General features: G+C 58.8%; 35 protein-coding genes (2 of these 35 only partly in view). 8 read left to right on the forward strand and 27 right to left on the reverse strand.

Going from position 1 to position 57,671, the window contains the following annotated elements:
* The 4 genes in view from glpK to KB449_RS25995 are tightly spaced (at most 20 nt apart) and all read right to left on the reverse strand, a layout consistent with a single transcriptional unit that may run on beyond the window.
* Positions 1-127, reverse strand: the beginning of a protein-coding gene (glpK, locus tag KB449_RS25980) for a glycerol kinase GlpK (RefSeq protein ID WP_282911146.1). It extends 1,400 nt beyond the left edge of the window; the window shows 127 of its 1,527 coding nt (coding positions 1-127); it begins with the start codon at positions 125-127; its stop codon lies off the left edge, out of view.
* A gap of 12 nt (positions 128-139) precedes the next feature.
* The gene (locus KB449_RS25985; RefSeq protein WP_282911147.1) at positions 140-1,078 is read right to left on the reverse strand and encodes a transketolase family protein; all 939 of its coding nucleotides are present in this window, start codon (positions 1,076-1,078) and stop codon (positions 140-142) included.
* 1 nt (position 1,079) lies between these two features.
* Entirely contained in the window at positions 1,080-1,925 is an 846-nt protein-coding gene (locus KB449_RS25990) for a transketolase (protein WP_282911148.1), read from the reverse strand.
* 20 nt (positions 1,926-1,945) lie between these two features.
* Positions 1,946-3,379, reverse strand: a complete 1,434-nt coding sequence (locus KB449_RS25995) for an L-fucose/L-arabinose isomerase family protein (protein ID WP_282911149.1) — start codon at positions 3,377-3,379, stop codon at positions 1,946-1,948.
* A gap of 230 nt (positions 3,380-3,609) precedes the next feature.
* On the opposite strand from KB449_RS25995, the gene KB449_RS26000 reads away from it, so the two are divergent.
* Positions 3,610-4,683, forward strand: coding sequence for a LacI family DNA-binding transcriptional regulator (locus KB449_RS26000; protein WP_282911150.1), 1,074 nt, complete (start codon positions 3,610-3,612; stop codon positions 4,681-4,683).
* A 154-nt stretch (positions 4,684-4,837) separates the two neighbouring features.
* Here KB449_RS26000 and KB449_RS26005 read toward each other — a convergent pair whose 3' ends face one another.
* The 10 genes from KB449_RS26005 to KB449_RS26050 all read right to left on the reverse strand — a co-directional run bounded on the left by KB449_RS26005 (position 4,838) and on the right by KB449_RS26050 (position 23,741).
* Positions 4,838-7,114 carry a beta-glucosidase gene (locus KB449_RS26005; protein ID WP_282911151.1) on the reverse strand — a complete coding sequence of 759 codons (2,277 nt, stop codon included), beginning with the start codon at positions 7,112-7,114 and terminating at the stop codon, positions 4,838-4,840.
* Between the two features lie 110 nt (positions 7,115-7,224).
* Positions 7,225-8,772: an ABC transporter substrate-binding protein gene (locus tag KB449_RS26010; protein ID WP_282911152.1), complete on the reverse strand. Its 1,548-nt coding sequence runs from the start codon at positions 8,770-8,772 to the stop codon at positions 7,225-7,227.
* Positions 8,773-8,862: 90 nt separating this feature from the next.
* On the reverse strand, positions 8,863-9,738 hold the full coding sequence (locus KB449_RS26015; protein WP_217597452.1) for a carbohydrate ABC transporter permease: 876 nt from the start codon (positions 9,736-9,738) through the stop codon (positions 8,863-8,865).
* A 21-nt stretch (positions 9,739-9,759) separates the two neighbouring features.
* The gene (locus KB449_RS26020) at positions 9,760-10,629 is read right to left on the reverse strand and encodes an ABC transporter permease (RefSeq protein WP_282912906.1); all 870 of its coding nucleotides are present in this window, start codon (positions 10,627-10,629) and stop codon (positions 9,760-9,762) included.
* Positions 10,630-10,863: 234 nt separating this feature from the next.
* Positions 10,864-12,471: a helix-turn-helix domain-containing protein gene (locus tag KB449_RS26025; protein WP_282911153.1), complete on the reverse strand. Its 1,608-nt coding sequence runs from the start codon at positions 12,469-12,471 to the stop codon at positions 10,864-10,866.
* 6 nt (positions 12,472-12,477) lie between these two features.
* Positions 12,478-14,223 carry a sensor histidine kinase gene (locus tag KB449_RS26030; protein ID WP_282911154.1) on the reverse strand — a complete coding sequence of 582 codons (1,746 nt, stop codon included), beginning with the start codon at positions 14,221-14,223 and terminating at the stop codon, positions 12,478-12,480.
* Between the two features lie 121 nt (positions 14,224-14,344).
* Positions 14,345-16,615, reverse strand: a complete 2,271-nt coding sequence (locus KB449_RS26035) for a glycoside hydrolase family 3 protein (RefSeq protein ID WP_282911155.1) — start codon at positions 16,613-16,615, stop codon at positions 14,345-14,347.
* Positions 16,616-16,664: 49 nt separating this feature from the next.
* Positions 16,665-19,580 carry an alpha-L-rhamnosidase gene (locus tag KB449_RS26040; RefSeq protein WP_282911156.1) on the reverse strand — a complete coding sequence of 972 codons (2,916 nt, stop codon included), beginning with the start codon at positions 19,578-19,580 and terminating at the stop codon, positions 16,665-16,667.
* 601 nt (positions 19,581-20,181) lie between these two features.
* Entirely contained in the window at positions 20,182-22,092 is a 1,911-nt protein-coding gene (locus KB449_RS26045) for a sensor histidine kinase (RefSeq protein WP_282911157.1), read from the reverse strand.
* Between the two features lie 17 nt (positions 22,093-22,109).
* Positions 22,110-23,741 (reverse strand): response regulator transcription factor, encoded by a 1,632-nt coding sequence (locus KB449_RS26050; RefSeq protein ID WP_282911158.1) that lies wholly within the window; start codon positions 23,739-23,741, stop codon positions 22,110-22,112.
* Between the two features lie 254 nt (positions 23,742-23,995).
* On the opposite strand from KB449_RS26050, the gene KB449_RS26055 reads away from it, so the two are divergent.
* From KB449_RS26055 to KB449_RS26070, 4 genes are all read left to right on the forward strand, one after another.
* Positions 23,996-25,384, forward strand: a complete 1,389-nt coding sequence (locus KB449_RS26055) for an ABC transporter substrate-binding protein (protein ID WP_282911159.1) — start codon at positions 23,996-23,998, stop codon at positions 25,382-25,384.
* A 78-nt stretch (positions 25,385-25,462) separates the two neighbouring features.
* On the forward strand, positions 25,463-26,350 hold the full coding sequence (locus KB449_RS26060; protein WP_282911160.1) for a carbohydrate ABC transporter permease: 888 nt from the start codon (positions 25,463-25,465) through the stop codon (positions 26,348-26,350).
* A gap of 9 nt (positions 26,351-26,359) precedes the next feature.
* Positions 26,360-27,172 (forward strand): carbohydrate ABC transporter permease, encoded by an 813-nt coding sequence (locus KB449_RS26065; protein WP_282911161.1) that lies wholly within the window; start codon positions 26,360-26,362, stop codon positions 27,170-27,172.
* A gap of 42 nt (positions 27,173-27,214) precedes the next feature.
* A complete protein-coding gene (locus KB449_RS26070) occupies positions 27,215-29,002 on the forward strand; it encodes a glycoside hydrolase family 66 protein (RefSeq protein WP_282911162.1) in 1,788 nt (595 codons plus the stop codon).
* A 394-nt stretch (positions 29,003-29,396) separates the two neighbouring features.
* Here KB449_RS26070 and KB449_RS26075 read toward each other — a convergent pair whose 3' ends face one another.
* The 4 genes from KB449_RS26075 to KB449_RS26090 all read right to left on the reverse strand — a co-directional run bounded on the left by KB449_RS26075 (position 29,397) and on the right by KB449_RS26090 (position 36,791).
* Positions 29,397-33,047 carry a fibronectin type III domain-containing protein gene (locus KB449_RS26075; RefSeq protein WP_282911163.1) on the reverse strand — a complete coding sequence of 1,217 codons (3,651 nt, stop codon included), beginning with the start codon at positions 33,045-33,047 and terminating at the stop codon, positions 29,397-29,399.
* A 107-nt stretch (positions 33,048-33,154) separates the two neighbouring features.
* The gene (locus tag KB449_RS26080; protein ID WP_282911164.1) at positions 33,155-34,813 is read right to left on the reverse strand and encodes a type 2 periplasmic-binding domain-containing protein; all 1,659 of its coding nucleotides are present in this window, start codon (positions 34,811-34,813) and stop codon (positions 33,155-33,157) included.
* A gap of 101 nt (positions 34,814-34,914) precedes the next feature.
* Positions 34,915-35,805: a carbohydrate ABC transporter permease gene (locus KB449_RS26085; protein ID WP_282911165.1), complete on the reverse strand. Its 891-nt coding sequence runs from the start codon at positions 35,803-35,805 to the stop codon at positions 34,915-34,917.
* 23 nt (positions 35,806-35,828) lie between these two features.
* Positions 35,829-36,791, reverse strand: coding sequence for an ABC transporter permease (locus tag KB449_RS26090; RefSeq protein ID WP_282911166.1), 963 nt, complete (start codon positions 36,789-36,791; stop codon positions 35,829-35,831).
* Positions 36,792-37,053: 262 nt separating this feature from the next.
* Here KB449_RS26090 and KB449_RS26095 point away from each other — a divergent pair, with 262 nt between their 5' ends.
* Both KB449_RS26095 and KB449_RS26100 read left to right on the forward strand, forming a co-directional pair.
* Positions 37,054-38,796 carry a cache domain-containing sensor histidine kinase gene (locus tag KB449_RS26095; RefSeq protein ID WP_282911167.1) on the forward strand — a complete coding sequence of 581 codons (1,743 nt, stop codon included), beginning with the start codon at positions 37,054-37,056 and terminating at the stop codon, positions 38,794-38,796.
* On the forward strand, positions 38,789-40,366 hold the full coding sequence (locus KB449_RS26100; protein WP_282911168.1) for a helix-turn-helix domain-containing protein: 1,578 nt from the start codon (positions 38,789-38,791) through the stop codon (positions 40,364-40,366). The genes KB449_RS26095 and KB449_RS26100 overlap by 8 nt, the downstream gene beginning before the upstream one ends.
* Positions 40,367-41,066: 700 nt before the next feature.
* Here KB449_RS26100 and KB449_RS26105 read toward each other — a convergent pair.
* Positions 41,067-43,454 carry an FAD-dependent oxidoreductase gene (locus KB449_RS26105; protein ID WP_282911169.1) on the reverse strand — a complete coding sequence of 796 codons (2,388 nt, stop codon included), beginning with the start codon at positions 43,452-43,454 and terminating at the stop codon, positions 41,067-41,069.
* A gap of 197 nt (positions 43,455-43,651) precedes the next feature.
* Entirely contained in the window at positions 43,652-44,263 is a 612-nt protein-coding gene (locus KB449_RS26110; RefSeq protein ID WP_282911170.1) for an SGNH/GDSL hydrolase family protein, read from the reverse strand.
* A 199-nt stretch (positions 44,264-44,462) separates the two neighbouring features.
* On the opposite strand from KB449_RS26110, the gene KB449_RS26115 reads away from it, so the two are divergent.
* A complete protein-coding gene (locus tag KB449_RS26115) occupies positions 44,463-44,903 on the forward strand; it encodes a MarR family winged helix-turn-helix transcriptional regulator (RefSeq protein ID WP_282911171.1) in 441 nt (146 codons plus the stop codon).
* A gap of 452 nt (positions 44,904-45,355) precedes the next feature.
* Here the strand turns inward: KB449_RS26115 and KB449_RS26120 are convergent, their stop codons facing one another.
* From KB449_RS26120 to pgmB, 7 genes are all read right to left on the reverse strand, one after another.
* Positions 45,356-47,041, reverse strand: a complete 1,686-nt coding sequence (locus KB449_RS26120) for a beta-L-arabinofuranosidase domain-containing protein (protein ID WP_282911172.1) — start codon at positions 47,039-47,041, stop codon at positions 45,356-45,358.
* A gap of 20 nt (positions 47,042-47,061) precedes the next feature.
* The gene (locus KB449_RS26125) at positions 47,062-50,958 is read right to left on the reverse strand and encodes a discoidin domain-containing protein (protein WP_282911173.1); all 3,897 of its coding nucleotides are present in this window, start codon (positions 50,956-50,958) and stop codon (positions 47,062-47,064) included.
* 48 nt (positions 50,959-51,006) lie between these two features.
* The gene (locus tag KB449_RS26130; RefSeq protein ID WP_282911174.1) at positions 51,007-52,809 is read right to left on the reverse strand and encodes a type 2 periplasmic-binding domain-containing protein; all 1,803 of its coding nucleotides are present in this window, start codon (positions 52,807-52,809) and stop codon (positions 51,007-51,009) included.
* 67 nt (positions 52,810-52,876) lie between these two features.
* A complete protein-coding gene (locus KB449_RS26135) occupies positions 52,877-53,761 on the reverse strand; it encodes a carbohydrate ABC transporter permease (protein WP_282911175.1) in 885 nt (294 codons plus the stop codon).
* A gap of 27 nt (positions 53,762-53,788) precedes the next feature.
* Positions 53,789-54,733, reverse strand: coding sequence for an ABC transporter permease (locus tag KB449_RS26140; protein WP_282911176.1), 945 nt, complete (start codon positions 54,731-54,733; stop codon positions 53,789-53,791).
* A gap of 15 nt (positions 54,734-54,748) precedes the next feature.
* Positions 54,749-57,157: an alpha-L-rhamnosidase-related protein gene (locus KB449_RS26145; RefSeq protein ID WP_282911177.1), complete on the reverse strand. Its 2,409-nt coding sequence runs from the start codon at positions 57,155-57,157 to the stop codon at positions 54,749-54,751.
* On the reverse strand, positions 57,157-57,671 hold the 3' portion of the coding sequence (gene pgmB, locus KB449_RS26150) for a beta-phosphoglucomutase (RefSeq protein ID WP_282911178.1). The gene runs 139 nt beyond the window's last position; 515 of the gene's 654 nt are visible here — the last part of the coding sequence; the start codon falls outside the window, past its right edge — the gene reads right to left on this strand; it ends in the stop codon at positions 57,157-57,159. The genes KB449_RS26145 and pgmB overlap by 1 nt, the downstream gene beginning before the upstream one ends.

Here is a 57,671-nt window from a genome sequence, read left to right on the forward strand (position 1 = left end):
AACCGGGCTTCGGATACACTTGCCGGTGCTCCGCGCTGCTTTTCGCGACGACCCGGCCGGAACGGTCGACGAGCAAAGCCTTCGTACCCGCCGTGCTCTGGTCAACCGCCAGGATATACTTTTCCATGAACGGCCGTCCTTATCTGCCCAGCAGATCCAGGGCGATCTTTTTAATGTTGCCGGCGCTGATGCCGTAGTGGTCGAATACCTCGGCGCTCTTGCCCGCGATCGCCGGCTCGTCCGGGATGCCGAGGATGCGCATGGGCACGGGCTTATGCTGCACGACGACTTCGGCCACCGCGGCGCCGAGACCGCCGTGAATGCTGTGCTCCTCGACGGTGATGATATGTCCCGTCTCCGCGGCGGCCCTGATGACCGCTTCCTCGTCCAGCGGCTTGATCGTATGCATGTTAATCACGCGGCAGGACACCCCTGCTTCCTTAAGCGCATCATGGGCGTCGAGCGCGACGCGAACGGTCTCGCCTGCCGCGATGATCGTCAGATCGCCGCCTTCGCGCAGGGTGACGGCCTTGCCGATCACGAATTCGTAGTCGTCGTTCTCGTAGACATCTTCGACCGGATTGCGCCCGATGCGAATGTACGCGCCGCCCTCGTGCTTCACGAGCGCTTCGGTCATGCGCTTCGTCTCGTGCCGGTCGGCGGGCAGGATGACGGCAAGCCCGGGGATCGCCCGCGACACGGCCAGATCCTGCACCGAATGGTGGGACATGCCGAGCGCGCCGTAGCTGACGCCGCCACTGATGCCGACCAGCTTCACGTTCGTGGCCGAATAAGCGACGTCCACCTTGATCTGCTCGATGCTGCGCATGCTTAGGAAGCAGGCCGGCGAGGTGACAAACGGCTTTTTGCCGCTATGCGCGAGGCCGGCGGAGATGCCGACGATGTTCTGCTCGGCGATGCCGACTTCGACGAATTGCTCCGGATACGCCTTGGCAAAGGGAGCCATGGCTGCCGAGCCCCGCGAGTCGCTGGCGAGCACCATAATGTCGCGATCCTCCTTGGCCAGCTCCAGCAGCGTATCGCAAATGACCTGACGGTTCGGAATCGTATTCGCCATGTTATCGCACCAGCCCTTCCTGCTCGTAGCTCTCGATTGCGGCGGACAGCTCGGCAAGCGCCAACGCCAGCTGCTCTTCGTTTGGCACGTGATGATGCCAGTGCGCCACGTTTTCGGCGAAGGACACGCCTTTGCCTTTGACCGTATTCGCCATGACCAGCGTCGGCTTGCCGGGGATCGAAGGCGCCGCCTCGAAAGTGCGAACCAGTTGCTCCATGTCGTTGCCGTCGATGGACACGACGTGCCAGCCGAACGCCGCCCATTTTTCCTCGAGCGGTTCGAGACCCATCACTTCCTCGGTCGATCCGCTGATCTGAAGCCGGTTGCGGTCGATGATGGCGACCAGGTTATCCAGCTTGTAGTGCGGACCCGCCATCGCGGCTTCCCACACGGAGCCTTCCGCCTGTTCGCCGTCGCCCATCAGGCAGAACACCCGGTAGTCCCTGCCGTCCCGCTTCGCCGCAAGCGCCATGCCGACGCCGATGGCCAGCCCGTGGCCCAGCGCGCCCGTATTCATTTCGATGCCAGGCACCTTGTTGTTCGGATGCCCGATCAGACGCGTGCCGAACTGGCTGAACGTCTTCAGCTCTTCCTTGGGGAAAAAGCCGAGGTCGCCGAGGATGCACCAGAGCGACTCCACCGAATGCCCCTTGCTCGCGATGAACCGGTCGCGACCGTCCCACTTCGGATTCGCGGGATCGATCTTCATGACGCGGTAGTAGAGCGCCGTCAAAATATCGGTATTGCTGAGCGAGCCGCCCGTATGCCCCGTCTTGGCCCCGTGAATCATCTTCAGCAGATCCATGCGGATCTGCGCGGCTTTCGCTTTAAGTGCCGTCGTTTCCATGGATGAGTACCTCCTTTGAATCACAGTCCCGCACCGCGAAGCCAGGCCTGAATCTCGCGTTCGGTCGGATCTACCGCATCGGGGGTCAGTCCCGGGATATAATTGCATGCCTCGTACAAGGCCGGAATCGCGTTCGCATGAATGCCTACGGAATGATGGACATAAGGGCCTTTGACCAGCTTTTCTTCCCACAGCGGCCAGTCGTTCACTTCCACCCAGACATACGAGCCCCGCGTATACGGGCCTTGAATGCCGCGGGCTTTGCCGAGGAACAGCTGATACTCGCCATGGTCGCCGTCGAAGCGCGCCAGCGTCATGTCGCCGCCCTTGATCTCGCCTTCGTGCGTGCCCGGCGAATGGTCGTCGAACAAGAAGTGCTTGCGCAGCTTCGGTTTGTCTTCGACGGTCAGGGAGACGGGGAAGTTGCCGCAGTGGAACAGCAGCTCGCCGTTCGGATTTTCGGGATGGCGGACGGTCAGGTCGGCGAAAAACGTCGGGTGCTGGTTCAACGTCGCCGCTTGAACCATGACGGAGGTGATCGCGCCGTGAATGTCGGTCTCGCAGGTGACCGGGATCTGTTCGTCGGTCAGTATCGCGTTGGCCAGGCAAGGCATGATCCCCATCGCGTCCTGCAGGGACGACCAGCATTGGATCGCGATCGCCGTGCTGCCGGTGTTCAGGGCATACTGCTTCATCGCAACCTTCAGGGCGGCGATCCGGCGGACGTCCGCTTCGGTCACTTCTGACCAGTCCAGTTTGGCTTTAATATAGTCGATGGCTTCCGCCAGTTCGGAGCTGCTGCCCTTCTCGATCTTCTGCGAAGCGCGCTGGATGTCGACCAGCGTGATCGGATGGATCTCGATGCCGAACCGCTCCAGCAGCTCCCCTTCGTTGCACATCATCGTCCAGAACGAAGCCGGGCGCGGGCCGATCTGCAGAATGCGCAGGCTGCGGAATTTTCTGACCACGTTCGCGGCGGCGACGAAGTTCGTGAAGCCCCGCTCGAAAACGGGATCGTTCACCCGGCTGTTCGTGACATAGGTGAAAGGAACGTTGAAGCGGCGCAGGATCTTGCCGGTGGCGAACAAGCCGCATTGCGTGTCGCGCAGGCGCATGCCGTCCTCGAGCGGCGCCTCGTCGCGGGGACCCCACAGCAGTACGGGCTTGCCCAGCGCCTTGCCGACGCGCGCCACCGTATCCTCCGTACCGAAGTTGCAATGCGGGAAAAACACGGCGTCCACTTTTTCCTGCTTGAACCGGTCGGCGATCAGGTCGGCGTTAATATGGTCGTCGTAGAGCAGTCCCTCTTGGTTGAGCCCTTCTAGATCGACGATGTCGATGTCGAGGCCGAAGCTTTCGATCTTTTCCTTGATCATCACTTTGTAGCGGAAAGCGTCTTCAGCGCTAAATACGAAACGTCGGGTCGGCGCGTAGCCCAGCTTCAATCTGCTCATGTGTGGGGTCTCCCTTTCAGTAAACTAACTAAACATAAACGAAGTCGTTTAACTGCATGAGTTCAATTTATCACTGGTTATAGCGCTGGTCAATGTGTTTTAAGTAAATAAAGTAAGATTTTTAGTCGATTTTTGAACTAAATTAACTAAACAAAATCAATAGATCTTGCTTATTAATGGAGCTGACATTAAACTAAACTTACTAAACAGAACGAATGGAGATTTTCTTCATGAAGATGGAAGACATCGCCAAGCTCGCGGGCGTATCCAAGGCAGCCGTGTCGCTGGCGCTCAACGGGAAAGGGGGCATCGGTCCGGAAACGCGGGACCGGATCCTTCAAATCGCCAGCGAGAACGGCTACCGGCCCAAGTCGCGAACCTCGGCCCGCGAAGCGCAGACCGCCTCGATCACGTTCCTTGTTTTCGCCAACTCCGGTATCGTGTTGGAGCAATATTACCAGCAGCCCTTCTTCCGGGAGCTGATCCACTATATCGAGGAACGGTGCCGTGCGAGCGGCTATTCCCTGCTGTTCTCCTCCGTGGACATGTCGACGTTCGACGAAGGCATCCGGGCGATCGCCGAGGACAAGCGCGCCGACGGCGTCATTCTGCTCGGCACGAACTTGAACAAGCCGATGCTCGAACAGATCGCCGGGCGATTGAACGGCCCGCTTGTCGTGCTGGACACCTGCTTCGAAACGCTCCCGATTTCCTTTATCCAGATCAACAACGCGATGGGCGCCTATCAGGCCGGGCAGCATCTATGCGGGCTCGGTCACCGCGACATCGGCTACATCGCTTCCGATATCCGCATCCGCAACTTCGACGACCGCCGCACCGGATTCATGCAGGCGCTGCAGGAGAACGGGCGCGAGCTGTCGCCGGCGCATGTGTTCTCGGTGGCCCCCACGATTCTCTCCTCCCAGGACGCGCTGAAAAAGCGCTTGTCCGCTTATCGGGAATCGCAGATGCCGATGCCGACGGCCTTTTTCTGCGAATGCGACTACATCGCGATCAGCGCGATCAAGTCACTCGTCGAGCTGGGCTATCGCGTGCCGGAGGACGTCTCCGTGGTCGGCTTCGACAACATCTCCGAAGCGCTCATCGTCTCTCCCGAGCTGACGACCGTGCACGTGGAAAAGGAACGGATGGCCCGCCTCGCAGTGGACATGATCGTCGAAGCGATCGAATCCGGCTCTCTCGTCGGCTCCAAGGTGCTCGTGGACACGCAGTTTATCGCGAGAGGATCCTCCCGCTCTCCGGATCCGGCAGCGCTCGAGGCCGCTGCGAACGCCGTTCGCTAGCGCGCCGGTATTCCGCGCGGGCCGGATGCGAGGCCGCAAGAGCACCTCCACCCCGCACTCCCGCCGCTCTAGGCTCTTCTGAGTTCATTTTTTCGCTTACGCTGCGGACGCGCGCGCCGGCATGCCGCTTCGTTTTCGTCCAACTATGAAGCTATCAGGATTCCCTCGCGTTCAACTGCTTGAGCAAGCCGTCCAGATCGTCCTCGCCGAGCGCGCCGCCGCTGAAGCCGACCAGGCCGCGAAGCGGCAGGTACTTCATCATCGCCTGCATCATCTCCGCGCCTTCGCCGTCGGGATCGGCGGCCATGGCGCCGAACGGCGTCTTGCCGATCCAGTCCATGACGAGCGCCTGCGCCGCCGGATCGCTCATCAGATCGCCGACCGTGCTGTTCCGGTGGAAGACGTGCGTAAGCACGACGGTCGACTCGACCGCGATCGTGCCCGATACCGCGATATCCCGCGACGAGCGGCCGACGAGAATCTCGAATTCACCCGATTCCACATGCCAGTCCTTCAAGTCGACGTTGTAGTAGGCGAAGGCGCTCCGATCCAGCGTAAAGGAGACAGCCTTCGTCTCTCCCGGCTGCAGCTGAACCTTGGCGAACCCTTTCAGCTCCTTAAAAGGCCTAATCACGGTACTTTGCACGTCGCGCACGTACAGCTGCACGATTTCCTTGCCCGCGCGCGAGCCCGTATTCGTGACGTCCACGGTCACCGTCACCGTCTCTTCGTCGCGGATCGCCGGCTTCGCTACGACGAGGTTCGCGTATTCAAACGTCGTGTAGCTGAGCCCGTATCCGAACGGGAACAGCGGCTCGATCTCCTTGGCGTCATAGTAGCGGTAGCCGACGAACAAGCCTTCCTTGTATTCGACGCGGTCGCCTTCGCCCGGGAAGTTAAGCTGCGACGGGTTGTGCGCGAGGCGCAGCGGGAACGTCTCCGCCAGCTTGCCGCTCGGATTGGCGTCGCCGAACAGCAGGTCCGCGATCGCGCCGCCGAGCGCCTGGCCGCCAAGATAGGCTTCCAGCAGCCCCTTCGCGCTGCCGAGCCAGGGCATCTCGACCGGCGCGCCGTTGCTCAGGACGACGACGACGTTCGGCTGCGCCTCGGCAACCGCGCGGATGAGCGCGACCTGGTTGTCCGGCAGCCGCAGATGCGTCCGGTCGAATCCTTCGGACTCGTAGCGGTCCGGCAGACCCGCGAAGACGACCGCGACCTCGGCATCCGCGGCCGCCCGCTTCGCTTCCTCCACGAGCGCCTCGTCCAGAGCGTCCGACTGCAGGTCGTAGCCCTGCGCATACGCGATCCGCGCGCCGCCGCCCGCGGACCTCGCGAGCTCCTCGCGAATGTCCTCGAGCTTGGTTGGCTTGATATGGGAGCTCCCCCCGCCTTGATAACGCGGCTTCGCGGCCAGTTCGCCGATAACGGCCAGCTTCGCGTCCTTGCGAAGCGGCAGGATACCGCCTTCGTTTTTGAGCAGCACCATGCTCTCGCGCGCAACTTCGCGGGCCAGCGCGTGATGCGCCTCGGCATCGCACGTCGCGCCCTCTTTTTTGTGGTCGACGGCCATGAACACGATCCGGAGCAGCCGTTCGACCGCGCGGTCCAGCTTCTCCTCCGACAGCCTGCCGCTGCGCACGGCTTCGACGATCCTGCGGTCGCCCGCGCCGCCGCTCGCCGGCATCTCCAGCTCCAGGCCCGCGGCCAGACCGGCCTCGCGCTCGTTGACGGCGCCCCAGTCCGAGACGACGAAGCCTTCGTGGCCCCATTCGTCCTTCAGAATGTTGGTCAGCAAATATTCGTTCTCGGAGGCGTACGTGCCGTTTACCTTGTTGTAGGAACACATGACGGTCCACGGCTGGGCCTCTTTGACCGCGAACTCAAAGCTCGCCAGGTAAATCTCGCGCAGCGTGCGCTCGTCGACGACGGAATCGCCGGTCATGCGGCGATGCTCCTGGTTGTTCGCCGCGAAATGCTTGAGCGAGGTGCCGACGCCCTGGCTCTGCACGCCTTCGATATGGCTGGCGGCCATACGGGAGCTCAAAAAAGGATCCTCGGAGAAGTATTCGAAGTTGCGCCCGCATAGCGGCGAACGCTTGATGTTGGCGCCGGGCCCGAGCAGCACCGCGACGTCCTCCGCCTGGCATTCTTCGCCGAGCGCGACGCCGACCTTGCGGATCAGCTCGCGGTCCCAGGAGCTCGCGAGTCCCGCGGCCGAAGGGAAGCAGGTCGCCGGGACGCTGTCGAACAGCCCCAGGTGGTCGGCGGACGCCTTTTGCTTGCGAAGCCCGTGCGGTCCGTCGGTCAGCATGATCGCCGGAATGCCGAGACGCTCGACTCCTTTCATATGCCAAAAATCCAGGCCCGAGCACATGCCGGCCTTCTCCTCCAACGTCATTTGCGCGATCAAGCCTCGAATATCCCTTTCCATTCCCGCACCTCCATATGAGATCAAGCTTTCCACGAACAGAGAAAAGAGAAAGCCCTTCCCCGAAACAGGGTTTCGAAGAAGGGCTCATAAACGCTCGCTGCTAAAGCCGGTTACTGCACGTTATTCGCTTTTGCCCACGCGTCCAGCTGCTTTTGCTTTTCCGCGATGATCTTGTCCATGCCAGCAGCCTTCAGCTTCTTCACGAACTCGTCCAGCTTGGACGGATCGATCGTGCCCGATTCCAGGCCTGCCTTGTACTGGTTGTTGACGTTGGTGACGGCCGCGACTTCGGTCTTGACCGGCGACGAATCGAACGAGAAGCCGAGCGCTTTGGAGAAGGTCGAGTTTTTGTTGAATTCCTTCGTTTGCGCCCAAATATCCGTATCCATGCCCTGCCACACCTTGGTCAGGGCGTTGTTGCCCACTTCCCATTGGTTGAAGACGTAGTTGCTGCCGCCTTCGGGCGCTTTGATCTGGCCGTTGCCGGCATCGACGTAGTGCTTGCCTTCGACGCCGTTAGCGAGCAGGTTGGCGACGTCCTTGTCGGTGTAGAGCAGGTTGAGCAGTTGCGCGGCGCGGTCCGCGTCCTGCGTATTCTTCGGAATCGAGATCATGAAGCCCGTGCCGGAATCGGACGTGGAGATCGGCGGCACGAAGCTCGCGGTCACCATCTCGCGGCCGTTCACCGTCGACTCCTGGGTCGCGAAGCCCGGCTTCATGTTGGACAGGTAGCTGAAGCCCTTGCCCGCCTTGATCAGGCTGTTGTTGCCTTCCTGCGTCGTTGCCGCGTCAGGCATGATGTAGCCGGCCTGATACCATTTGCGCGCTTGCTGGAGCGCGTCCTTGTACATTTGCGTCTCGTACAGGTCTACCACTTTCAGATCCTGGTTGGCGATGACGAGTACGCCCGGCGTGTCGCCCAGATAGTCGGTATAGCCGCGGACGAGCTCGTTGGCGATGCCGTTCGTTTGGCTGCGCTGAACGAGCGGGTAGACGCCCGGCTCGTTGTCCTTGATCGTTTTGAAGATCGGATCGAGATCCGCGTACGTCTTCACGTTATCGAACGACAGATTGTATTTGTCCATCAAGTCTTTTCTGGCCGAGATGCCGTGGTCGGCCGCCGTATCCCGGATGCTCGGCACGCCGTACATCTTGCCGTTTATCTTGGTGGAGTTAAAGATCGCCGGCTCCATCGTGTCCTTGACGGTCGGCGCGTATTTGGCGAGCAAGTCGTCGAGCGGGAGCAATTGTCCCTTGGCGACCTGGGAGCTGTAGTTGAAGAAAGAGGACGTGACGAGCAGGTCGAGAGGCTCGTTGCCGGCGAGCAGCAGATTGACTTGCTGTGTCCATGCGCCGATGTCGATCGGCATCAGCTTGACCGTCGCGTTAATCTTGGCTTTGGTGATCTTGCTGATCTCATCCTGGACGAGACCGACTTCCTTCATGTTCCCGAGTCCCATGAACGCGAGCGTCAGCTGGAGCTCCTTGCCGTTCGAAGCAGCGCCGGACGAAGCGCCGGACGAAGCCGGAGCCGAGCTGCCGCCAGACGCCGGAGCGGAGGCGCCGCCGGCGTTGTTCGAGCCGCCGCACGCGGAAGCCAGCATGGACATAGAAAGCAGGACAGCGGGCAGAAGAACGGCTTTCGACTTATTTTGCATATGATATCCCCCTAGATCGAATTGAACTGCGGATTGCAATCTATACCAACCGGCCCTGATGGCCCGGGATTGGCCGCCTGCCAAGACTCTTTACTTCACGGCCCCGATCGTAAGGCCCTTGACGAAGTACTTCTGGAAAAATGGATAAATCAGGATCAGCGGTAGGATGCCCACCACGGCCATCGCCATGCGAACGCCGTTCATCGGCAGGTTGACCGCCATGTTCTGCCCTCCGAGGTTGTTCTGTTGAAGGAACTGGATGTTGGAGAGCATCCGGTTGAGCAGATTCTGAATGCTGAACAGCTGCGGCTCCGTGATGTAGACCAAGCCGTTAAACCAGTCGTTCCAGTAGTTGATCGTCAGCATAAGGCCGATCGTCGCCAGAATCGGAAGCGACAGCGGCAGCACCATGCGATAGAAAATCTTGAATTCGGAAGCGCCGTCGATGTACGCCGATTCGATGATTTGAACCGGGATCGAATTGGCGAAAAACGTGCGGATCAGCAGGATGAAAAAGCCGTTCGTCAGCAGCCCCGGCACGATCAGGGCCATCAACGTGTTTTTCATATGGAATACTTCCGTGTAGATCAGGTAAGTCGGCACGAGGCCGCCGTTGAACAGCAGCGTGAAAAAGACGAGGAAGCTCAGAAAGCCGCGGATCGGCAGGTCCTGCCGGGATAACGGGTAAGCGAGCAGCGCGCTGATCAGCAGGCCGACGAAGGTGCCGATGACCGTGATCAGAATGGTAACGCCGTAGGAATTAAACATCGCCAGCTTTTGCGACCACAGGTAGGTATAGGCTTCCAGGCTGAACTGCTTCGGCCAGAACGAATAGCCGTTATTTACGATCGAGCTCTCCGAGGATATCGACGACATGAAGAGAAGCAGGAACGGGATGACGCACAAGGCGGCGAGCACAATGAATATCGCATGGACGACTGGCTGGTTCATATCGTTGGTTTTCATGGCGGCTTCCCCCCTTTCGGATTAGAACAAGGCGTTCTCTTTGCTGCGCTTCGAGACGATGTAATTGGAGAGCAGCACGAGGACGAATCCGACGACCGACTGATAGAGGCCCGCTGCGGAGGACATGCCGATATCGCCGAGGGTCATCAAGCCGCGGTATACGTAGGTGTCGATGACGTCCGTCACCGGCTGAAGCGGGCCGGAGTTGAGCGGCACCTGATAGAACAGGCCGAAGTCCGAGTAGAAAATGCGGCCGATGGCGAGCAGCGTCATGATGGTGATCGTCGGCGCGATCAGCGGCACCGTTATGCTGCGGATCTGATGCCATTTGCTGGCGCCGTCGATCGTGGCCGCCTCGTAGTATTCGTTGTCGATGCCGATGATCGCCGCCAGGAAGATGACGCACAGGTAGCCTGTACCCTTCCAGAGCTGAACGATCGTCAGGATGTAGGGCCAATATTTCGGTTCGAAATACCAGGAGATCGGCTCGATGCCGAGCATCGGCAGCAAATTCAGGTTCAAGTATCCGCTTTCAGCGCTCAGCATGGAGAGAACGAGATAGCCGACGATGACCATCGAGATCAGGAACGGCAGCAGGATGACGCTCTGGTAAAGGCGGGCGGCGAACTTGCTGCGCACTTCGTTGAGCAGGATCGCGACGCCGATGGCGAATGCCGTGTTGAGGATAATGAACGATCCGTTGTACAGGATGGTGTTCCGCGTAATGACGAGAGCATCCTTCGTCATAAACAGATACTCGAAATTTTTGAAGCCGATCCAGTCGCTGCCGAGGATGCCTTTGGCATAGTTGATGTCCTTGAAGGCGATGATCACGCCGAACATCGGCAGGTAGTTGTTCATGATAAGGTAGGCGAGGCCGGGAACCATCATGAGAAACAATGCCCGATAGCGCTTGAGCTTTTTGAACGTCGAGGCCCATCCTGTCCGTGTCAATGCTGTCCCCTTCTTTCGTGTCCTTCGTTATGTCTTTATTCTAAGGGGAGCGGGGACGCGCCGCTTACCAATAATACGACTTCCGACTTTCGATATTCCGACCTCGTCGGGGACGGAAAAACGCAAGGCCGCCAGAGGAACGAAACCCGCTCCTTGACGGCCCTTTCCGGTCTATTGCCGCTGCGCGCGCTTGCGATAATCCACCGGGTTCAGGCCCGTCGCTTTCTTGAAAATCGTCGAGAAGTAGGACAGGTTGGAGTAACCGGCCGCGAGCCCGATATCGCTGACGGATTGCCCGGTGCTCTCGAGCAGCTCCTTCGCATAATCGATCCGCTTCTGCTGCAGGTAGTCCGACAGCGACATCCCGGTTTCCTTCTTGAAGACGCGGGTCAGGTAGTCGGGGTTCAGGAACACATGGTTCGCGATGTCCTCGCGGGACAGATCCTGCTGACCGAGCTGCTGCGCGATGTATCGCTTGGCTTTGTCCACGACGGACAGGTTTTCTTCGATGGAATGAATGTGGTTCATCGCCACTTCGATGACGTACCGCGTCCATTCCTGCAAGGCCCGAATCGAGCGAAGAACCGATTCCGGCCTGTCCGTCAGCAGGTTCTGGGCGAACACCTGATTCGCCTGCAGGCCTTTGGATTGCAGGACGAAAAACACCATCTGAAGGAAGTCCTGATAAAACGAATGGACGGTGTGCGCGTCCACGCCGCTCCCTGTTTCTTTCCAAGCCTCCAGGTACCGCTCGACGCGCTCGGTCAGCTTGTTCCGGGCGCCTTGCTTCATCCATTCGCCCCATTCGGCCAAAGGCGCCGGTTGCGCCGAACACGCCCCTTTGCGCTTCTCGCCCAGAATGAACGTCCGGTTCACTTGCGTGACATTGTTTGCATCCATCTCCTGCAGTCTCCGCAGCATGTCCGGCAATTCGTGAAGCGGCGTCGTATCGCCGACGTAGCTGCTGAGATCGCAGAACAAATACTGATTGCAGTTTTGAATGAACGCATCGCCGTTCGCCCGGAGCTCCGCGTCTTCGGCCGGCCGGTCCACGGGCACGACGGTCAGCAGCGCCCCTTCCCCGATCGGGATGACCGCGGTTCCCGGAACGTCCTTCATGACTTCCTCCAGCACGTTGCGAAGCGCGTACTCCATGATCCGCCGATCCCGTTCGGACAGCTCCTTGTGCCAGCGCTGCACGCGAATGTACATCGGCCTGAACAGCGCGTCTTCGCCGAACGTCAGACCGGCGGCGCGAAGATGCGCCTGCACGGCCTGCGGGTTGGCGGGGATTTTCCGGTGAATGAGATCCTGCCAGAACCGTTCGGCCACGACAGGCTGATGGGACTCCCAGAGCTTGCGGTAATGGTGATGGGTCTCCTCGAACGATCGCAGCTCCTTCTCCTTTTTCATTTTCCCGAGCGCTTTTCCGATGACGGTCTCGAGCTCCGCATAATCGACCGGCTTGAGCATATAGTCGAAGCTGTTCATCTGGATCGCCTGCTTCGCGAACGAAAAATCGGAATGGCAGGTCAAAAAGATCGTCTCCGTATCCGGATAATGTTCCTTGACCCAGGCGACCAGCTCCAGACCGGAGCCCTGCGGCATCTCGATGTCGCAAACGACCAAGTGGACCGGCTGTTCGCGGAACACCTCCTGGGCTTGCTTCATGCTGTGCGCCGTATGAACGAAGCCGATGTCCAGACGCTCCCAATTTACGCCGGCCTGCAAGCCTCTGACCGCGTGGATCTCGTCGTCTACGATTAGAACATGGTACATCGCGAATTACCCCGCTTTCTTTTCCATCGGCAGCTCGATCTTCACGACCGCGCCCAGACCGGCCTCGTTATAGAAATCGATCGTCGCCCGATCTTGATACAACAGCCGCAGCCGTCTTCTGGCATTCCAGATGCCGATCTGCTCGCCGCCCTCGCTCCCGGCTTGTTCCGGGTCTAAAGCGAGCCGGCCGAGCACTTCGCCCGGGAACCCGGGCCCGGTGTCCTTAACATGGATGACCAACCGCGGATGGCCCTCTTCGTCTTCCGTTTGCGCGACCTCGACGGAGATCCGTATCGGCTCGTCCATATTCACGGCGTACTTGATCGCATTCTCCACCATCGTCTGCACGATCAGCGGCGGCACCTCCTGCGCGAGCAGATCGTTCGGCTTATCGACGCTGTAGTGCAGCAAGTCGGGGAACCGCAGCTGCTGAATGCGCAAATAGTTTGCGGTATGGGACAGCTCATCGCCAAGCGCTACGAAATAGGAGCTGCTGCGGAACATAAACCGGAAATAGGAAACGAGGCACTTGGTCATCTCCTGGATCAGCGAAAAATCTTTGACCGTCGCCAGATTGTAGATGATGTTGAGCGAATTCAGAAAAAAATGCGGATTGATCTGAAGCTGCAAATGCTTGAGCTCAGCGCGCTGATGGTTCAGCTTTTCCTCGTAAACGTTGATCTTCAGGTCGTGAATCTCGCCGATCATCCGGTTAAACGTCTCGTTCACGATCTGAAACTCGGTGGACGTCGGCTTCTGTTCGATCCTCGATTCCCAATTGCCGTCGCGAAGCTTGCGCATGGCGATGACGATCCGCTTGACCGGGTTCAGGAAGATGCTCCGCATCATCGCCAGGAAGAGGAGCAGGAACATGACCGCGGCGATGGAGATAATCGACGATACCCGCTGAAGATACGGCAGCTTTTGCAGGATTTCGTTTTCGGGCACGAGCGCCACGAGATTGAAGTTGCCCCGCTGGGATCTCTCGCCCATGATCAGGTACGCGTGTTTGCCTTTTCCGCTGATGGCGTAGGTCGCTTCCGGGAACGTCAAGTCGATGCCCTTGTCCTCGAAGAGGGCGCCGTGGCTGATCGGCTTGTTGTCGCCGGTCGTGATGACCGCCGCGCCGGATTCCCCCAGATCGATCAGACTGAGCGGCACCATCAATTTGTCGCTTCCGACCCAGGCGCCCATATACACGTTGCCGGACTTCATCAGGTGGAACAAGTAATCGCCGTTCGCGCCGCTTCGGACATGCCAGCGGGAATAGTCGATCGTGTCGGCGTCGTTCTCGACGACCTTCTGAATCTCCTGGCGCGCGTTCTCCCTCGCTTCGTAGCTGTCCGTCGGCGGCTGGCTTATCAAGAGATCTTTGTTGACCGCGGAATAGACGAAGAAGGCGTCCAGAATCGGGTAGTAGCCGATATCGTCCTTCAGCTTGTTGAACAGCGTCAGCTTGGCGATATTGTAGCGGTCCTCGTCGCGCGACTTGGGAAATTCCATATCCAGGACGTTCAGATCGCTCTCGAGCGTGTTGGACAAGTATTTGTCGACTTCTTCCAGCCTTTGATCGATTTGGCCCATATAAAGGCTGAGCAGGTTTTTGTTCGATTGCGCGACCTGATTGCGGACGACCTCTCCGGAATAAAAGTTGTTGATGATCAGCACGGTGATCAGCGGTACGAAAATAACGAGAACGGCGGCGAAAAATTTAAAGCGGACCGAGTTGACGTACGTTCGGATCTTGCGCATGGCCGCCGCCCTCCTTGCGATTCTTCGTTAAGCTTGGTCCTAGCATTATAGCGCTTTTAAATGGCCGCGGTATATGCTCGAAGGAAGGGCCCGTCGCGGCATCCCTTCCCCCGGTCGATCGCTATGAAGTTCGCCGTTTTTTCGCGTACCGGCTCGTTCTTGCGTCCTCGATGACACCGCTCCAGTTCAAGCCGAAGGCAAAGTCGTAGGCAAGGCCGGCCGAATCCACGTAAACGTCCATGTCGTGGGGGACGTCTTCGAGCTGCGCCTCCACGGCGTTCATGTCCGCGGGCATTTGGAACGGCAGCAGCGCCTGCGGCTCGAACGCGCCCGTCAGTATATCGAGGATCGCCTGGTCCTGCACGCCGAAGTGCGCGAGGATGGCGTCGGCCGACGGCTCGAATTCGGCTGCGACGGCCGGATTCGACAACGCGATGGAGACGACGACCGGCTTGCCGTTCATGAGCCGCTTCGTCTCCAGCACCGCGTCGAGATCGCCTTCGTTCGCGACGGCCGCCGTCTTTCCTTTGTACGAGCGGTTCAGCACGTCTCGCGGATCTCCGGCGAGACTGGTCTCCCGCGCCTGCTCCGCCGTATAGGGCCGGTACTGCAAGCTGATCGGTATATAGCCGTTGCCCCCGGCCTCCGTGTCGGCCTTGCTGTAGCCTTTCGTCGAACGGGGGCTTTCGATGCAGACGAGCGCGAAGTCCGCGTCCGCCGGCCGGTCGGTTACTTCGAAGTACTTTTGCACGACCGCCAGGTTGATCGGATAAGCCTCCGAGGGCGGGACCGGATTCCCCATCCAGTCGGTGTCCGCCGGCAGCTTCCGCTTGGGGACGTACACCTTTTTCCGCTTCGCAAGCGGCAGGACGCCTTCGTTCTTGAGCATCACGACGGATCTAAGCTGCGCCCGGTAGCCGGCCTCCATGAAGGCGGGATTGCCGACGAGTGCCGCGGATTCGCCGGGGTTCAAATAAGGATTCTCGAATAAGCCCAACCGGAACATGTTCTTCAGCAGCCGAACCGCCGACTGCTCGAAGCGCGCGCGCATGAACGCTTCCCCGTGCGCCTCGACGCCGATCCGGTAGGCTTCGATCACGGGACCGGCATCGTTATTGCCGCCGAACTGATCGACGCCCGCCATGAGCAGCTTGTAGTGGCGCTGCGCGACCGTATGGCCTTCCTCCACGCCCCAGCAGCGGCCGCCGGGGAAGAGCCGTTCGATGTCCGCGCCCTCGTCGGCCGTGATGCCCCAGTCCGTGCAGACGACGCCGTCGTAGCCGTACTTCCCGCGCAGCAGGTCGCGGATGAGATAGGCGTTGTAGGCATTGCCGACGTTCTCGCCGTTCACCGGATCCTGGCCGACGGAGATCGTGTAGTAGGGCATGACGGCCGAGGCTGCGCCGGTCTTGCCCGCGAGGCGGAACGCGCCTTCCGTAAAGGGAAGCAGGTGCTCCTCGAAGTTGTTGCCGGGATAGACCGCGTATTTGCCGTAGCCGAAGTGGGCGTCGCGCCCGGCTTCCCCCGACCCGCCGCCCGGCCAGTGCTTCACCATGGCGTTCACGCTGTCGCTGCCCCAGCCGTCCGCGATCTCGGCGCTCCCTTCCGACGTCTGGAAGCCGTCGATGTAGGCGCGCGCCATGTCCGCGGCCAGCCGCGGGTCTTCGCCGAACGTCATGCCGAAGCGGAACCAGCGCGGATCCGTCGCCAGATCCACCTGCGGCGACAGCGCCGTGGAGAGGCCGAGCGCGCGGTATTCCCGCGAGGCGATCTCGCCGAATTCCCGGGCGACCGCCGGATCGAACGTGGCCGCCAGCCCCATGCTCTCCGGCCACATGGAGATCGCGCCGCCCGCGCCCGCGTTGAACTCCTTGGACGTATCCGAGCCGTGGCGGGGATCCGAGCTGTTGTTGGCCGGAATGCCGAGGCCGAGGCGCTCGGCGTACGCTTGCACGTTGTTGTTCCAGCGCGCGGCGACTTCCGGGCTCTGCACGCGCGTGACCAGGATGTGCCGGATGTGATCGTTCGACAGGAAATCCAGCTGTTGATCGGACAAGTCGCCGGGCGCCGCGCCGCTGTCCGGGAACGATTGGCCGCCGGCGTACGTCGCGGGGAACCATCCCATGTTGCCGGGGATGGCCTGATGGCTGCTGTAAAGCATGAGGCCGGCGATTTGCTCGATCGTCATTTTGGAGGCGAGGTCCCTGGCCCGTTCTTCTGGCGGCAGCCGCCAGTCCTCGTACGGATCCAGCTTGCCGTCCTTGTTCAGATCCTTGAAGGCGAGACCGTCCACGTGCAGAATTCGCACGCCGGATGTCTCGTCGTAGCCTAACAACGGTCCTTGCCCGTTTTGCGCATAACGTACTGCCGCTTGCTTGGTCGCATTCTCCATTCGTTTTCCCTCCGGCAGCTTATTTTATGACGGGTGCATGACGTTGCGGCTACGCTCTAAGCGTCTGCAGCTCAGCCACGATCGCCTCGAACTGTGCCTGCGAGAGGCCCCCGCCCATCGGGTTGTTCGCCGCCGCCGGGAGCGGCAGCTTTTCCATATACCCCAGGTTGTCGGCGAATCCGGGCGCATGGCGGTCCAGAATGCGCTTGGCGGCATCCCATTGCGCCAATTCGCCGAGCCGCATGCCAGGGTGATACGTGCGATAGGAAGCATGAGGCCGGGCGTACGTGAAGGCGTAAACGCCCGAGCCCGCTTCGACGCGGACGCCGTCCGCCTCTTGGCGGAAGGAGACGATCCCTTCGGCGTCCGCCAGGCCGGCTCCGTTGCAGCTGACTTGATCCGCGTCCGCGCCGCGCAGCAGAATGGATGCGCCGACGTTGGCGGGAATCGCCGCCCGCAGCTCGATCTCGTCCTCATTCCCGTTCCCGTTCCCGGCGAACGCCCAGCCCGATTCGACCATGCCGTACATCGATTCGTAAGAGGCGCGCGCGTGGCTGAGCCTGCCGCCCGTGTAATCGGGCTCGATGCGAATACGCTTGTAGCCCGGACTTGCCGGGTCCGGCGCCAGGCCGGCGATCTTGCGGTACATCCAATCGCCCACCGCGCCGTAGGCGTAATGGTTGAAGGAGTTCATATCGTCGCTCCAGAACGATCCGTCCGGCTTGATGCCGTCCCAGTGCTCCCAGATCGTCGTCGCGCCCTTGGCGACCGAATACAGCCAGGACGGGTAGGTTTGCTGAAGCAGCAGCTTGACCGCGGTCTCATGGTAGCCGTTGTCCGACAGCGCGAAGCAAAGGAACGGCGTGCCGACGAACCCGGTCGTCAGATGGTAGTCGTTGTCGACGATCATCTCGTTCAAGTCCCGGGCGATCCGGGGACGGTCCTTCGGATCGACGAGGTCGAAGAAGAGCGCGATGACGTTGGCCGTCTGCGTCTGGGCGGCGACCCGCCCGTTCGGCGTGATGAATTCGTCGCGGTAGGCCGCCGCGACTCTTTTGGCCAGCGCGCCGTAATAATCCGCATCCTCCTCGAGCCCAAGCAGCCGGGCGGCATCCCCCAGGATGCGCGCGGAAAGGGCGAAGTAAGCCGCCGTCACCATATGGTTCGGCGTGGCGCCCATATAGCTGCCCTCCTTGGCGTCCAGCGCCAGCCAGTCGCCGAAGTGGAAGCCCGTATCCCAAATATGCTCCCGCTCCCCTTGGCCCCGAATATAGTCGACCCACGCCTTCATACTGCCGTACTGTTCGGCCAAGATCCGTTTGTCGCCGCAGCTGACGTATATAGCCCAGGGAACGACCGTGGCCGCGTCGCTCCACGCCGCCGCATTGTACCCCTGCAGGATGTTCGGGACGACGAACGGCACGCTGCCGTCCGGCAGCTGATCGGCCTTGAGGTCGCGCAGCCACTTGGCGAAGAAGGCCGCGCCGTTGTAGTTGAACAAGGCGGTCGGCGCGAATACCTGGGCGTCTCCGGTCCAGCCGAGGCGCTCGTCGCGCTGCGGACAGTCCGTCGGCACGTCGAGGAAGTTGCCGCGCTGTCCCCATATGATATTTTGCTGCAGCCGGTTCACCCGCTCGTCCGAACATTCGAACGCGCCGGTCCGCTGCATGTCGCTGTGCATCACTTCGCCTGCGAAGGCATCGAGCGGCAATCCGTTTTCTTGATAGGGGAATCCCTCCACCTTAACGTAACGAAAGCCTTGGAACGTAAAATGCGGCGCGTACGTCTCCGTCCCTTCGCCTCGTGCGATATAGGTGACGGTCTGCTTGGCGGTACGAATGTTGCCCATGTAAAAGTTGCCGTGCTTGTCCAGCACCTCGGCGTGCGTCAGCTTGATCGCCGTGCCCGCGGGAGCCGCCACCGTCAGCCGAATCCGTCCCACCATGTTCTGTCCCATATCGAGGATGGCGTCTCCCTCCGGCGTTCGGATCGCGGCGATTGGCTTGAGCGTCTCCGTGACGCGCGTCGGCACGTTCTCCTGCGCGACCAGGCGCGAGTAACCGAGGTCGAGCCGTTCCGTGCCGTGCCAGGCGGTATCGTCGAAGCCCGGCTCGCTCCAGCCCTTCCATTCGAGACGGGCGTCGTAGGTTTCTCCGTCGTAGAGCTCGGACATGAGCACAGGCCCCGTCGCCGCCTTCCAGCTCTCGTCGCTCGCGATCACGACCTCCGCGCCGTCCCGGTACCGAACATGCAATTGGACGAGGACCGCTCTTCTGTCGCCGTAATGGTTGGACTTGTTTTCCCAGCCCAGACGCCCTTTGTACCAGCCGTTCGCCACCGTCGCCCCAAGCGCGTTGCCGCCTTCGCGAAGCAGCGCCGTCACGTCGTAGGTCTGGTATTGCAGGCGGCTGTTGTAGCTCGTCCAGCCGGGCGCGAGCTCGTCATCGCCAACTTTGCTGCCGTTCAGGTACAGCTTGTAGACACCCGCGGCCGTCGCGTAGATGCGCGCCGATACGATATCCCCTTCGTTCAGGTCGAACGGCTTGCGCAGCAGGAACGCCGGCTCGGCCGCCGGCTCGATCGCGCGCGAATCGGGGGTGATCCATTGCACTTGCCATTCATCCACGGACAGCAACGCGGTCTCCCACCACTCCGTCTCGCTCCACTCCGACTCCCGGCCGAACGTGTCCCAAGCCTTGACGCGGTAATAATATCTCGTGCGGGATTGTGCCTCCGGTCCGTCATAGGGGATCAGCACCGATTCGTCCGATTCGATGCGCCCGCTGTCCCACAGCGGCGATTCAAAGTCCGCTTGTCCCTTGGCCACCTGAATCCGATACGCTTCCTGAAGCGTACCTTTGCGCTCGGATCGCAGCTTCCAGCTGATCCGCGGACGCCGGACATCCGTTCCCAGCAGCCGGGTTCGATACTCTGCCGTCAAGCCGTATATTTGCAAGGAATCCATGCGTATCGCCTCCATCGTTCATTCGCGCGCTCATGATTCCATTGTACCGCCGCGCCGTCTGACACCGCTTTCGGTTTGCCGACCAATAGTTTGGTTTTGGCGACTACCTGCAGCGGCGCAGCGCAAAGAAAACCGCCAGGGAAGATCCCTGACGGTCCTTATCGGTCTTGCGGCTATTCGAAACGCGTTGGACCCGGATGCCGATCGATGGCCCATCCGAAACGCGTTGACCCGGATGCAGATTGATGGCCCATCCGAAGCCGTTTTGACGGAGCGGCCTGTCGCCCGCCGCTTCATTTTTTCGCCGCAATTCCTGCATATTTACATCTCTTTTTCCTACTCCGATCCTTTGAAGAAGAAAGGATGCAAATATGCAGGCATTTTCCTACATAAGCCCGATTTCCGGCTATTGCTTTGAATTTACCTGCATATTTGCAGGTATGTTATCACGTACCGTCGGTCGGCGGGAAATACATGTACCCGTGCAGGTTTTTCGACCCGCCAAACATCATAAAAGCGCCGGCTCTCCGATATTTTCAAAAAACAGCCGACCTTATCGGTCGGTTCGGCTGCGCGGCGCTTGCCAGCTTCGTCTTCGTATTTACTTGCTTTGAGCGCAAGCCGCTCCCTCGCGCCGACTTATGCTTGATGGCAGCGTCTCGAGCAGAGGCAGCGTCGCGCGAACCGTCGTGCCTTCTCCATGGTTGCCGTCGACAGTCAGTCCGTAGAGCTCGCCGTACCTCATGCGGAGCCGATTGTGAACATTGACGAGACCGATGCCCCGCCGCAGCTCCCATCCGCCCGACGCCTCCAGCTGGAGCGCGCCGCCGTCCGCAAGACGTCCGCGCAGCTCGGCGAGCTTGGCGTCGCCGATGCCGACGCCGTCGTCGCTGACGACAAGCGTCAGCACGCCTTCTTCCAGGAATGCGGCTACGCGAATCGTCGTCGGCTCGCGTCTCGCCTCGCAGCTGTGGACGACGGCGTTTTCCACGATTGGCTGCAGCAGCACGGCGGGAATAGCCGCATCCAGCAGCGAGTCGTCCACCTCGATTTTCGTCCGAAGCCTGTCGCCGAACCGGCTTTTTTGAATGCTGAGGTACGCTTCCAGCAGCTCGAGCTCCCGCCTGAGCGGTATCGTCTGTTCAGTGCTGGCGAAGCCGCGCAGGATAAGGCTCAGCTTCTCGAGATTGTCCGTGGCCTGCTCCGTGCGCCCCATTTGGATAAGCGCGCCGATCGTGTGGAGCGTGTTGTAGATGAAGTGCGGCCTGATCTGGCTCAGGAGCGCATGGATCTGCGCCTCCTTCTGCAGGTAGCGCGTCTCGAAAACCTCTTTGGTCAGCCGCGTGTTCTCCTGCATCATCTCCTCGATGCGATCCAGCATCGTATTGAACGAGGCGCCGATATAGCCGATCTCGTCCCCGGTCCTTGCATCCGCAAACCGCAAAGAAAGGTGACCCAGCTTGACTTGCTTCATGAGTCCGACCAGCCGCATCAGCGGACGCAGAAAGCCGCGCACGAGCCAATAAAGCACGACACAGGCAAAGAGCGAGCAGAAAGCGGCGATGAGAATCGTGAAATTACGGGTAATCGCGGCGCTCTTGTTCATTTCCTTGACGGATCCGACCGAGATCGCCAACCAGTCCGCGCGTTCGATCGGCGAAGTCGCAACGAGATATTTCTCGCCGTTTTCCTTCAAGTGAAACCGGCCGGCGCCGCTGGCCAGGGCGGCGGACACCATCTTCGATTCGTCGGGTCCGCGCAAGCTTGAATAGATCACGTTGCCGCCGCGATCGGCGATGACCAGGCCGCCGCGATCGCCCAGATCGACCTTGTCGGCCAGGTTCGCGATACCCGAATAGTTGGCGTCCACCTTGATGACGGCCAGCGGCTTGGTCGTATCGCGCAGACTGCGCAGCTGCTTGACGATAGAAAACACCTTGACGCCCGGATTCGACTTGATCGTCTTGTTCGCGGAGAGAAAGGTCGCCTTCTGCGTCGCGAGCGCGTCGCGGTACCAGGCTTCATCGCGGAAATTCGGTTCAAGCGGCTCTACCAGGGTCGCCCTGCCGTTCATGTACACGTCCGTCGCCGTAATGATGTAAACCTGCAGGATGTCCAGGCGCGGCGTGACGATCATCTGACCCAGGAAATCCTCGATCTGCCGCTCGCGCATCAGACGGGCAAGATCGCTGTCGGGCGTCGGCTCGTCGAGCAGCTGCAGCACCTGCAGGTTATTATAGGGCGACAGAGAGAGGCGGAAGAGATCGTCGATGTAGTTGTCGATATTGAGGGACAGCTGATCGAGCGTCTGCCGGGTGCTTTCGTTGGATTGCCGTTGAAAATCCCGCGTGTACCGGTCGTACGACAGGAACGAAACGAGAGAGACGGTAACGAGAAAAAGCAAGATGGTCGTACCGACGAGCTTGAGCTTCAGGCTCTGTCGCCTGAGCCGCCCGCCAAGGCGTCCCGCCCGCCCGCCGGCTCTCCTGGATTGCCGCACTTCCTCGCGCATGCGCCTCCCCTCCTCCTCTATTCCCTTGCGCCGTACTCGCCCGGCGTGACGCCAAAGTGCTTTTTGAACACGTAGCTGAAGTGTTTGACGTTGGCGTAACCCGTCCGCTCGGCGACCTCGAAGATCTTCATGTCCGGATGAGCGGACAACAGGCGAGCCGCGTTATCCATGCGGACGCGCGTCATGTACCTGATATAGGGCGTGCCGGCGTGCTTGTGGAAAATGGTGCTGATATGCTGCTGCGAAGCCCTGAACTTATCCGACAGCAAGGCCAGCGAGATGGGCTCCGCATAATTCGCGTCGATGTAGGCGCGTATATTCAGGGCGAGCTGCCGCTCGGCGGCCTCGAAGGCGGGGCGCGGCTCCGGATCGGCGCCGGCTGCGGTCAGCGGCGCCAGTGCCGACCGGCAAGCGTCCGCCAGCGCGGTCGCCGTCCATACGGCGGGATTGCCGGCCGGAATGGCGCGGTCCAGCGCCTGCCAAGCCGCAGCCCACTGCCCGGAGTGCCGCTTGCCGCCGGCCAGCCGCTGCAGCTCGCCGAGCAGCGCGGCGACAAGGCCATAGGCGCATGCGGCATCGAGCTTCCGGCCGTTCGGCAGCAGCGCATCTAATGCCGGCCGGCCGTAGGCGGCACGCCGATCGCCATACGGATCCGACAACTCGGCCGAAGCCGCCTGCACGAGCGTATCGAACGCGTCGGCAGCCGAATTCGCGCCGTCGCCGGACGCATACAGCGTATCGCCGCCTTCCAGATACTTGCGGCAGACCGCCGCATGCGCTTCCGCATATGCGGCATCCAGCTGCTGAACGTCCTCGATCAAGGAACTGGCGCCGCCGGTCAAGGTCAAACCTGCCGTGTCCCGCATCGTCTGCCGTATTTTGCCGAAGAGCGCTTCCGCCCCGGCCGACAGCGCTTGCGGGTCGGTTCCCGACAGCAGGACAGCCGTCCGTTCGCGGCTGTCGAACAGCGTCCACGCAAGCGCGGTCGATTGCGCCAGCTCCGCCGTAACCTGGTTCAAGATGTAATCGAACAAAGACCGCTCATGGGGCGCGACGCCCTGTTCGCGCATCGAGCTCTCGTCGATGGCGAGCAGCAGGAGCAGGCCCTCGCCCTCGAAAAGCGGAATTTTCATCCGGTAGGCCAGCGGAAAGAGCGTGCCGATCTCCGCCTCCGCGCCTGCGATCAGGGCCTGAAGCAGCCTGCGCCCGACCTGCATCCGCCCCTCTTCGGACAGCGACTGAAGCCCGCGCAGCGCCCGCGCGTCCCCGCGCTCGCGCTCCAGATCGTCCGCCAGCCCTGCGAACAACAAACGCACCGCCTCTCGGCCCGGCGGCTTCAGCAAGTATTGCTCTGCCTTATAGACAAGCGCTTCGCGCACGTATTCAAATTCCTCGTGGCCGGAGAGAATGACTCTGCGCATGCGCGGATACTGCTCATAGGCGATTCTGCATAACGCGAGACCGTCCATCACGGGCATCTTGATGTCGGTCACGAGCACGTCCGCCGCATGCGCCGCCAGCCAGGCGAGCGCCTCCTCGCCGTCGGCGGCCTCCCCCGCCACGGTAAAGCGGGGATCGAGGGAAGGGATCACCTCGCGCAAATATTCCCGCTGGACCGCTTCGTCGTCAACGATCAATACGTTATACATCGTGTCGTCGGGCTCCTTCCCCGTTCGCCGGTAAATGCATTATATCAAAGCGGCGAGCGCCGCAGGCTCCCCCGGAAAAAATCGATCCTTCAGACGAAAAAAACGGAATATCGCAAACGCCGAAGCCGGTCTATGCTTAATTCATGGCAAGGGCATACCGGGGCAACGGGATCGGCGGTTCATCCGGCCGCCTTGTATTCGGCGCTTCCGCGGAGCCTCTCATGCTTTTAATCGACTATAGGGGTGATTAGCGTATGAATAAAAAATGGTGGTCAGGGGCAGGCGTCGCGGTCATGGCGGCCGGGCTGCTTGCCGGCTGCGGCGGCAACGACGAAAACGGCGGCAATACTTCGCCGGCTTCGGCTTCGCCAAGCGGCAGCGCGTCGGCATCCTCCTCCGAACCAAGCGCGAGCGCATCGCCGTCCGAGCAAGCGAAGGACGTCAAGCTCACGCTGCTGAACGGAACGGTCGAGGCGGTCGATTGGCTGAACGAGCAGATCAACGCGTTCCACGCGCAGCACGGCAACATTACGATCGAGCAGGAGTTTCAGAAGAGCGCATCGGACGTGCTCAAGGTCAAGATCGCCTCGGGGGACACGCCGGATATCGTGGCATTGGCGCAGGTCCCGCAGGAGTTTTACGACCAGGACCTGTTCTACGACTTCGCCGGGGACACCGCCGTCTGGGACCGGCTGACCAACCCTTCGATCAAGCAAAGCGTGGCGGACACGAACCGGGCCGACAAGCAGTTCTACCTGCCGATGACGGTCTCGTATACGGGCCTCTACTACAACAAAGACATCGTCGCGGAGCTGGGCATCCGGCAACCCAAGACATGGGCGGAATTCACCGCGGCCCTTCAGTCGGTGAAAGACAAGAAAAACGGCATAACCCCGTTGTACCTGGGCGGCAAGGATTCGTGGACGCTCGGCCAGCTCGCGCAATATTTGCCGCTCGGCAGCATCCAGCAGAAACTGGGCGTCGAGGAAGCCCACAAGGCGTTGGTCGCCAACGACGCCGCGAAGCTCGCTCTGGATCAGGCCGGGGGCGGCGTAGAGACGTTCGCCAAGGCGATCATGGACATGAAAAAGAGCGGTCTCGTCAACAAAAACGGCGCGTCCGCCTCATACGACAACCAGCTCGACGCCATCGCGAACGGCAAAGCCGCCTTTGTCATCCAGGGCATGTGGGCGCTTGGCGACATCCTGAAGAAAAATCCGGACGTTAAGCTGGGGTTCTGGCCGATTCCCGGATTGCTCGCGGACGACAAGCCGTATATGATCGGCAGTCCGGACGGCGCGATCTCGGTAGCCGAGCAATCGCCAGGCAAGGAAGCCGCGCTGCAATTCGTCGCGTTTCTGATGAGCCCGGACGTGCAAAAATCTTACTCCCTGCTGCGCAACTCGCCGAGCGTCTACAAAGACGCCTCCGCCGACTGGTCCGTTCTTAGCAAGGACATCGAAGCCAGCACGCAGACGGCTTTTGTCGCCTCGCGCTGGCCATGGACGCCGAGCGGCTATAACTCGGACGCGATCGGCCGCTCCGTTCAGGAACTGCTTGTCGACGCCTACAAGACGCCTGCCGACTTCGCCAAGATGTTCAAGGACAACTGGGATAAAGGCTACGGCGCGCCTGCGCAATAAACGCTTTATTCGACCAATCAGGCAGGCTCGGCGCCGTTTGCGGTCCGGCCTGCCTAACGGCATTCGAGGTGAATACGCATGACCAGACTCATTCGCGGAGCGAGCGAACGGCTGCATCTGTTCATGGCCGTGCCGGCGATGCTCCTGTTCGCCGTCTTCTTCGTCGTCCCGCTCGCGCAAGGCGTCCGCATCAGCCTGACCGACTGGAACGGCATGACCCCGGGTTATCGCTACATCGGCCTTCGCAATTTCATCGACTTTTTCCATGATGACAGGGCGATCCATGCGCTGCGCGTCACGCTCGCATTCGGCCTGATCAGCCCGCTGCTGCTCTGCGCGGCGGGGCTCCTGTACGCGCTGTTGCTGGACAACAAGCTCGCCGGCAAGGGCTTTGTACGCACGTTCGTCTATATGCCGGCGATCATCAGCCCGCTCATCATGGGCTATGTGTGGCTGCTGCTGCTCAACTCGGAAAACGGCGCGCTGCTGCAATTGCTCGATATGCTCCATCTGTCTTCCTGGTACCGGGACTGGCTCGGTTCGCCCGATCAGGCGCTGCGCGTCATCGTCGGCGTGAATCTGTGGCAGTTCGTCGGCTACGCGATGATCGTCTACCTGGCAGGCTTGCAGGGCATCTCTCCCGAGGTGAACGAGGCGGCCAGGATCGACGGCGCCGGCTATTGGACAACCGTGCGCTACATTACGCTGCCGCTGCTGCTGCCGGCGATCCGCATCAACGTCATTACCAATCTGATCGGCTCGCTTGCCGTCTTCGACGTCATCTCCGCGCTGACCGACGGCGGTCCCGGCTACGCGACGGAGTCGATGAGCATCTTCATCATGCGAAATTCCTTCAACGGACATACCGGTTATGCGACGGCCGTCGCCGTCATCATGTTCGCCGTCATTCTAATCCCCGTCTCCGTCGCGCTATGGCTGATGAATCGGGCCGATCACGAGGCCTAGGAGGGAACCATGCGCAAGCTCATCCTGTACGTCATCTTGGCGATCGTCGCCCTCGTCTCGCTGATCCCGTTCTATATGCTCGTTTATACGGCGCTGATGCCCGACTCGGATCCGATATCGGACAGCCGCCTGATCCTCCGAACGATAGAATGGAGCAACCTGCAGCATGCGTGGGCACAGTCGAAGCTGGGCAACGCGATGCTCAACTCCCTCATCCTTATGGCCGGGAGCGTGCTGCTGTCCGTGTTCGCGTCGGCGGGCGCCGGCTATGTGTTCGCTCGCGTCCGTACGTGGTACAATCGCCTCTTTTTCGCCGCGCTGCTGTTCAGCATGATGATTCCGGGCATTATCAACAACGTGCCGCTGTACGGACTGATGAAGTCGATCGGCGGCATCAATACGCATTGGGCGCTGATTCTGCTCATCGCGACGGGCTTCATCCCCCAATCCGTTTTCCTGTATACGAACTTCATTCGCTCGCTGTCCAAGGAGATCGAGGAGTCCGCCGTCATCGACGGCTGCACGCCGTTTACGGCCTTCTGGCGCATCTCGTTCCCGCTGCTGCTTCCGATCACCTCGACGCTCGTCATTTTGAACGCGATCGGCGCGTGGAACAACTACGCCCAGTCCGTCTTTTTTCTGCAAAGTCAGGACATGCAGACGGTACCGCTCGCCATCGGGCGATTCGTCCAAACCTATGGCGCCGACTATACGCAGATGGCCGCCGCTTCTCTGATCGGCATGCTGCCCGCCGTCGCCGTCTATTTTATATTCCAACGCTACTTCGTCAAAGGCATCTCGGCGGGCGCCGTTAAGGGATGAGGCCCGTCCGAATCCCCGACATACAAGGGAGAGACACGAGACATGATCAAAGATATTTATCCGCTGCAAGCCCAGTTCCGAAGCGGCGAGCCCGTGCGCATCGCCATCGAGCTGGAGCCGGATGCGCATGGTACTCGCCTTGCGCTGGCGGTGCGCCGACTGGACCGCGTCCTGCTCAGCGTTGTCCGGGATCTGGCGCCATATCGCGGCAGCGAGGCTGTGGAGGCTGTTATGGAGGCTGCAGCCGCCGGCGGCCAGTCGTTCGATACGCACGGCGCAAGCATCGCCTTTGCAGCCATGGATCGCGTGTCCGGCGTACTTGCGCTGACGGTCGAGCTGCCGGCTATCCAAGCGGCATTTGACGGCTTTGGCGTGGATGCGGATCTGCTGGACGAACACGGAGCGCCGCTGGATACGGCCTCCACGGCGTTCGATGTCGTCGACGATTGGCGCAGATCGACGCGTTACGGCTTTCTGAGCGACTTCGCCGACGCCGACCGCGGCGACGCGGAGGACGTAAAGTGGCTGAACAAGCTGCATATCAATCTCGTGCAATTTTACGACTGGATGTACAAACACGACGAGCTGATCCCGGAAAACAATGCCTATACCGACTTGATGGGCCGCGAGCTTTGTCTGGACGTCGTGCGGGAAAAAACGGAGCTGTGCCACGAATACGGGATGAAGGCTTTTGCCTACGGCGCGGTTTACGCGGCGAGCAAGCCGTTCGCCGCCCGGCATCCGGAGTGGGCGCTCTATCAGAGCGACGGAGAGCCGTACGACTTCATCGGTATTTTCACGATTATGAATATCGAAGCCTCCAGTCCCTGGCATGCCCATATCATTGATCAGTACCGGCGCGCGGTAGAAGAAGTCGGGTTCGACGGCATTCATATGGACACGTACGGATTCCCCAAGACGGGAATCTCCCGGCTCGACGGCGAATCTCGCATCGTACGGCTGGAGGCGCACTTCCCGCAGCTCATCGACGACACCAAAGCGGCGCTGTCGAAGGCGCATCCGGACATCGGGCTCATCTTTAACAATGTCGGCAATTGGCCCGTCGGACCGGTCGCGGCGGCGAACCAGGAGGCGGTCTACGTCGAGGTATGGAAGCCGTACGAACGCTACCATCACATACGGCAGATCATTCGCGAGGCGCAGTCGGCGGGCGACGGCAAGCCGGTCATTCTGGCGGCGTACCTGGCGCCGTTCCGCAAGGAAGCCGATCCGGCGCGCGCTTATTGGAGCGGACTGCTGCTGACGTCGATCATCGCCTCGCTCGGCGCCTATCATCTGCTGGCCGGCGAGTCGCAATCGCTGCTGACGCAGGCCTACTATGTGGACTACAGTCCGGCGGGAGCCGACTTCGCGGCTGCGCTCAGGCGATACTACGACTTTCAGATCCGCTACGCGAATCTGCTGTACGACGCCTCGCTCCGCGACGTCTCCATGACGCATGCCGACGGCGATAACCTGGAGTACGTATTCGACGGGCTGAACTACAGCACCTATGGCGAGGCCGGTAAAGTATGGACGATCATCCGGGAAAGCGAAAGGTTCAAAACGGTCAGCTTCGTCAACCTGTCCGGCCAGTCGGAGGACTACTGGAACGAGGGGAAGAACGAACCCTCCGTCATCCCCGGCATCGGCGTGCGCATTCTGCTCGACCGCGAGCCTGTCGGCGTATTCGCCGCCTCGCCGGACGATCGGCTCGGCCGGCCGCGGCAGCTTGAGTACCGGGTGACGGACAGCCTGCGCGGGATGACGCTGGAGGTCGAGGTGCCCTCGCTAAGCGTATGGACGTTGCTGTGGATCGAGATGGGTTAAGATTCGGACTGACGGTCGCCGCTGGCCGGTTTTCTGGCTGGTTCTCCGCCGACTTCGCGCTCCGATAACGATGTGGCAGCGTCTTATTTCGGCGGGACCCGAAGCGCCGCGCCTTGGCACCGGCTTTTGCTTATGAGCACATCCTGCACTTGCATGACCTCTCCTCCGTCCGCCCCCATGATACCGGCCTCCATACCGCGTTCCAATTGGCAAGAAGGGCCCGCATGATGCACTTCTCCGCTATGCCGGCGTTGATGCGTTTGTCTATCTGATGCACGTCTCCCACACGAAAACCGCATAACGGAAAGGCGGACGCGATTTGCGTCCGCCTTTCCTGTCCGTTTCCTGCACGTACAGCCTTCTGTCCACTTGCCGCTAACAGGGCTGCGTCTGATTATAGCTTCTGTACGTTAAAGTCGTCGAAATACGTCTTCTGCATGTGCGAGTATACGCCCGCCTGACCGGAAGTAAATGCGATCGAAGTCCCGCTGACGAGCAATGCGCCGTCGATATAGCCTTTGATCGAGCTGCCGTTCACTTCCAGCTTGAAGGTATGGTAGGCGCCGGCCGTCGGATCTGCGCTGAGCGTCGTCGAAGCCAGCGTCGTATCCGTGCCGTTCTGATATTTCACCAGCGATACCGTATGATAGTAGCCGGAATAGCTCATATAGTAATAATTGCTGGCGTTTTGATATCGCGCGACCAAGCCGACGCGGTCGTGCCAGCTGTCTACCTTGGTCTTGGCTTCGACGCTGTAATTCGTCCATGCGCCGGGCGCCGTGCTTGCCGGCCCCGTTACCGACTTGGTCGAGCCGGAGGACGCGTTATCGGACAGAAAGACCTTCGTATTGCCGTCCTTCACGATGTAAAAGGTCCCCCAACCGCCTACCGTTGTCCATGGGGCCAGATTCAAGTCCTCGAAGTCGGTCGCGAACAGCGTGCTTGTCGTCGTTGCGGTGATTTCGCCGCTGGCACCGGACAACCGGTCATAGAGATCGTAGGCCTTAACCGAATAGTGATAGGCGGTGGAAATCGTCAGTCCCGTATCCTTGTAGCTCTGGAAGGCGCCGTTGACGGCGGCGATCTCCACGCCGTCGCGGAACACCTTATAGCCCTTGACGCCCGTCTCGTCGGCAGGCGCCTGCCAGGACAAGTCGATCTCGTTGGCCGAGATCGGCACCGCGGTCAAGCCCGCAGGAGCGGCCGGCGCCGCGCGGTCATAATGACGGACCACGACGTTATCGAAGTCAACGGACTGCGCCGACGCCGACAACAGACCGGCTTTGCCTCCGGCAAGCGAAGCGTCGACGGCGGAGATAACGGACGTGCCGTTCAGGTAGCCCACCAGGCTCGTGCCGATCGTCTCGAACCGCAGCTTGTAAGGCGTTCCGGATGCGAAGGTCGACAAACCGTTTACCGTTTGAACGACGGTGTCTACGCCGCCTAAGCGCTTCTTGATGACGGCACTGCCCGTGTCGGCGCGGTACTCGTACGCATAATAATTATCGCTATCCGCATATTTGGCCAGCAAGCCGACGCCGCCCGCGTTGCTCGCCGAACGTACGCCGGCCTCAATCGCATAGTCGCCGCCGTACGTCGCGTCGATTACGGACTTGCCGTTGGCGCTCGCGCGGTACGCGGAATTGCCGCCGCTCGTCACGACGCTCCATGACCCTGTCGCCGCCGTCCATCCGTTCGCGTTGCCGTCCTCGAACGTATCCTCGAACATCGGGTCGTAGACCAGCTCGAACGAAAATCCTTTGTCGGTATCGAGCTGAAGCGAAATGCCGTTCGCATCGGCCGCAACGGGAATCTCCTGCAGCCTTACGCCGTTCAGCGCCAGCTTATAGGCTTTGTAACCGGCCGCAGGGCGATCCGTCGCGAGCTTGACCACGGCGGTCTGCTCCTTGGCGAGCGTGGGAAGCGTGCCCTTGTAGTATTGAACGATACCGCCCGGCTGCTGGATCGTCCGTTCGCCGGTCGCCGCGACGTCGGTCGTGTAGACGAGCAGCATTCTGTCGCTGTCTTCCAGCGCGTTATTGTCGAGCGAAGAAGCGAGGAACGTTCCCTTGTACACGTCCCCCGTCACCGATACGGAGCCGAGATCGAGCGCGTTATTGTTCATCGTTCCCGCTGCCGCAGCGACCTTCGGCGCACGAACCATGTACGTATTAAGATTCAGATCGAACAGAAGCTCGCCTGTGTCGGACAGCAGCTTGTTGTCATCCAGCGCGTCAAGCATCGCCGTCTTCATCGGAGACGCATCCAACGCATTAATCATCGTTTCCGCCACTTGCGTTTTGTTCATCGCGGTCGTAATCGGAACAAGGTTCGCCGCAGGGAAATCGCCCGCTCTAATGTCCGCCGACGTCAGCTCCGGCGTGATCTTGTAAACCGCGAACGGCTGTCCCGGATTGTCCGCATATACCGTCGCCGTATTGAACAAATGCGGAATATACATCATGTTGGCAATTTGGGTCTCCAGATCGGAAGCGGACCCCATGTCGCTAACCCAGGCCTTATCCCATACGATGGCGAACTTGGGCGCGCTCGTCTGGACGGCGCCGGTGCGGTACAGCAGCGCGGCCTGCGTCTCGGAGGTAATCGCCAGCGGGTCGTTCGTGATCGAGAACGTCTCCGGCGTTCCAAGCTTGCTGTTGGAATAGGCGTCGCCTACGTTCATGCCGAACGAATACCGGTTCATCATGTCCCAGCCTTGGTAAGCGCCGATCGCGCCGTTGAAGATGCCGACCTCCTCGCGCCCCTTGACCGGAAACGTATCCTGGAACTCCGTCAGGATGAACGGCGTATCGTACTTTTGCCTTAAAGCCAGGGACGGATAGTAGCTTCCCGTCAACGTATCGCCCGCGTAAGCGGGCGGATAGCTCGCGTTGGTCGCGGCGTCGAACGTCATGCTGAGGCGCGGATATTTAAGCGCGTTGTACTGGAAGCCGTATTGGCCGTTGTTAACTGGCGCGCTGTCCGTAACGAACTGGTGGTACATATGCGTCTCGTACACGTCCGACGACTGGTCGCGCCAGAAGTTCACGTTCGGACTATAAATGAAGTTGAGGCCGCCGATCGGGGCATGGACTTGAAGCACGTTTTTCAAATAATTCCGCATCTCGTTGGCCGCTGCGATCGTTCGCGCCGAATAGTAAGCGCTCAGTTGGTCTTTGAGCGTGCCGCTCGTACTCCAATATTGATTGGGCATCGACGTGACCGGAGCAGCGCCGCGACCACTCAGAAACGCATTGAAATCATCCTTCAGGTAACTACCGAAAGCTGGTGTCATCTTGCTCAGGTCCATGTTAAGGACCAGCGACTCGTTCCACGGGCTGACGCCCACAAGCACCGGATCGTTTTTCAAGGCGAGACCGGTATACGGATTGACATGCGTCAGCAGCGCGCTGGCGATCGTTTTCCAGGCATCCACCGCCGCAGGCACGAACGGAAACAGGTAGGGAGAATTGTAGCTTGACCCATAGATATTAAGGTTAGGATCGTTCTTAAAATCGTACAGCTGGAACAAATCGATCGTGACATAGATGCCATGCGCCTTGAGCCTGGAGATGAGATATTCGACCTGGTCCATCCGGTCTTCATTGATCTGCGGCGTCGCCGAATTCAGCTTAAAAACGCCTGGCGCATCGTCGCCCATCGAATCGAGCGAATGCAGCCGAACGACGTTATAGCCGAGCCGCGCCAGACGCTCCGCCGTACGCTCCGCATCCTCACGGGAGCCGTAGTACATTTTCCAGGATAAATTCGCCCCGTACAGCTTCACCTTGCGCTGCGTCTGGCCCGCGAATACATAATCCCCGTCGCCGTCGATCTGGATAAATCCGTGGCTTCCCGCCGGAACGTCGTTCAGCCCCGACAGATCCAAAGCGCTGCCTGCGGCAATCGACGGCTCCGTGTCGATCGGCTGCCAGCCGGCCGGGACATCGGCATTGGCCTTATCGGCGCCGGCGCCGAATAAAGGAATCATAAGCGTTAAAGCCAGCAATGCGGACAGACTTTTGCTTTTCCAACCGTTGGACATCGTCATCGTTCCCCTTTATGATCGATTCCAGCCGGTTCTCCCGCTCCTATAGATACGCGGACGCCGTTGCCAGCGCCCGCGTATGCTGTCTCTATTGCCTCGCTCTATTACTTCTGATTCGCAGGCCAAGCGAATTGCAGGCCGAGCGCCTTCTTCGCGTCCTGGAATTGCTTGTTCTGGTAATCGTAGAGCTTCTGATAGCCAAGCTTCGCTTCCGTGTCGACCTCGTCGTTAAAATACTTCTCCACGTCGGCCGGCGTCTTGGCGAGGATCATCTTGGCGCGCCATTTCTTGCGGTTCTCCTCGACCTTGGCGTTGATGCCGCCTTCGTCGGTGCCGCCGAGCGGCGTGATCGATTCGAACGGCAGCATGTCGTACGTCAGCTTCGCGAAGAACAACGCGCTCTCATCCTTGGCAATCGCGTCGGCCGTGACGGGCGCCGGCGCAGTGCGCTGGATCGGCGTCCAGTTGATGAGCCATTGAAGCGTGCCGTTGCCGTATTTGTTTTTGGCTTTGTTCGGATCCTCGGCGTTCAGCGCGTTGAATTCGTCGCTCAGCTTTACCTTGCCGTTTTCGTCAAAGTCCCACGCCGCGCCCTTCGGCCCGTAGTTCACGTTCAGGCTCATCTCGTCGGTGGACAAGTAGTCGAGCAGCTTGATGATGCGATCCGGGTATTTGGTCTTGCTGTTGACCATCGTGAGCGTCCAGCCCGAAGCGTTGACGGGATCGACATAAGGCTTGTTGCCGGCGTCGCCGACGACCGGTCCGACGTGAACGAACAAGGCTTTGGGATCCTTCTGATACAGCGCGCTCCAGTCGAGATTTTTGTTCGTGATCGCGAAGACGGAGCCGTTCGCGACCTTCTCCTTGAGCTGATCCTGGTCGAGCGTCTGGCTGTCTTCCGGCATCAAGCCTTCCTTATACAGCTGATTCAGGAACTTGTAGGCTTCGAGCATCTCCGGCGTGCGTTCGCGGTCGACCAGATTGCCCGACGCGTCTTCGCGCGGCGCCCCGAAGAAGCTGCCGATGACCCAGCTTTCGAAATAGGCAGGCGTTACCGTAAAGCCGTTGTATTGGACTTTGGCGTCCTTGACCTTGCGAAGGGCGGCTACCATGCCTTCCTTCGTATTGAAGTCCTCCGGCTTGATGCCGAGCTGATCCATGATGTCTTTGCGCGCGTACAAGCCTTGATTGCTTCGGATGCTGTCGCCTTCCTTGAACTTTTCCTTCGCCCAGAAAAAGCTGGCGTAGCCGTAGAAGTGGCCGTCCGCGTTGCGGAACCAGTCCTGCATCGACTTCGGCACGTCGAAGCTCGGATCGTACTTCTGAATCAGCTCGTCGAGCGGCGACACCAGGCCCGACTTCTCCAGCACGCCGCGCTGCGGGTTGCCTTTGTCGACGGTGACGACGTCCGGAATATCTCCGGAAGCGATGAGTGCGCTGAGCTTCTCGGGCGTACCCGAGGAAAAGTCGATCGAGACGCCGGTGTCGTCGGTAATCATTTTGTCGAGCAGGTTGTTGACCGGATCCCAATTTTTCTTGTAGTAGTCCTGATCGACGAACCAGGAGATCTTGATCGGCGACTTGTCGTCCGCCGACGCGGTCGGCGATGCCGAAGCCGATGCCGATGCGCTTGCCGTCGGCGCGGCCGATTGCGAAGCTTGTGCGTTGTTCCCGTTCTTGTTGCCGGAAGAGCAGCCCGCGAGAAGTCCCCCGAGCAGAACGACGGCCGTCGTGGCGCCGATCCATGTTTTACTGCGTTGCATGTGTTGTGCCTCCCCATACGACTTGTAAATGCTAGATTTGTATAAGCTATATGTTGTAATTCGCGCGCAAGCCGGCCCGTACGTGCCGCCCGGCGCGAAGATCAACCTTTGACGGAACCGATCAGCACGCCTTTTACGAAGTACTTCTGAAGAAACGGATAAATAATCAGAATCGGTGCCGTGGTCGCAAGCATCATGGCGAGCTTGAGCGTCTCCGGACTGATCTGCTTCGCTTCTTCCGGCATCACGCTCGCGGCTTGCGCGCCGAACTTCGACGCCGCCCCGGAATCCGTGACGATGCGCATCAGGAACAGCTGCACCGGCTCCAGCGCGTCCTTCGTCGTGAACATCAGCGCATCCGTATAGGCGTTCCAATGGTATACCCCGGTGAACAGCGCGATCGCTGCCAGGACCGGCTTGGTCAGCGGCATGATGAGCTGAAGGAAAATGCGGTATTCGCCGGCGCCGTCGATCTTGGCGGACTCGATGATCTGCTCGGGGATCGACCGGAAAAACGACATCATGATAATCATATCCCATACGCTGAACAGGGTCGGAATAATTAACACGAGAAAGTGATTCAGCAGCCCCAGTTCCTTGTATAGCAAATAGTTCGGGATCAGGCCGCCGTAAAAGAACATCGTGAACAGCATGACGATCATATAGACGTTGCGGCCTGCCAGCGCTTTGCGCGACATGCCGTAGGCGACGAGCGCGGTAAACGCGACGTGCAGCACCGTGCCTGCGAGCGTTCGCATGATCGTAATGAAATAGGCGTGGTAGATCGTGTGATCGGCAAAAACCGTCACGTAATTCGATAGCGTAAACGTGCGAGGCCAGAAATAAACGCCTCCCCGCGAATAATCGAGACCCTGGTTGAACGAGCCCACAAGCGCGAACCAGAACGGGGCGATCGTCAGTACCATGACGGCCAGCATGATGAAGACGTTCATGGCATCGAACCATTTGTCTCCTCTCGAACGGATGTTCATCGTGAATCCTCCTTCTTCATAACTTAGAACAGACTGTTGTCGGACAGCTTGCGCGACAGGTAATTCGCTCCGAAGAGCAAGATAAGCGCCACGACCGATTTGGCCAATCCGACCGCAGTCGAGTAGGAATAGCGCATCTGCTGAAGTCCGACCTTGTACACGTAAGTGTCGATCGTCTCGCTGACGTCGAGATTAAGCGGATTTTGCATGACCATGATCTGCTCGAAGCCGGTATTGAGAATCGAACTGACGGCGAAAATGAGCATGATCACGATCGTCCCCATAATGCTCGGCACCGTCACGTACCACATCCGCTGGAATCGGCCGGCGCCGTCGATCTTGGCGGCTTCGTGAAGCTCCGGATCGACGCCCGCGATCGCCGCGATATAGATGATGGCTCCCCAGCCGATGCCCTTCAGCATCTCTGCCCCGACCATGATGAACCAGAACAGCTCGGGCTTGGCCATGAAGTTGATCGGCTCGTTTATGAAATGCAGCTTGACGAGCAGCAGATTCAGCACGCCGTTCGTCGGGGACAGCACGGTCAGAATCAGCCCGCCGAAGATGACCCAGGATACGAAATGCGGCACGTACGAAACCGTTTGCACGAATCGCTTGAAACGGCCGGCCGTCAGCTCGTTGAGCAGCAGCGCGAACAGGATCGGCGCCGGGAAGCTGAGAAGCAGCGCGAGCAGGTTCATCGCGAGCGTATTGCGCAGGACGTTCAAAAAGTTCGGGTCGGTGACGAATTCGCGGAAATAGGTCAGGCCCGCCCATGGCGAGTCCATGATGCCCAGGAATAAATCGTACTTCTTGAAGGCGATCAGAATGCCGTACATCGGAAAATACGAAAAGACGAGGAGAAACAGCAATCCGGGCCATACCATGCTTTGAAGCGCGAATTGGCTTTTCCATTTTGACCGTCGGCCGCTCGCCTTCGTTCCCGAAGCGGCAGCCAGCCGGCTTGCCTCTAAGGTTCTTTCCACTTTTTTTCTCTCCCATCCTTGGATCTGTCCGGCCTGCGGCATAGGCTTGCCGCACCGCCTGCGGATCGCGTTCTCTTTGTGTGACTTAACTATAATTCTTGAAAGCGCTTATAAAAATAGCACCATTTTTGATTTGATACCTTCATTTTGGTTCCGCGCTGCCGCCGGAAGGGTTGGCGGGCAAATTGTCGAATACGTGATTGTCGAATTACCGAGGACTACGCGCGGGACGATGAATTCCATTTAGGAGAGAAGGTTCGCCATGCTTCGCTATATAAACGCCATGAGCATCAAGAGCAAGGTCATGCTGGCTTTCGTCGTGCTGATCCTGCTCCCTTTCAGCGTGCTCGGGCTCTATACGTACGATCAATCCCAGCGCTTCCTTCGGGCCCAGCTGATCGCAAACGCTTCCACGACGCTTAAGCAGATAACGTTCACGATCGAGAACAAGATCGATCTGCTCGAAAGCCTCAGCGATTCCATCACCTATAACTATCGCCTGCAGCAATTTCTCGGGAGCCCCTTCTCGGGAGACGACTCGCTGGATACGTATTTCAGCTATGCGGCGCCGTTGATCAACTACGCCATGCTGTTCCAGAAGGTCAATACGGAGAAAATATCCGTTTATATGAAAAACGACAGCATTCCGGAAGGGTTCGGCGCCTTCTTCCGCGCAACGCGCGCGATGCAGGAGCCTTGGTACGCGCCCTTCGCCGAGTCGGGAGCCAAATCTGCATGGATCGTCCGCGACAGCCCGGAGGCCGGCCGGACGTATGGCTATGTGCAAAAGATGGTATCGCTGGAGGGCGCCGACATCGGATTTACGCTCGTCGAGGTGCGGCCGGGCGATCTGCTCGGGACGGCGCTGCAGGAGAATCCGGAGGCCGACCAGGACGTGGTCATTGCGGATGCGCAGGGCGAACTTGTTTTTCCCGCGGGCAGCGCCGTCGGCCCCCCGCTCCCGCTTCAACGGAAGCTGGCCGACGGCGGTCATGCCGTTCTCGGCGGCCGTCTCTATATCGGCGAGCGGCTGGACCGCGTCGGCTTGTCCATGCTGATGAACGTTAGGCTCCCGCGCACGGCGAATTCCTGGCAGGTCGCCAGCAACCTGATTTTTATCGCCGCGACGGTCGTCCTGCTATTCGCCTTCTACTCCGTGCTGCAAATGGCGCTGCGCACGATGAGAACGAGCATCCGCCAGATGGATCAGGCGATCGAATCCGGCTTCGAGCCGATTCCGATCCGGCGGCGGGACGAGTTCGGCGTCATCAGCGAGCGTTTCAACCTGCTGCTGAACAAGATTACGACGCTGATGAAGGACATGATCCGCAAAGAAACGATCCAAAAGGACGCCCAATTGGCGGCGCTCCAGTCGCAGATCAACCCCCATTTCATCTACAATACGCTCGATATGTTCAGCGCCAGAATGGAGCTCGCGGGGCAATTCGAGGTATCGGACGCGATGGCCGACTTCGGGAAAATGATGCGTTACAATATGGACGGACGTTCGAAGTTCGCGACGCTCGAATCCGAGATTCGCTACCTGGAGCAGTACATGAATCTGCAAAAGATCAAATACGGCGGCGATATCGAGCTGGATATTCAGGTGCCGGTGGAGCTGCTGGCGCTTCGCATGATCCGCTTCATCCTGCAGCCGATCGTGGAGAACAGTATCAAGCACGGATTTCCGGCGAACGGCTCGCTTCGCATCGTGCTTACGGCCGGCCTTCAGCCCGAGCGGACCGTCCTGATCTCGATCAAGGACAACGGGCCGGGCATCGACGAGACGCGACTCGCGTCTCTCAATCGGCGGTTCAGGGATTCCGATTATGCGCCGCCTGACGACCAGACGAGAGAGAGCATCGGCCTTGGCAATATCAACGAAAGATTAAAGCTGTTCTACGGTGAAATCTATGCCATTCGGCTGAACAGCTTGGAAGGCGAATATGCGGAGACGATCGTGACGATTCCCTGCGGCAATGGAGAGGAAGACAACCATGTATAACATCCTAATCATCGATGACGAGCGTCTGATCGCCGAAGGGGTCAAAGCCAAGCTGGAGCGCGCGGGACTGAGCGAGATCTCGGAGATCCGCGTCGCTTGCGGCGGAGAGGAAGGGCTATGGGCGGCCGCCGAGTTTAAGCCGCACATCGTTATTACGGACATGCGCATGCCCGATATCGACGGCATACAGGTCGTCCGCCGTCTCTCCGCCGAGCTGCCGCGGACCAAATTCATTCTGCTGAGCGGCTACGGCGATTACGCCTACGTTCGAGAGGCGTTCAAATACGGCGTGCTGGATTACTTGCTGAAGCCGGCGGGCTCGGCCGAGCTTGCGGATCAGATCAAGGCAGCGATCGCGGCCATCGAGGTGGATGCCAGGCAGGCTGCCATGGCGGAACGAAGCCGTCAGTCGGAGCATCTGGCGCTCGCCGCGCGGATGAACGCGCTGCTGAACGATGCCGAAGGGCGGGGTGCTGCGGGGAGTTCGGCGGGAGGCTCGGCGGATCTTGCGGCGGCAGAAGCTTACCTGAGTCACGCTCATGCGGTTGTCGCCCTGTTCCAGGTTAGCGAAGCTTCTTTTAGCTTGGCAGACTTGGGACTTGTGGAATCCGCGCTGGACCGCGAGGCGCGCGCGGGCGGATGGGTCGACCGACTGAAGGTAATCGTGTTCCAAGATAGCGGCGGACAGGTGTGCGCAATCGTCAATTTTGCGGAAGACATCGGGGCTGACGCTCCGACTTCGCTGCTCGAGGCTGCCGTTGCGCACCTTCGAGAGACGGGGGCGGAGCGGGCGACTGCCTTCGTCAGCGAGCCGGGATCGCCTGCCGGCCTGCGACAGCTTTACAAGCATGCCAGGCTCGCGAGGTCTTATCGGATATTGCGGGAGCCCTGCGAAGTATTATGGTGGCAGCCGGCAATGTCCGCCGGCGTTCGCGAGAACTTATCGCCTGCTCGCAAAGATATCGAAGAGCTGCGCCTTGCCGTCGATACGCTGCAGCTGGAACGGATCGCCCTCTGGATCGACCGCTGGCTGCCCGACAGCCTGATTGGGACCGCTTCGCTCGAACAAATCGAAGCCGTCTACGGCCTGCTGCTCACCGAGATTCGGCGGCGCCTAAGCGGACATCATCCGCTCGAGCGGAGCGAGTCCGGCCGCGCGCTTGCCTCCTTCCACGCGCTGGATGATATTCGCCGGTACTTGAAAGAATACGCAGGCTCGGCCAAGCAATCCGCCGGCGAGCATGCCGAACCGGAGGAAACGGTAATCACCTTCGCCGAGTCCTACGTGCGGGAGCACTTCAATCGCGACATCCAGCTGGCAGAGATGGCCAACCGCGTATCCATGAACTACTCCTACTTCAGCAGGCTGTTCAAGGAGCGGACCGGGTCGACCTTCACCGCCTATCTGATCAAGGTACGGATGGAAGAAGCGCGCAAGCTGCTGCAGGATCCCACTCTGCGTATCAACGAAGTATCCGACCGGGTCGGCTACGGCAATCTGTACCACTTCTCCCGCGCGTTCAAAAACTACTTCGGCATGTCCCCGAAGGAGTATCGGCGTTCCAGGTAGAAAAAGCCCGAATCAGGTTGAACTAGCTCCGAACCGACGTCGTCCCGCGATGTCGCTCTACTATGCGCTCATTGAGCCGGTTGGTGGCAAGTTTTTTTAGCATAAGAAAAGCCACCCAGAAGGTGGCAAAAGATAGTATTATATAGGTTGTACGACTCGCCTAGTCGGGGTAGTCCGCCTCCAGATTGGAGGTGAGGCTATGACATTTTCGTTTCAAGAAGTGATGATGCTCGGTATGTTCGTCCTGGCGTTGCTCACTTACTTGAATAAACGGAAATGACCCGCCCTAGGTTCGCGCCACGGGAAACGGGTCATTTCGTGTCCAGCTGATTCAGTTGGAGGCACCCCCGCCGAAGCAGTTGTGCAGGAAGTCGGTGTTGGCCCACCGGCTTCTTTTGTTATTCTAAGCATAACATACCCGTTTTAGACGCGCAATCAAGGGACAGGGGTGACCTTTTTGCGCTATTCTGAGCATCATTCGAGCGGCGGATGAACAAGAGGAGTCCGTGCGTATGAGAATGGTGCAGCTCTATCTAGAGCTATCCTGCAAAAGTACATCATTCAAGGCTAGTAAGGTGGTTTTTTGCGATCTAATGCGCAAAAGTGCACGGCAGCTCGCCTCTCTGAGCGAAATTCAGGATGTTTCAGGCGAAATTCCTGCACTTTTGCGCGATAGAAGGTAATGGACTAGACGTTTTAATTACTCGCCCTGCGGCGCATAACAGCGAATCTCGTAGATGGCGGCGGACGGGTCTCCGTTGGTCGCCTCGATCACGACGCGCAGCTTGGCGGTCGTGACCGGCTTCTCCAGACGGTGGCGGCAGTGCCGTTGGTAGTTGCCCCGAACGGCCGCGATCTCCGTCCACGCACCGCCTACCCACGCTTCGATCCGGTAATCCTTCACACATTGCGGGTCTTTATAGAAAGGCGCATACCCGTGATATTCCCAGAGCAGATGGCCGGGGAACGTCAGCTCCACCTCCCCGATCGTCCGCTGCTGCTCCCAAGTCAGCTCCAGCCATTGCGGCAGCGCCGCTTCCGGGTCCGAACGCCACAGATTCGTGTACCGATTAGGTCGCGCCACGCCATTGATCGCCTGCTCGGCACCGAAGCTGCGCTGCGGCGGATCAACCCGGAAGCTGCGCGTCGGACCGTTCCAGTCCCTGCGCATCTTGCCGCCCCCCATCTCGTACGCGCAGGTATGCGCCGGCACGGCGCCCGATGCGACATGCCATTGCAGGTTCGCATTGGCCAGCAGGTCGAGACGCACGTACTTGCCAGGCTCAAGACCCGCGGCCTTCGTCAAGCGCACGTCCCACTCGATCCACTCGAAGCTCGCGCCGGGCTTGACCGTAAGCAACGTTGTCGCAAGCGGCTCAATCTCCTCCGTGCGGTAATCCCAGATATGATCGACGGGCAGAATCCGCGCCTCCACCGTCTGCTCTACGTCCGACAAGTTGGACAGGCAGACCGCCACGCGATCCAGCTTCTCCTCCGCGATCGCGATCCATTGGCCCTTGCGCTCGCGCAGCACCTCCGTCTCCGGGAACCGCCGCTTGTCGTCCCGCTCCGCATCCATACCTGCGCAAGCCGCTTCGCTGCTCGCGGCAACCCGGGCCGTGCGCGCCAGGTCCAGCTCGTCCTCGTTTGTCGCGTTCGGCAGGAAGCAGCCGTCGCGGAGCAGCGTCTGCTGCACCTCCCGGATTGCCTGGCCCGGCACGTCCTTAAGCGCGATGCCGCGCTTCAGTGCAATCGCGGCCGAAGTGCCGACCGCTTGCCCGACGATCGCGGTCGTGCCCATGACCCGCACCGTGCCGAGCGCGGCGTGCGTGACGCTGACGTTGCGTCCGGCCATCATCAGATTGTCGACGTCGCGTGCGATCGACGAACGGAGCGGAATGCCGTACGGTCCGCAATAGCTTTTGACCATATACGAGCTGGTCTCGCTGTAGCCCTCGGCGCTCGCATGCTCGCTCGTCGGCGCCAGCAGGCCGCCCGGCGTATGCAGGTCCAGAAACCAGCCGCCGTAAGCGATCTCGTCCTCGAAAACGGTTCTGTTCAGCGGATCGTGCTCGGTCATCAGATAGAGACCTTGGATTCTCCGGCTCTCGCGCTTGCCCGGCACCTGCCCGATCCAGTCGATCGCGTGGTTCGCGGCCAGCTCTTTCGTATTGGGATCTTTGTTCTTGATCCAGTCCCAGACGCCCAGCACGTACCGCGTCAATTGATGCCGGATGTCTTCGTTCTCGTGAATCGTATGCCACGGCATCCCGATCTCGATCCACCAGTAGCCGCCGCGCACATCGTTCGGCCTTCTTCCTTCCTTGTAAAAAAAGTCCGGGTTGTCGAGCTTCGCTGCCCACTCCGGCGCCTCGAACGGCGCAGGCGCACCGGTGTTCACCGTCTTGAACAGCAGCGACGAGCCCATCACGTCGCCGCTCGCCTGAAGCGGCGCATGCGGCTCGTTATATTCGTCTCGGCCTTCCGAGCCCATATGCCACTCGCACCCGGCCAGATCCGCCACGATCCCGTCGCCCGTGCAATCGATGAAGATTTCGCCGCTCAATTCCAGCGTTGTCTCTGCATTCGCCACGACGCCGACGACCGCTTCGATGCGCCGCTCCGCGCTCTTGCGAACCTCGACGATCGACGTATTCAGGTAAAAGGTCAGATTCGGCGTTCGCACCGCCAGATCGTACATCGCCATATCCCATACGCTGTTCGTCCATCCGTTCTCGAAGATGACCTCGTGGTTGCGGGCACGCTCCTCGATCAGCAGCTCCGAGATAATGCCCGTCTCCTTCGCATAAACGTGAAACGCGGCCGCTCCATGCGGCGTCACCCGAACCTCGGACGAGCTGTTGCCTCCGAAGACGGGCCGATCCTGAACGAGACAGGTCCGCGAGCCATGTCTGGCTGCCGCCACCGCCGCGCAGAATCCCGCCAAGCCGCCGCCGCAGACGACAACATCGTAGTTTTCCTTGCGAATATTACGGGTATTTTCCGCTTCGTGCGCCTTGCGTATGACACGCTCCGAATGCCCTCGATTTGCGTTGTTCGTGTTCTCCGTCAATTCCTTTGCCTCCATCGCCGCCCGCCTGTCCAATCGGGTTGACAGCGTTTTCTTTCATTGCCACCCCACTATACCATCGCGCTTCCAGCGACAAAATAGCGCTATTTTTGATTTGATACCTTCATTTTGGATGGCAGACGAGACACCTCAAATAAAGCGGAATGACGGTCTTATGGGAGGACGATTTACATAATCCGAATTCAATCGTTACGCTACAATCTTGCGAGAAAGGCAGCGGCCATGTCGGCGATCCGTCTAAAGCCCGCTTCGTTCGGGTGCAGACGATCCGTCGTAAAAAAGCCCAGCGTCTGCCTCGTAAATCCGCTCTCCGCATACAAATCGAGCACGGGCAGCGCGTAATGCCGTCCGATCGCCTTGACAGCCTCGACATAGTCGTCCAGCCTGAAGCCTGCATGGTTGCGCCTTTCCTTATCCCATCCGTCTTTATCCCGCTGCAGCGGCGTCCACAGATTGACCCGGCTATCCGGACGGCGTTCGAGCAGGCTCTCGATCAGCTTCCCATAGGCGCCGCAAAAGGTGCCGTCGTCTTTGCAATGAAGGCTGCCAAGCGGCTTGCCGAGCCGATAGTCGTTCGTGCCGGCGAAGACGGTGACGCAGTCCGGAACGGGATGCAAGCCAAGGCCCATGCGGACGGTTGCGTGCGCATCCGTCTCTCCCCCCGCCGTCATGGGCGTACCGCTGCGTCCCAGGTTGACGACCGCTGCGAACTGCAGCCGCTCTGCCACGAGCGGCTGATAGCCGTTCGCGTCCGTGATGCTGTCTCCGAGCGTCGCCCAGGTTCTGTTCGTCCATCTCATCTTCATCCCTCGCATTTCCTCACCTTTAGTATGAATGGTATCGGAACGTCGGGAGCCAGCGTTAGTGTCGATCCAACGATTTCAGGTGAAATCTTAAGGTTTTTTCCGGTCATTTTCATGGAACGACTTGTTTGTTATAATTTAGTTGTTTTTTGATAAGAAGATACCGCATGCCGATAACATAAAGGAATTCGAGGTGATCGATGTGGATTTTAAATCGACGGTTTTCCAGCAGCTTGTCTCCCTCATTACGTCGGCGCACCAGGTTCATTACGAGATGACCAAGGATATGCCGATGCACGGCCTGACGCCGCAGCAATACGAGATCATGGAGTTTCTCGCGGTTGAACAGCCGATGACCTTGAGCCGGATCAGCGAGTGCAAGGGCATCTCGATGCCCAACACGAGCCGGGAGATCAAAAAGCTGATGGAGCACGGCCTCTGCGAAAAAATCGAGGATCCGTCGGACCGGAGAAAACAGCACATCCGGCTTTCGCAGCTCGGACAAGCCCGAATGAACGAATCGTTTTCCTTTATGATGAATCGCTTCTTGCAGCGAATCGAGGGAAGTTCGGATAAAGAGCTGGCGGAGGCCTCGGACGCGATCGGGCGGCTGCAGTCGGGGATTTTCCGCATATTGCAATAGATGGCTGCGCACGAAATGTAAAAAATCAGAAAGTATAAATCTGGGCGGCAATTTACGGAAAGGTAAGCGCGCTCGGTGTACCGGAGCTTTATGGATGTTTGGTAACTGTATTTGTACATTTATTTTCTAACGACTCGCGACACATGATGAAATACCTGCAAGGGCGCAGGTAAATGCAAAGCGCAAGCCGAAATCAGGTTGATGAAAGAGAAATACCTGCACATTTACATCTATTATGTACAAAGAGGTCGAAATCGGCAAAAAAAGATGTATATTTGCAGGCATTGCAGTGAAAGAACGACGCAAGCGTCGACACGCGGGCCTATTGAAACGGCTGTCAAATGAGCCATTGATAGACGTTCCGCGCGCCCCAGGCTCAGATACCCGCCAAACTTAAAAGGAACGTCAGGGCGATCATCCCCCTGACGTTCCTTTTATAATCCGCGGAGCGCTTAGAACAATACCTGCTTTCTGTTGCGGACCGCTTCGTCATACGGCTTATCGATCAGATCGTTGACCGGCGTCAGCTTCGCGCCTGATGTCCCCATGGCGTATGCGCCTCTGCCAAGCGCCACCATGTCCGTGTTGCCGTCGATCGCGATTGGCGCCCCGACATTGTCGATCCCGAGCAAAAGAACGCCGTGCCTGAATGAAAAAACATCATGCGCGCCGTGACGGCCGAATGCCGTTTCCTGACGAAGGAAGATGCCGAAGGCGAGCTCGATGACAGCTCTGGCTTCGAGCTTCTCCGTCACGGTTACGAATCCATTGTGCACGGCGACGCTTCTGGCTGCGCCATCGACCCGCAAGCCGATCGACGACGTCTCCGCCCAAGACGGTACGAAGAGACGCAGGGTGACAGGCTTGGAGACCGTGGATGCGATAATTTCAAGGCGTACAAGCCCTTCATACGGATAATCGGCATGCTGCCGAATAACGAGTTGTCCGTCTTCCATGATAAACCGGCCCCGATTTTCCCCATAGAAAGGCACGGTTATCTGATCCTCATGCACAAAGTAGCTATATTCGATCGCGCGGGCAAGACCTTCTCCTCCCCGCATCGTACAGCACCAGAACGCCTCGAACAGCTCGGGCGACTTCGGTTCAAGCATGCGCTCGCCGCCCGCTCCCGTGCATACGTCGCAGCCGAATCCGCCGTTGGGCCGCTGACCGTAACCCATGCCGTTATAGTAAATATGATGGGCCGTATCCAGATACGCCGCCTTGCCGGTATGCTTCCAGAGCGAGACGGCGACGATGAAGGAATCGACGACCGCGCAGCTTTCCGTCCAATCCGGCCGGCCGAACCAGTTGTAATTGGCATACGATTCGGTCATGCCCTCCTGCACGTACAGCGCAAACACTTCCTCCGCCTTGCGAAGAAGCCACGCTTCGCCGGTCGTCTCGTAATGGCGCAGCACGCCCCGCAGCGCCGACAAAGTCGCATGCGTCTGGAAGGATAAGCCGGCCAAATCGACGGTTTTGAACTTGGCGATCATTTCGTCGATCAACGCGCCCAATTCCGGTCGCGGCACGATCTGGTACGCCTGCGTAGCGCCGTCCAGCATAATAAAAGCGCAGCCGATGTCGGTAGACAGCCGCCAAGCGCCGACCCGCTCTTGCTGCAGCTCGCCGACGGCTTCCCCGGCGAATACGCGCTGCTCCGGCAATATCGGGTATTCCCTATAATGCCCGCTCGCAGGCAGGAGCAGATGCCGGACGATTCGCTCAATAACCGACAGCGAGAAGGCATCCTTTTTCCACCTGTAATGCTCGGCCATAGCCCGCAAAAACCAGCTGTTGCCCGACAATTGCTGCTCGTCGACCGTGCCCGGTTCTTGGACGGATCCGAAATATCCATGCGCATTCAGATGATCTGGCAAGCACTTCATGATCTCTCCCAGATGCTTCGGCTCCCGTTGCGTAGCCTGCGCCAGCAGCACTAACGCCAAGATCGTCCTTCCCTCCCAATCGCCCGGCCACTCGTAATCGGGCGCTTTGAAGACCGCATCGGGTTCGTACGGTTCCGTCTCCAGCCGGTCAAAGCTGAGCGATGCCCGTCTGCGCAGCTCGCCGGACGCCTCAAGATCATGCCACGGAATCGTATTTTGGCCGTTTTCGCCGTTTATGCCGTTCAAATCCGTACGCCTCCTCTTGCCTATTCCGTATACTGGATCTGCGGGATCCACGTCGTGCTGTCGCTCGTGATCGTGTTATACCGATTCACGTAAAATTTCAGTTCGTCGCCTTGACGCACGTACAGCGGCACGTTCATATTAAGCCCGGTCGTATCGTTCCCGGCGATGAACTGCCATCCGCCCGCATTCGGCCAGACGGTCTCGTTATTTTTGAGGATGCGAACCTGCACGCCATCCCCGCCCGCAACGCTCTTCCTGACATTCCCCGCGGCAGTGATCTCGATCATGCCGTCCCTGGGCGCTTTGAACACTCTTACCGCGTCCTGGCCGGCATCCGGGTGCTGCCACTGATTCGTGATCAAGCTGTAAGTCGCGCTGCCCTTCCACCGTCCATTCGCGCTGTCCCAGGTCATATTGCTCAGAACCCCGCCCGCCTCTTCCTTATAGAACCAGTTCTTGGTTCCCTGGGTGGACGAAAAATCCGCGTCGCCGTTGTAAGTATCGACAAACGCGATCTGGGGCGCCCAGTACGTCGTATCGGAATTGCTGTTGCCGTTATTGTTGACGACAAAGCTGAATTGGTCGCCCTGGTTGACCGTCGTAACCCCCTGGAAGGCAACGCCGGTAATATCCGTGATGGTCTCGTAGCCGCTTGATGGCCACCATGGCGATCCGTTCTTCAAAATCTTGACCTTGATTCCGTTGCCGCCGCTGTAGCGAAGCCGTACGACGCCGGTGACTTTGACCGTTCCGGCCTGCGGCGCCGTATAGATGCGCACGGCCTCGCGGTTGTCGTCCGGATGCATCCAGCCGCTGCCGATCAGGCTATAGTCCGATGTGCCTTTCCATCTGCCGCCGACCCAGGTCATCGGATTGACCGTCGTCGTGCTGCCGTTCCACAGCCATTCCTGGTAGTTCCAGTTGTTGACGCTTTGCGAGTTCGAGAAGCCGGAGGTCGCCTTGAACTTTTTAATGCCGGGCTCATTCATCGCCACGGCGACGGCATACGGCTGCAGCTCCGCGACTTGCATGGCATAGCCGCCGCCGTCGGCCCCTAAGCGGGTCGCATGCATCCGAATATATCTGGCCAGTACGGGCGCGTTAAACGAGAAGGACTGCGCCGTGGAGCCCGGATTAGCGTAATTGCTGTAATTGGCGCCCGGCACGTCGAACCATTCGATGCCGTCCAGGCTGGATTGGAACTTGAAGTCGACCGGGAATCCGCTGCCGCCGCTTCTCGGCGTGACTTGCACCCGCTTCACCGCGTTATTGGCGCCCATATCGACAAATACGGATTCCGAATGCCCGGCATCCGCATACGCGGCGCTGGACCAATAAGTGGCCGCATTGCCGTCGACGGCTTTGGCGGACGTCTGCGACCCGCCGACCGTCGAGGCGCCGCTGCCGCTGCGCGACGTCGACGTTCCGGCGCCCATGCTGTCGGAGATCGTGACCGTACGCGCCCCGGCGGCCGAAATGTTATAGGTCACCAACCCGTTTTCGTCGGCCGTACGCGAGTAGTTCGTTCCATTGTCGTTGATGGTGTACGCATAACCGGGCTTCATATTGTTCCACATGAACCGGACGGTTTCCGCGCCGTCGTTTTGCATGAGCGTTCTGCTTAATTGCCCGTCGTAGCGAATGCGGTATTGATGGCCCCGCATATTGTAGTTGATCTCCGTCCCGAAGAGGGAGGAATCCAGGACCGGATTCACCTCCAAAGCGTCGTACTTCGGCTTGATCCCCAGCATGTCCGTAATCAGCGTGGCGCCGGCTTCCATGTTGACGTCCATCTTCGTGTACATGCCGAAGATGCCGGTCAATTGCCAGGTGAATACGTCCTGCGCCCAGTAAGGATCGCCGGGCTGATAGTAGAGATCGACGATGTTTTTAATGTATTTGAACGGAAGCGCGCTCCCCGCTCTTGCATAGGCGCCGACCATTTCTCCTGTCGTATGGGGAAATACGTCGCCGTTCTCCCAATCCGGGAACGAAGCGGTGAAGGTCGGATTGACCTCCGTGCCGTCCATCGGGTAGAGATTGAGCGGATAAGCCTTCGCCTGATTCCGGACCATCCAGTCGTCCAGGCCCTGATAGGTGTCGAAGCCCCCGTACAGAATGGACTGCATGCGCTCCTTATTCGCCACGCCATACTTGATGGCCGCCGAATCCACGTGCACGTATTTTACGTCGGCCTTCATCGTGCCGTTCATATTCCGCCAGCCGATAAAGCCTTGATTCGTATTGGACCACAGTCCGCCGTAAATCAGGTCTTTATTGTACGCTTCCTTCAGCCTGCGGGCTTTGTCCCTGTAATACTGCGCCTTGGCCGCATCCCCGATGGCCTTCTCTTCAATGTCGGCCCATTGCGTCAGGGCGCCGTACATCAACGCGTTGATATAGGCGTCCTCTCCGCCCAGGTAGACTTGATCGAGATAGGCCTGCGCGCTTAATCCCGTGTTGGTCGCCAGCGTCGCTTCGACCAATCCGTTGCCGTTGGAATCCTTGGACAGCCGGAAATCCAGCGCTTTGCGGATGCCCGCCTTGACCGTATTCGCCCAAGCCGCATCCCCGGTTGCGTTAATATAGGCTGCTGCGGCCAGCGGGATCGCCTCGTCCGCTTCCGAATCCTCCGGAAATTCGTATGCCTGCCCGCCCGCTACGCCTCTGATATGCCCGTAGGGATCCTGCACGGCAATGGCCATCTCCGTATTTTTCCTCAGCGCTTCGAGCGCGATCCTGTTGCTGGCGGACGCCTGCATGGCCAGCATCGCGTCGATGCCCCACTGGATCTCCATCAATCCTGAATATTCGGGTCTTAGCGCATTCCATGCACCGCCCGCCCCCAATAAATCGACGATCGAATCCCGCCCGAATTCCGTGATGAACCGCGCGAATTTCTGTTCATTGATGCCGGAGGCGGCAGGGAAGCTGCCGATATCGTAATAATCGTCCAGGTTTAATTTGGCGCTGATCGTATAGGTGATCGAGTCGGACTGCAAATCGGCGATCGCTACCGGATCATAAGCATGCCTGTTGTTGACGTTGGCCGCCACGGGCGAGAACAAGTGGAAGTTCACGGTTTTATCCGGGTTGTGCAACGTATGGGCGAATGCCGGCAAGCTCAATTTATGATCCAGCTTCAAAGAATAAGGCGCGGTGGCGCTGCGATAGATCTCGGATGAAATGTAACGGCTGGAGGTTGTCCGGATCTTGAGCAGGAAGGCGTTGGACTCGCTGAGCAAATCCATGTCGCCTCCGATGTAGCCGAAGCCGGCTTCCGCTTCCTCGCCGTAATACTTATCCCCGGGCGTCAGGCTCCGCAAGGTGGTCCCGTCCGCAGGCGAGATTAACGTATTCGACCCGCCGTCTCCGCGATAGGCCGTATTGAACATGCTCTGCTTGAAGGTAAAGCCGAGCGATTTCATATCGACCGTCGTGTAGGAACCGGAGATCCAGTCGTTCGTCTTATCCACCTTGACCTGCACGTCGTCCGTGTTGGCCGTGAAGGTCCATGTTTCCGTCACCTTCAGATATGCGTTTTGATACGAAATTCCGCTGACCACCGCCGTGCTGCCGCTTACGGATACGGTCGGGCTGGTCGACAACGTGGACGTCGTAACCGGGGTACTTCCTCTCGGCACTTCAAAGCTGGAGAGAATGCCGCCCGCATCCAGCGTCTCGACCGAATTGATCTTCAGCGAATCGATTTTGCTTTTGAGGTTGTAATCGAGCGACAGCGTTACATTGCCGCCGCTCACGATGAGCCGCTTGTTCGTCGTATCGTTCGTTATCGTTCCGGCTGCCGCGGCCGGTTTGGCTTGGAGCGGGCCCAATGCCTGACCGGGCAGCAAAGTGATAAAAAGGGAAAGCAAGGCGGAGATCGTCACGACTAGCGCTTTCTTCAATGGATTCATGGATGATTCCTCCAGAAGATGATAGATTCGATTCGCGATCGCTCACTGCTATTTTCCTTGAAGCACCCGGAAATAGTCCGACATATCCTTTTTGGCCGCTTCGTATTTATCGGCCTTGAATTCTTTTAATACCGAATCGAAGGCTTGATCGACCTCCGCATCGTCCTTGGCCTTGAGAATTTTAGCCACCTTTTGCGCCACGAACTCTCCCCAGAACCAGTTTCCGACTTCGCTTGCGTTCTCGCCGTACGGAGCGACGTGCGTTCCGTCGGTCGCCAGCTTCTCCACGGCTACCGCATGTCTGGCCGTTTCAAAGGCGTCCATTTTCACCGGATAGCTCTTCTGCCAGGTCACCGGGTTGTAGCCGAACAAGCCGACAGCGGTGCGCAATGCCTTGGAGGTGAAGCCGTCGCTGTAGAACGGATCGTAAAGGCCGTAGTAGCTGGCCGACTTCCCGTCCGCCGTTTTTTGTCCGCTGGCGACCGCCTGGCCGAACGCCTCGTCCTTGAATACGCGCTTGCCGTCTTTCTCCGTATAGAGCCCAGCGCTCTCCGGTCCCCATGTCATCAGCTCCATGGCCTCGTCGGAATAGAGCCAATCGAAATACTTCAGCAGGCGCGGCAAGTCCTTCACCTTTTTGCTGATCATGACATTATAAAAACCGCTTGGATAAGTGGCATCCACGTAAGTTTTTCCGCTGGCCGCCTTTGGCCAAGGGATCGGCCTCAGATCGTACTCGGGATTGATCTGCTTCAAGGATTCTCTCGACTTGGACCAATTGTCCGAATAGCTCGCGACGGCAATCCGGCCGGAATTGAGCTTTTCCATATACTGCTCGGTCTTTTGAATGACGTAATCGTTGTCCAGCAGCTTGCCGGCGTACCATTGGTTAATCGTCTTGTAGTAATCCCGCATGCCCGGGTTGTCCAGGAATCCGCTTACATTTCTGCTGCCGTCAATCATCCAGCCGGGGTTCGTATACAGCGTGCTGAAATGATAGATGCTCCAGTTCATCATGCTCAGCGGAATGACGGGCTTGTCGCCTTCGACCAGATTCAGGTCTTTAATCTGCTGTAGCAGCTTGGTAAAGTCCGCGACGGTCTCGATTTTCGGATCGAGCGCGAGTTCGTCCGCCGTATAATTGCGCGGATTCGCTTTCAGATCCGTTTCGATCTCGCTCATCGTCTTAAACTTGTAACCCAGCTTTTTGAGAATATCCTCCCGCACGACCAGGCCCATGCTCGTTTGCCCTTTGTAAAAAATGTCGTCGTCCGGAATGTTCGCGCCGACTTGCGGGTCGCTCTTGAACGGCGTTGCATTGGGCAGCGCGATAATATGTCCGTCTTTGTCCTTCAACATGTTCCAGGCAAGCTCGGACGTCCACTTTTTCATATTGGGGAGCTGGTCGATATAATCGTCCAACGCGACGAACTTGTCGCTCGCATAAAATTTGCTCACGTTCGGATTATCGACCAGCACCACGTCGGGCAGCGTATCGGAAGCGACCAGCAGATTAAATTTCTCTTCCGGCCGCATCCCCGACGCCGTGACGATGTCGCTCACCTTGATCTTGAATTTATTCTCGATATAGGGCGTAACGACGTCGTTCGGATTGTTGTAGAAGTCCTGCGGCGTGCTGTGTACGGCATCGAAAAAGCTATATTCCATTTCCTCCAGCGGCGCTTCCGAAGAAGCGCCGGAAGAAGCCGTACTCTGAGCTGTCGCCGAACCCTCTTTTTCCACCACGGTATTTGCCGTATCATTGTTGCAGCCGGTCAAAGCCGTGGTTACCGCCAGCACGCCGATCATCGTGACCGCATGCCATTTACGCTTCCATCCTGCCAGTTTCATCGTTCTGTCTCCCCTTATAGTCGTTAATCTATCTATAGCCGCGCTGCAGTCGCGGGTATATTCGCGATCAGGCCTTAACTGCGCCCATGGTGACGCCTTTGACGAAGTACTTTTGCAAAAAAGGATAGACGCAGACGGCCGGCACGACCGACACGATCAGCGTGCTCATCTTGATGGCTTCCGGCGTCACATTGCTTTTCCCCTGGGACATTAACGCCATTTGTTGAAAATCCTTCGCTTGCGCCTCGAACATGATTTTATAGAGCAGCGTTTGCAGCGGATGCAGCCTCGTATCGGTCATGTATAGGAACGCGTCAAACCACGAATTCCATTGCGCGACCCCGACAAATAAAGCAATCGTGATAAAAACCGGTACGGATAGCGGAATGACGATCTTCATGAATATCGTCAAATCCCCGGCTCCGTCGATTTTAGCCGATTCTTCCAGACTATCCGGAAGTCCTCTTAAAAAAGTGGCGATAATGATCATATGGAAGGTGCTATACATGCCCGGCAAAATATACACCCAGAAGCTGTTCATCAAATGCAGCTTATTGATCAAAATATAGGACGGAATCAATCCGCCTGCAACGAACATGGGGATCATAAAGTAGAGCATCAATCCCTTTTTGCCGTAAAGATCGTCCTTGGAAATCGCATATGCGGCGATCCCGGTAACCGTCAGATGCAGAAGCGTGCCGGACAGCGTCCGTGCAACAGAGATCCCGAATGCGTTGACGATCAGATCGTTCGAGAATACGGCTTTATAGTTTTCGAAGGTCGGATGACTGGGCAGGAAGGTAATGATGCGGCTGGCGGATGTCGTCCCGTCGCTAAAGGAATAGGCCAACACGTATAAAAAGGGATAGAGGGTCACCCCGCAAAGCGCAATCAATAAGACCGCGATCATCGTATTTGCGCTTTTTTCATAGATTTGATGGTTGGGATACATGCGCTTCCTCCATTATGAATTGCAGAATCAATATAAGCCGTAACCATTCACTTTTTTGGACATGCGATTCGAGAAAATGATTAAAACCAAAGCGACGACGGATTGGAACAGGCCGATGGCCGATGCATACGAATAGTGGGCATATTGAACGCCAATTTTGTAGACCAAGATGTCGAGATTGTCCGAGGCGCTGCTCACCATGGCATTTCGAAGGTTAAATAGGGTTTCGAAGTTTGGCGTCATCGTGCCGCCTACCGAAAAGTTAACGCTCACGATACTCCCCGTCGTCAGGATGAACAGCACGATAATCGTCGGCGCGATTCCCGGCAGCGTAATATGCCAGATTCTCTTGAGGCGGCCCGCGCCGTCCACGATGGCAGCTTCATAGAGCTGCTGATCGATCGCGGTGATCGCGGCGAGATAAATAATCGAGTTCCAGCCGATCTCCTTCCAGATCGCCGAACCAATGGCGATTCCCCAGAAATAATGCGGTTCCCGCATAAAAGCGACGGCCTCGCCTCCGAAAACGGAAGTCATGATGACGTTAACGATTCCCGTGTCCTGATCGAGCAGCCGGTAGACGATGCCGCCGATGATGACCCAAGAAATAAAGTGCGGCAAGTAAGTGATGGACTGCACGGTTTTCTTGAAGCGGCCTTCCTTCAGCTCGTTTACCATTAAGGCCATTAAAATCGGCATTGGAAACCCGATCAAAATCGCGAACACGTTGATACCCAGCGTATTTTTCAAGGAATCGTAGAAATCGGGGTTGTCGAACATGGCGGCAAAATGCTTGAATCCGACAAACGGGCTGGAGAGAAAGCCTTTAGAAACCGTGTAATCCTGGAAAGCGATGACAATGCCCAACATTGGCAAATAGTTAAATATAAATACGGCAACCACCGCTGGAACTAAGAAGAGGTAAAGCGTTTTTCGACGCTTGATTCGTTTCCAAACCTGCCTTCTTTCCATGCCTGACGCTCCTGTCTATTTGTTGATGATGAAATGGATCTGTCCCTTCGATGAAATCGATTTATCCATGCGGGTCCCGTGCGCGAATGGCGGCGGAATTTCCAGCAGTACTTCGTATCTGTCCGGAACGTGGGCCATCAGCTCAAACCGGCTCTCCGTCCGATGCCATTCGACGCTGATCGTGCCGCCCTGGCAGGACAATGCGCCTTTGCACCACTTTAAATCGCAGGGATGGGGGGCGAGACGAACCGTACGATTTAGCTCATCGGGCGCGTGCAGCCCGAGTATGTCGCGAACGAGCCACACGCCGGCGTGCGAAGCAAATCCGTGACACACGCTGTCCGAGCTCCACGTGTGCTCCCACAAGGTTCCGGGTCCGTTATCGATCATGTGCGAAAATAAAGCTCTCATTTCTTGCAGCAGGCGACGATGCTCTCCTCGGTCTGCCAGCAGGTCGAAGCGAAGAAAATAACCGATGAATACGTTGGCGCGCGCCAGCGCGCCATCCATAGCAAGCTGCGGAGCAGCCGGACCGTGCGCTTCGATCAATCGTCGGACCATCTCGGGCCGATCGTCCCGCTCGGAAGCGACGAACCTGAGCATATAATATTGGACGGCTTCGGAGAAAAGAGAGCCCGGTGTCAGGCCGCGCTCCGGATCATGGCGAAGCGAATCGGCATACCAGCTGCCGGTAAAGGCGTTGCTCGGCAGTAAGCTTTGCAAGCGATCGGCTTTGTCCGTCCACTCCGGTTTCCGATAGATGTCGCCCGCGCGTTTTAATACATGGGCATAAAGGGCGTTCGTTCCGACAGAGATCGGCGATTTGTACGCCTCCAGGTTGGCGGACGACCATTCTACGAATACATAGCCCGGCAGGTTTTCCAGCAAGCCTTTCGCGTTTTCATAGCGCGTGAATTGACCGATCAGGTTTTCTACCGTCTGCCGATAATCGGCAAGCATTTGCGTATCGCCCGATCGGCAAACGTATTCGTCCAGCTCGAGCATAAGAAACAAGGGCCAATTGGGAATAAAACAGCCCTGATTGGCGAAGCCGGACGGATAACAGACCGGGAAAAAACCTTCTGCCAGCGGCGCTTGATCCGAGCGGAGAAAATTGTCGAGCATCGCCCGCTCTACCGACGTGTCGCCGAGCATGAGCCGCGCCGCTCTGCCGGACCAGTAGGAATCGCACAGCCATCCGGCCCGCTCCCTTCCCGGGCAGTCCATGAACACGTCCAGCGCATTCATGACGAGGGTTTTCTCCGCCGCCTCATAAATCCGGTTTAACTCCCCGTCATTGCACAGGAAGGCTTTTTGCAAAGGCGGCTGAAATTGATATAAAACCGTAAATAAATCGTGAACTGTAAACGTCTGGCCGCGCACAATCAGCTTCACATAACGGAAGGCATGGGGCTCAAAGGATACGAAGGTGTACCGGCCTGGCCGGCTATTTAAACGAATGACGCTGTTGCTTCCCGAGCGCCGAGGGTTAAAGGTTCCCCGGTCTTCTAGCAAATCGGTAAAAACCAGATCCAAGGTGCCCGCTTCCAAGCAAGTGAATTCAATCCCGATAAACCCGCTGTTCATCTCGCCAAAATCGTAAGCCAAAGCAGCGGCTCTGCCCGGGGCCGGTTGAATCGTAAAATGATGATCCTGATCCAGACGCTGGATGCCGGTAAAGGGGAGCGGGATCTCTTGGCTGCATGCCACGGAAGGGCGGTCGACGACAGGCGGGAACGCGTGAAAGTGATCCGCTTCCTCCCGAAAATGCGGGTGAGCGGCAACCGCCAGATTCGGGTCGACTTCCGTATCGTGAACGGCGATCAGCCTGGCGTTCCTCGCCACGCGCAGATCCGGCAAAGGCACGACTCTTGGCAGCAGGACGGGCCGTTCAGCCAGTTCTTCCAGTCCCGTCCTTCCCGCCAGCTCCTCTGCGGCATTCGTGCGCCAATCGATAAAGGACCGATCCAGGTCATAGGTCTCGCCAAGACATCTGGCATGGGAGAAGGCTTCGGTCAGCTGTCGACGTTGATACAGTCTGAAGCCCTGCCAGCTATGATCCGTATAAGCCAGCACGGTATCGCCGACCGTCAATTCGGCCATGAGAAAGCTGGACTCCCCCGTTACGTACACGTTCGGATCATTGTACCCGGCCAGTTCGACCGCCAGCATATGCTCCCTGCCCTTAGTCATAACAGCCGTAATGTCCAGCACATCCACTCTGGCGTGCCCGTGAGCGGCGCGCGCGGGTCCATGCCCTATCAGCTGGCCATCGACATACAGCCTGTAAAAGGTACGGGCCGTAATTTCCAGCAAGCAAGCGCCATCCGAATTTTCAGGCAATCTGACGGCTTTTCGAAATCCGGCCTGTATGTTTTTCTCCAGGTACAGCCCCTTCAAAAAAATCGGTTTAGCCAGCTTCATCATGGTGATGCCTCCTTCGAGGGAAGCAGCTCCTGCAAACCGCTTACGACCCGATCCGCCTCTGTTAACACATGCTTGTCGCCGATTCCTATGCACTTCATGCCGGCATTTTTGGCCGCTTGAATGCCCGCGGTCGAATCCTCCAGCACGAGGCAGCATTCAGGCCGTACGTGCAGCAAATGCGCGCATTTCAGAAAAACCTCCGGGTCCGGCTTCGTCTGCGCCACCATGCTGCCGTCGACTGCAGCGTCGAACCAATCCTGAATGCGCAGGCGCTCCAGGATGACGCCCGCGTTTTTGCTGGAGGTACCCAACCCGATTCGCACACCTGCCTTTTTTAGCCATGCCACGTACGCGCGGGCGCCGGGCAAGAGATGGGATTCGTTTAAGGCGGATAAATATTCGAGATACCAGGCATTTTTTCGCGCGGCCCACTCCCGTTTTTCGTCTGCATGCATGGACTCTTTTCCCTTTTGCAGCACGTATTCCAGGGATTGCGACCGGCTGACGCCTT

This window comes from Cohnella hashimotonis, assembly GCF_030014955.1.
In the GTDB taxonomy this organism is placed as follows: domain Bacteria; phylum Bacillota; class Bacilli; order Paenibacillales; family Paenibacillaceae; genus Cohnella; species Cohnella hashimotonis.

Bases quoted from the DNA above. Each gene is read 5' to 3' on its own strand.
- KB449_RS25985 (WP_282911147.1), bottom strand. From the start codon at position 1,078: ATGGCGAATACGATTCCGAACCGTCAGGTCATTTGCGATACGCTGCTG.
- KB449_RS25990 (WP_282911148.1), bottom strand. From the start codon at position 1,925: ATGGAAACGACGGCACTTAAAGCGAAAGCCGCGCAGATCCGCATGGAT.
- KB449_RS25995 (WP_282911149.1), bottom strand. From the start codon at position 3,379: ATGAGCAGATTGAAGCTGGGCTACGCGCCGACCCGACGTTTCGTATTT.
- KB449_RS26000 (WP_282911150.1), top strand. From the start codon at position 3,610: ATGAAGATGGAAGACATCGCCAAGCTCGCGGGCGTATCCAAGGCAGCC.
- KB449_RS26005 (WP_282911151.1), bottom strand. From the start codon at position 7,114: ATGGAAAGGGATATTCGAGGCTTGATCGCGCAAATGACGTTGGAGGAG.
- KB449_RS26010 (WP_282911152.1), bottom strand. From the start codon at position 8,772: ATGCAAAATAAGTCGAAAGCCGTTCTTCTGCCCGCTGTCCTGCTTTCT.
- KB449_RS26015 (WP_217597452.1), bottom strand. From the start codon at position 9,738: ATGAAAACCAACGATATGAACCAGCCAGTCGTCCATGCGATATTCATT.
- KB449_RS26020 (WP_282912906.1), bottom strand. From the start codon at position 10,629: ATGATGGTTCCCGGCCTCGCCTACCTTATCATGAACAACTACCTGCCG.
- KB449_RS26025 (WP_282911153.1), bottom strand. From the start codon at position 12,471: ATGTACCATGTTCTAATCGTAGACGACGAGATCCACGCGGTCAGAGGC.
- KB449_RS26030 (WP_282911154.1), bottom strand. From the start codon at position 14,223: ATGCGCAAGATCCGAACGTACGTCAACTCGGTCCGCTTTAAATTTTTC.
- KB449_RS26035 (WP_282911155.1), bottom strand. From the start codon at position 16,615: ATGGAGAATGCGACCAAGCAAGCGGCAGTACGTTATGCGCAAAACGGG.
- KB449_RS26040 (WP_282911156.1), bottom strand. From the start codon at position 19,580: ATGGATTCCTTGCAAATATACGGCTTGACGGCAGAGTATCGAACCCGG.
- KB449_RS26045 (WP_282911157.1), bottom strand. From the start codon at position 22,092: ATGCGCGAGGAAGTGCGGCAATCCAGGAGAGCCGGCGGGCGGGCGGGA.
- KB449_RS26050 (WP_282911158.1), bottom strand. From the start codon at position 23,741: ATGTATAACGTATTGATCGTTGACGACGAAGCGGTCCAGCGGGAATAT.
- KB449_RS26055 (WP_282911159.1), top strand. From the start codon at position 23,996: ATGAATAAAAAATGGTGGTCAGGGGCAGGCGTCGCGGTCATGGCGGCC.
- KB449_RS26060 (WP_282911160.1), top strand. From the start codon at position 25,463: ATGACCAGACTCATTCGCGGAGCGAGCGAACGGCTGCATCTGTTCATG.
- KB449_RS26065 (WP_282911161.1), top strand. From the start codon at position 26,360: ATGCGCAAGCTCATCCTGTACGTCATCTTGGCGATCGTCGCCCTCGTC.
- KB449_RS26070 (WP_282911162.1), top strand. From the start codon at position 27,215: ATGATCAAAGATATTTATCCGCTGCAAGCCCAGTTCCGAAGCGGCGAG.
- KB449_RS26075 (WP_282911163.1), bottom strand. From the start codon at position 33,047: ATGTCCAACGGTTGGAAAAGCAAAAGTCTGTCCGCATTGCTGGCTTTA.
- KB449_RS26080 (WP_282911164.1), bottom strand. From the start codon at position 34,813: ATGCAACGCAGTAAAACATGGATCGGCGCCACGACGGCCGTCGTTCTG.
- KB449_RS26085 (WP_282911165.1), bottom strand. From the start codon at position 35,805: ATGAACATCCGTTCGAGAGGAGACAAATGGTTCGATGCCATGAACGTC.
- KB449_RS26095 (WP_282911167.1), top strand. From the start codon at position 37,054: ATGCTTCGCTATATAAACGCCATGAGCATCAAGAGCAAGGTCATGCTG.
- KB449_RS26100 (WP_282911168.1), top strand. From the start codon at position 38,789: ATGTATAACATCCTAATCATCGATGACGAGCGTCTGATCGCCGAAGGG.
- KB449_RS26105 (WP_282911169.1), bottom strand. From the start codon at position 43,454: ATGGAGGCAAAGGAATTGACGGAGAACACGAACAACGCAAATCGAGGG.
- KB449_RS26110 (WP_282911170.1), bottom strand. From the start codon at position 44,263: ATGAAGATGAGATGGACGAACAGAACCTGGGCGACGCTCGGAGACAGC.
- KB449_RS26125 (WP_282911173.1), bottom strand. From the start codon at position 50,958: ATGAATCCATTGAAGAAAGCGCTAGTCGTGACGATCTCCGCCTTGCTT.
- KB449_RS26130 (WP_282911174.1), bottom strand. From the start codon at position 52,809: ATGAAACTGGCAGGATGGAAGCGTAAATGGCATGCGGTCACGATGATC.
- KB449_RS26135 (WP_282911175.1), bottom strand. From the start codon at position 53,761: ATGTATCCCAACCATCAAATCTATGAAAAAAGCGCAAATACGATGATC.
- KB449_RS26140 (WP_282911176.1), bottom strand. From the start codon at position 54,733: ATGGAAAGAAGGCAGGTTTGGAAACGAATCAAGCGTCGAAAAACGCTT.
- KB449_RS26145 (WP_282911177.1), bottom strand. From the start codon at position 57,157: ATGAAGCTGGCTAAACCGATTTTTTTGAAGGGGCTGTACCTGGAGAAA.